Raw genomic sequence first — 57,671 nt, 5'->3', positions numbered from 1 at the left:
CCGCGCCCAGCCCCCGACCGCCGCCGCCCAGCACCACGCCGGGCGGCACCTGACCGTGCGGACCCTGCCCGGTTCGGACGGTTCCGGCGGCCCCCTCACGCTCGTCACCGCCGCCGAGGAACCGCCGACCGCCGTCCACCGGTCCGTGGCCGGGGTGGCCGTGGTGCTGCTCTCGCTGCTCACCAGCCCGCGGCACGCGCTCGGCACGGACGCCCGCAGCGCCGGAGCCCTGGTGCGGCTGCTGCTCGGCGCCGCACCGGAGGAGGCGGCGGCCGCCCTGCTGCCGCCCGACGGCGCCTGGGTGGTCGTGCACGGCCGGCTGACCGGCCGGGCGGGCGGCGGCGGGGAGGCCGTCCAACTCGCCGCCCTCGGCACCGCCCTCGGCACACCGCACCTGGACCTGGACGGCACCCGGCTGCGGGCGCTGCTGCCCGGCTCGGCGACACCGGACCGGATCGTGGACACCGAATCCGCCGCCCGGCTCGGCTGGACGCTCGGCGTCAGCGCGCCCGCCCCCACGGCGGAGCTGAGGATCGCCGACGCCCAGGCCGACCGGGCCCTGCGCCACGCGCTGGCCACCGGCGCCGCCGCCGTCCACCACCGCGAGGCCGTCGGGCCGAGCATCCACACCCTGGTCGCCCCCGAGGACGCCGCCGCCCTCGCCCGCAGCACCTTCGCCCCGCTGACCGCCGCGGGCACCCCCGGGCCGGCCGTGCTCCGGGAGACCCTGCGCACCTGGCTCGCCCTGCACGGCAGCTGGGACCGTACCGCGGCGGCGCTCCAGCTCCACCGCAACACCGTGCGCCAACGCATCGCCCGGGTCGGCGAATTGCTCGCCGTCGACCTCGGCGACGCGGAGGTCCGGATGGAACTCTGGTTCGCCCTGCACTGGCTCCCGCCCGACGCGCACTGACCACGGGCCGGCACCGCCGTCCGGCGGCGAGACGTTCGTGCGGGGCCCGGTCAGCGGCGGGCCAACACCGCGACCTCCCCGCCGAAGCCCACCACCAACCGGCCATCCGGCGCCACGGCCACCGTGCGGACCGATAGCGGGAACACCAGCTCCGGCCCGGCCTGGTCGCCGGTGGTCAGGTCCCAGGTCCGCACGGTGCCGTCGTCGCCGCCGGTGACCGCCAGGGGGCGGCCGTCCAGCACCGCCGTCGCCTGTCCGCGTGAGTGGCGACCAGGCGCCAGGTCCTCAGGCACCGCCGGCACGTGGCGAGCACGCGGCCGCCGGGAGCGGCGCGGCTCGCTCGCCGGGCGTCAGCCGAGGGTGGCGTCGAGGAAGGCGTGCCAGGCGGCGTGGACGCGGGCGGCGTGGTTCCCGCCACCGTCGTCGCCGTCCTCGTTCCCGTTCCCGTTCCCGCTCCCACCCCCGCCCCCGCTCCCGCCGCCGTCGGCGAGGAGGTCCAGCAGCAGGCCGCGGAGAACGGCCAGCACCACGGTGGGATTCGCGCCGGTGCTGTCCAGAGCGCGTTCCAGGGGCGGCAGCCACTCCTCCAGCGAGGCGGTGCCGAAGTCCAGCCAGGGCCCGGAGCCCCCGAAGGCGCGGACGTACCCCTCGAAGAACAGGCGTAGCGCGCCCCGGTGCTCGGGCTTCGTCAGCCACTCCCAGAGCAGTTCGAGGGTCTCGCGGGCGTCGCCGCCCTCGGCCTCGCAGCGCTCCAGCAGTGCGAGCTGCTCGGCCCGGCCGACCGCCAGGACCTCCCGGACCAACTGCTCCTTCGACCCGAACAGGTACAGCAGCACCCGCGGGCTGGAGCCGATCTCGGCCGCCAGCGGGCGCAGCGAGAGGTCGGACACGTTGTGCTCGGCGACGTAGCGGACGGTCGCGGCGAGGATCTCCTCGCGGCGCCGCGACGGGCGGGAGCGCGCATCTGCGGGATCGGGGGTGGACACGTGGTCTATCGTTCCACTGAAACGACTGTTTCAGTGGAAGTTTCCTCCTGGAAGGGATGCCACCATGGCCGCCACCGCACCCGGATCCGCGACCGTCCGCGAGGCCGTCCGCCCCGGGGACCTCGGCACCGTCGCCGCCCTGCACGGTGTCCTCTACGCCCAGGAGTACGGCACGGACGAGACCATGGAGGCCTTTGTCGCCGCGGGGATGGCCGAGTTGGTCCTCGCCCGGGCCCGCGAGGGCGGTGCGGCGCCCGGTCGTCTGTGGGTCGCCGAGCTCGACGGCCGGGTGGTCGGCGCCACCGGCCTGGTCCGGGCGGACGAGCGCCCGGGCTGGGGCCAGCTGCGGTGGGTGCTCCTCGACCCGGTCGCCCGGGGGCGGGGCCTGGGCGGCCGGCTGCTGGAGACCGCCCTGGAGGAGGCCCGCGCCCGTGCGTACGAGGGCGTGCTGCTCTGGACCATCGCGGGCCTCGACGCCGCCCACCATCTGTACGCGAAGGCCGGTTTCGAACTCACCGTCTCCCGTCCCGCCCGCAGGTTCGGCCTGGACACGGTCGAGCAGCGGATGGACCTGCGGCTCTGAACGGGCCTCTGGCGTAGGCGACTTCAGCCCTTCCGCCCTTCCGCCCTTCCGCCCTTCCGCTCCTCAGGGCTTCGGGCCGGGGGATCCGCTCGCCCGACAGAGCTCCGCGTACCGTCCGGCGCGGGCGAGAAGGTCCGCGGGCGTGCCCGACTCGACGACCCGGCCGCCGTCCAGGACGATGATCCGGTCGGCATGCCGGACGGTGGACAGCCGGTGGGCGATCGTGATCGTGGTACGGCCCGCGGAGAGCGCGTCCAGCGCCCGCTGGACCGCCTTCTCGGTGATCGTGTCCAGCGCGCTGGTGGCCTCGTCCAGGACGAGGACCGGCGGATTCCTCAGCATGGTCCGGGCGATCGCCAGGCGCTGTTTCTCGCCGCCGGAGAACCGGTACCCGCGCTCGCCCACGATGGTGTCGTACCCCTGCGGCAGGCTTTCGATCAGTTCATGGATCTGAGCGGCTTCGGCGGCGGCCGCCAGCTCGCCCGCCGTCGCCCCGGGCTTGGCGAACCGCAGGTTGTCGGCCACGGTGGTGTGGAAGAGATGGGTGTCCTGCAGGACGATGCCGACCGTCTCGGCAAGGGTGGCGAAGCTGAGGTCACGGATGTCGACGCCGTCGATGGTGATCCGACCGTCCGTGACGTCGTAGAGGCGCGGGACCAGATGGCCGAGGGTGGTCTTGCCCGCGCCGGTGGCGCCGATGACCGCCAGCTTCTCACCAGCCGGCAGATCGAAGTCCACGCCCTGGAGGACGAGCCCCGAAGCCGGGTAGGAGAAGCTCACCCGCTCGAAGCGGACGTGTCCGTGGCGCCCGGTGAGCGGAACGGGATCCCTGGGCTCCGCGACGTCGACCTCGAGGTCCAGGTACTCGAAGACCCGGTCGAACAGGACCATGGAGCTCTGGATACCGATGCCGGTCTGCAACAGGGTCATGACCGGCCCGAAGAGGCCCTGTTGGAGAGCGGTGAACGCGACGACGGTGCCCACGGATATGGTCGGGCCACCGTGCCCACCGACGATTCCGGCCGTCCAGTAGAACGCTATCGGCATCGCGGCCACGATGATCGAGATGATGGACTGGCGCCATCGTCCGGCCATCGAGGACCGGACGGTCAGATCGGCGAGGTCCCGCGACCGCCCCGCGAACTCCTTGACCAGCGTGTCGGTGCGCCCCATCGTGCGGCCCAGCAGGAAGCCGCTGACCGACAGCGACTCCTCGATCAGGCTGAACATCACGGCCAGCAGGCTCTGTTGCTGCTCGACGATCCCGCGTCGCTCCGCGCCGACCCTGCGGCTGATCCCGACGAAGAACGGGAGCACCCCCAGGGACACGGCCGTCAACTGCCAGTTCAGGGAGAGCATCGCCAGCAACGTGGCCACCACCGTGGTGGCACCGGCGACGATCGTGGCGGCCGCGCCGGTGACCGTCGACTGCATGGCACCGATGTCATTGGCGATCCGGGACTGCACCTCGCCCGTACGGGTCGCCGTGAAGAAGGACAGGGACATCCGCTGCAGATGCGTGTAGACCGCGGTGCGCAGGTCGTCCATCACCCGCTGCCCCAGCGTGACCAACAGGTAGGCCTGGAGCACTCCGGCGGACGTGCTGGCCACCACCAGGGCGAGCATCCCGGCGGCCAGCCCGGTCAGAAGTCCGAGCCGGCCCTGGGGCAGCGCGACGTCGAAGATCTGCCGCAGCAGGAACGGCGGTGCGATCGCGGCCAGTGATCCGGCCGCGACCAGCAGCAGTACGGCGCCGAGCCGGAGCCGGTGCGGCACGAACAGGCCCATGGCCCTGACCAGTGGTGCGTGCCGACTGTTCTTCCGTTCTTCGGACAAGGGCTCCTCCCTTCTGTCCGTCGGACGCGTCCGCCCGGTGCCCCGGTCCGCGGGACCGGGGCACCGGGCGGATCCGCGTGAGTCGGTCGGCTCGGCACGCACCCGGCCGACTGCCCGTCCGTCTATCAGGACAGGGTGAGGAATCCTTCGCGGACCAGCGTGCGCACGAGCAGCAGGCAGCCCGGCTGGTCCAGGCCACCGGGGATCGAACCGGCGGTGAACCCCTGACCGTCGCTCTCCGCCACGAACCTGACCTCATCGGCCACGTGGACCGGCAGCTGGACGGTCTTGCTGTGGAACTCGAGCTCGACGACCTCCTCGCCGAGTGCCATGCTCCACCGCAGACCCGGACGACGCCGCACCCGGGTGTCGAGGTCCAGCTGCGGCAGGCTCTCCAGGTCGCCCAGGTGACCGCGGAGCGTCACCGGAGCGAGCGAGGTCGTCTGCTTCACGGCCCTGGCCGTCATCCCCTGGGGCGAGAGCCGGGCGGCGAGCGCATCGATCAGCTCGGCGAAGACGTCCTCGGCCTGCTCCTGGAGGTGCTTGTCGTCGGCGAATCCTAGGGGCATGCTCCTGCGGAACCGCTCGTCCCCCTCGAAGACCTCCCGGACCGCCTCGCTGATCAGCGCGGGTATCAGGACCGGGTGGACACCGAAGGTGAGGTGCATCGACGCGGCGTCGTTGGACGTCGCGGCGTGGACGGTGCCACGGGGCAGGTAGAGGAGGCTGCCCGGCTGGAGGTCGAACTCCTCCTCGACCTCCGGCACTTCGCCGGAGTGGTCGTACCTCTGACCCTCCAACGGCAGCGCGTACGGTGCCCCGTACAGCCGCCAGCGCTTGCTGCCGTACGCCTGCATCACGATCACGTCGTGGCTGTCGTAGTGCGGGTCGAATCCGCGGGCCCGCCCGCCGGGGGTGAGGTACACGTTCACCTGGAACCTGGCGTTGACCCCGGCGCTCAGCATCGCGGTGAAACGCGCCAACGGCTCCCAGCGGCGTTCGAGGGCGTTCAGGATGACGGTCGAACCGGACCGGTACCGCTCGTACAGCGCCTCCAGCCGGCTGGCGGTCATGTTGCGGCCGGGGGCGCCCAGTTCGGACACCGGGGTCTCCTTGCCCTCGCGGATGACCCGGACGTTCCCGAAGTCCGGACCGGACTGGCCCAGCACCCGGTCCACGTCGTCGAGCGTCAGGAGATCCGCGAAGTACTCGGGGTCGTTCCTGGGGATGTGCAGCGGTCGCCGCTCCCAGTACTCGTCGCGGAACGTCGGAAGGGGCACCGGGTGGAGAAGGCGGGAGAGGCCGGAGGAAGGCCGTTCCTCGGACTCGGCCCCCACCTGGTCCGTCAGAGAGGTCATCGAGATCTCGTGTCTCCTCACAGAGGTCGGCCGGCCCTGCTGACGCGGTGACCGGCAGCCATGTCGTCCTTGCCGTTCTTGTGGTCCTTGGCGTTCTTGCCGTTCTTGGCGTTCTTGCCGTTCTTCGGGGAGGGGTCGCGCCGGGAACGCGGCCCCTCCCCGGCCCGTGAGACTTCTCGGACGGGCTCTGCTCAGGCGAGGTCAGTCGGTGTCGTCGATGAAAAAGTCCTTATGACCGGAGTCGTTGTTGTTGTTGTCGTCCGCGGGCCCGAAGCTGATGTCATCGGGCGTGATGGCCGTTTCCACGTCCGGAGCGCGCACGACGACGATGTCGGCCGGGTCGAGGCTGTGTGTCACATGAACTCCCTTCTGAGAGCCGGTGGAAGCTCCAGCGTGGGATCCGCGGTGATTGTCCGTCTACAGGAGGGCGTGAAGGCCCAGGTAAGTGGCGGACAACCCGAGGCGGCCGCGGACAGCGGAGGGTGGAGAGCGGGATCCGAGGTTGTCCGCGCCGATCCCGGCCGGACTCCGGGCAATCCTCCGAGCACGCCGGTTGTCGTCCGCCCGGCTGTGCGCGGCGGAGCATCAGCGCGGTACGGGCGGGTCCGGATGCGGAACCTCTACCGCGAACCCTGTCGGCACACGGCGCTCGTCCGGGGGAGCCGTCCTCGCCCCGTGTCGGTGATCACCATCGTGCTGGTCCTGCCCGCCCCTGCGGTGGACGCCCCCCGGCCGCCCTCGGCGGCCGGGACCACCGCCTCCCGCTCGATCCGCTCCAGCGGCAGCGCGTTCAGCGCCCGGCACGCCAGGTCCAGGAACTCGACCACCTGCACTGTGCGGCTCCGCGACGGTGGTCCGCCAGGTGCGCGACAACGTGGCGATGGACACCCGGACGACGGCCACCGTCACCAGCTGCAACGAACTGAGCAGGAACCCGCACTGCGGGGGCCACTGGACGGTCGACGGCCGCACCTACTCGGGGAACCGGCTGGCAGGAACGGTGGCGCTCGGCTCGGCGGTCGAGGTCCGGTACGCGCCTGGGGACCCGACCCGGGCGGTGCCCGCCGACGAGTCGGTCACCCCGGTGTCCATCGCGGGTGGCATCGTGGTCCTCTGCTGCCTGATCGGCCTGGTGCCGACGGGGCTGTGCGAGTGGCGGGCCGGACGCGCGATGCTGACCGAGGCCCGTCAGCCGGCCCTGTGAAGCGACCGCACCACGACCTGCTGGCACGGCGGGGCCGGAACCGATCACCCGGACGGGGGCGCCGTGGCCGAGTCAGGATGGCGAGTCGGTCAGGCCGGTGGGGACCTGCCAATCGCGGCGGCGGCCCTTGTTCGTCAGCAGCAGTCCCTCCTTGAAGACCAGCAGCCCCAACTGGCTCGCCACCTTCGCGGCCAACGGCACCGTGTCGCCCGCCTTGCCGTACCCGAAGTCGGGCAGCGCGGCGAGCTGCAGTCCGAGCTTGGTGAAGTCCGCCGGAGGCACCCCGACGAGGTCGGCGGACTTGTCCCCGATCAGGTGCCGGATCAGGGTCGGTCCCGCTCCCGGCGGCACGGGCAGCACCTCCCGGATGAAGTCCAGCACGCCCTTGGTCAGCACGGTGCCCGCTTCCGACGAGCGCTGCTGCCGACCGAGGATCACGTCGAACAGGGCGGAACCGTCACCGAACTTGACGGCGTTGAGCTGCTCCTGCACACCGAGGACATGGCCGACCACCCGCCAGATGTGGAAGTAGGCGTCCCGGTCCTCCGGCAGCAGCTCGACGCCCAGCTTGGCGAGTCCGTGCGGGATGACCACGGAGAAGCTCATCAACGTGCCGGCCAGGTCCTCCTGGTTGACCGGCACCCCCAGCCTGGCGCTGTCCCAGTCGTCCAGGCGGGAGATGTGATAGCGCATGGTGGCGTGCAGCAGCCGGATCTTCTGTGCGGAACGCAACCCGCGACCGCCGGGCCCCAGGCCGTCGTCGTCGAGGACGTCGACGACGAACTGGGAGGTCTCCATCAGCCGCCGGTACACCCCGGAGGTGAGGCGCTGCGACCGGACCAGCACCTCGGCGCCGTTGCCGCAGGAGTAGTCGAACGGGAGCGAGCCGCACAGCAGGACTGCGGCAATGAGCGGCTGGTAGCGGCCGAGGAGCTGGTGTCCGCGTTCCATCCGCGCCCGATCGGCCCAGGGCGGCAGATCGGCGGACTCCGCGAAGTACTGCTGTAGCGCGGGCGGCAGACCTGCCGGCACGGTGTCGCTGTCGCGCCCGAAGCCGAGCAGTGTCTGCCGTACCTGTTCCTGCTGCCCCAGCCGGTAGGTCTCGGCGATGGCGTCGTCCGCGAGGGGATCGCCGGTGCCGCGCATCCGGTCGAGCAACTCGTCGGTCCAGCCGTTGGCGGTCATGCGGTCCTCCGTTGCAGCCGGCAAGGGATGCATATGCCTATCACCCTGCTGCGGGGGCCATCGGCACCTTCACCCGAACGAGCGCGCGTCGGCCCTGCTCTGCTTCCACATCGCCGTCGGGGGCATCCTGGTCGCCGAACGCTACGGCCCGGTGCTGGCCCGGCTCGCCACCGACCACTGCGGACGCGGTTTCCTGTACCACCTGGACGTCGACTTCGGCTTCGACGAGACGGTGCGCCAGCACGCCGACCGCCCGCCGGCCGCCGAGTTCTCCCCTGAGCGGATGGTCGGCCCACGGGCCGCACGGGTTTCGGACTGCACGTGCGGGGCTGATCCGCGAGGTCCCGCCCCGTCGTCCGCTCCAGCAGTGCAGCCCCAGGCGGGACGACCTGGGGCTTTCCCGCGACCCTCCGTCGCCCCGGCGACGCGGTGCGTGGGGGTCGGCCCGCGCCGGCGAGCCCTGCCGCCCGGCCGCGCTTCAGCCGCAGTGCTCGAAGCTGTAGCCGCCGTCACCGAATCCCGAGAACTCGTTGTACCTCAGCTCCCCGATGAAGTCGATGCAGGCTCCCTTGGCGTACGCGTAGACCGGGCCCGCGTACCGCGTGTAGTTCTGGTCGACGCCGTCCCGGACCCAGCTGCCGTCCCCGGACCGCCGGATGAAGACAGCGATCCGGTTCTGGCCGGTGACTGTCGCGTCGTTCCCGCGGGCGATGGCGCAGTTGTATCCGTTCGCGCTGTTGTAGTAGATGTCGATGAACCCGACCACCACGCCGACGTTGTGACGGTCGTTGATGTCCCAGCTCTTCTTGAAGGCGTACGCGCTCCCGCACTTGTTGACCCGGTCGGTGGCGTGGGCCGCGCCGGCGGAGAGGCCCACGAAGCCTCCGGCGAGGACGGTGGCCGCGAGTACGGCCGCAAGGTGCTTCTTGATCACGGAGAGCTCCTTCGTCGTGTCCTGGTTGCTGAGGGCCGGAACGGCGGGCGACCGTCGCCGTGGGACGGCTCGGAGCCGGCTCCGGGGCGTGCCTGGTCGCAGTGGGTGGCCGACCGCCCCCGTCGTCGGCGGTCGGCCGCCCGGCCATGGTTCAGCCGCAGTGCTGGGAGTTGTAGCCGGAGGCCCCTTGGCCCGAGGGCTCGTTGTACTTCAGCCCTCCGACGAAGTCGATGCAGGCACCCTTGGCGTACGCGTAGACCGGGCCCGCGTACTGGGTGTAGTTACTGCCGGCACCGTCGTCGATCCAGTCGTTCGTTCCGGAGCGTCGGATGGCGATGAAGATCTCGTGGTGATTGGTGACTGTCGCGTCGTTCCCGCGGGCGATGGCGCAGTTGTATCCGTTCGCGCTGTTGTAGTAGATGTCGATGAATCCGACCACGTGTGCGTCGCCGTTGTCCTTGATGCTCCAGCTCTTCTTGAAGGCGTACGCGCTCCCGCACTTGTTGACCCGGTCGGTGGCGTGGGCCGCGCCGGCGGAGAGGCCCACGAAGCCTCCGGCGAGGACGGTGGCCGCGAGTACGGCCGCAAGGTGCTTCTTGATCACGGAGAGCTCCTTCGTCGTGTCCTGGCGCGGGCTTCGGCGAGTTGCCCGAAGACCCGGTGGAGTTCCCACAGTGCGAGCACATTTGATTGTCCGTCAAAAAAATTCAGTCGCGGACCAGGTGAACAGCGGACAACCCGGATTGGCCACGGACACGGCAGGGGGCAGGGGGCAGGGGGCAGGGAGTGGGGGGCGCCGGACGCCCGCAGGGTCGATTCGAGGGGGAGACCGAGCAGGCGGACGACCTGGCCGGGTTGGTGCGGGAGGTGACCTCCGGGCTCACCGTCCGCGCACCGGTGCCGCTGGCACCCGAGGCCGACCGGCAGCGGATCAACTGGATCACCGTCCTGCCCGACCTGCTGTTCGGCTTCACCGCCGACCACGGTGCCGAACAGCGCGGGCCCGCCCCCGGGGAGACCCGGGGGCGGGCCCGCGCCGCCTCGACACCGTGCCCGACGAGCCCGGCGACGGCCGTGTGCCGGTCTCCCGGCCGCGATCGTCGCGGTGCCGCGTCAGGCGGGCAGCGCCCACTTCTGGTTGGCGCCGCCGGTGCAGTCCCAGATCTGCACCTGGGTGCCCGGAGTGGTGGACCAGCCGGGGTCGTCCAGGCACCGGCCGGACTGCGGGTTGTACAGCGAACCGTCGGGGCGCGGGATCCAGACCTGGGAGCCGGTGTTGTTGCAGGTGTAGAGGTCCACCGCCGTGCCGTTGGCGGTGCCGGCCGCGTACACGTCCAGGCACTTGCCCAGCACGTGCAGCGTGCTGCCGGCCCGGACGACCGTCCACTGCTGGGCGGGCGTCCTGTTGCAGGTGTAGATCTGCACCGGGTTGTAGTCGGCGGTGGAGGCGGCGCGGTCGTCCAGGCAGAGGCCGCCGTAGCCGGTGATCGCCGAACCGCCGCCGCTGCCGCCGCCGGTGGTGGTGTACGCCGCGACGGATCCGACGCTCATGGTCGCCCCGGAGGTGGTGGCGGCGGTCGGGGTGCCGCACCCGCAGACGCCGTTGGGGAAGCCGCCGCCGATGGCCAGGTCGAAGATGACGGACAGCCCGTGGTCGAAGGCCTGCTGCCAGACGGCTGCGCCGACCTGATTCTCCGTCACGGTGAAGTACGCGGTGCCGTCGAGGTACCAGGTGATCGACTCGGCGGCGGTGTCGGTGCGGTCCAGGACCATCGCGTAGTCGTGGTAGCCGCTCTGGCAGCCCGGGCAGGCGCGCAGACCGCTGCCGATCCCGTTGCCCTCGTTGCACACGCCGCCGGGGGAGGTGCCGCAGTGGACGGTGCCGGCCACCTGCGAGCGGGCGTTGACGTCCTCCATGATGTCGATCTCGCCGTTCTCGGGCCACTGCCCCGGGCCCAGCATCCAGAACGCGGGCCAGTACCCCAGACCGCCGGCGGGGTCGGGCTGCATGATCGAGGCCGTGACCTCCAGCTTGCCGCCGGCCGGCGCGCCGGCGATCGCGCCCGGCGTCCGGATCCGGCCCGAGGTCCAGGCGCCGCCGTTGTTCAGGGCGGTGATGTTCAGGTGGCCGTTGCCGTCGAGGTGGACGTTGGCGGTCGAGTTGGTCATGGTCTCGATCTCACCGGTCCCGAAGTTCGAGCCCGGGCCGGTGTCGTACGTCCAGTTCGCCCCGGAGGGCGGTGAGCCGGCGGGGCCCGAGAAGTCGTCGCTGAACACGGTCGTCCACCCCGGCGGCGGCCCGGGAACGGCCACCGGGGCAGTCGCTGGGGTCGCCGCGGTGGCCGAGGGTGCGTGGCCGATCAGCGCGACCAGCATGCCCAGGGTGGCCAAGGTGGCCAGGACGGCGAGTCGGCGGCCAAGCCGGGTGAAGAGGCGAACGCGTCGGCCGGTGCGCCGGCGCGCGAGGTCACGGGTCATCTGCGGCTCCCAACGGAAGGGGCGCGGACCGGGCCGGCGAGGTGGGGTCCGGTTCCGCGGGGCGGAGCGGGGGCCGGGCCGGCAGATCCTGCCGGACGGGCCCGGAGTCGTCCCATCGTGTGCTGAGCTGAGCCGCATTCAACTCCTGGGCATGTCAAGGCGTCAAGGGTCTGGACGGCCGCTCCGCGGCGTCAACTCATGAAGCCCCCGCCCCGGCACCGGGAGGCAGGCGCGCACCACGCCGCAAGGGTGCGCTGTCGGGCGACGGCGCCCCGCCCGCTCACTCGTCGTGGACGGGTGACCTCGGGCGGCTCCACGGCACCCCGGGCAGCTCAGGTGTGGTGCCCGTCGTGCCGCCGTACCCACGCGAGGAGGCCGGGGTCCCGGCCTCCTCGCGCATGTTCGCCGCGGTGCGCCCGGTAGAGGTCGAGGGCGGCTTTCGCGCACTCCTCGCTCACGAGCGGGTCCACGACCACGATGTCCCGGGAGGAGCCGGTGGGGTCCTCCAGGAAGCTGATGTTGGACAGGTCCATGCCGCGGACCTGGTAGACGGCGTTCTCGACGACCTCGAACAGGCCGGTGTTCATGTTCAGCAGCGCGTTGCGCCACAGGCTGGGGTTGACGGTGTCCGGCGCCGCCCCGGTCAGGAACGCGTACGGGCCCAGTCGCCAGGCGGGGAAGTCGCTGCCCTCCTTGCCCACGGTGAAGTCCGCGGGCAGTGCCTGGACGAGCCCGCGGGCGGCCAGCGCCGCCTCCGGGTCCTGGTCCGGCGACGGGACGTCGACAGCGGCGTTCAGATCCGCCGTCAGCGACGTCGCCGGTTGGGGCTCGCGAGGAACGGAACCGGTCGAGGTGTTTCCCTTCGTTCTGCCGGGCGTGCCCGGCACGGACTGGGTCCCCCGTAGCTGCGGACCGGACCGGCGACAGAGAGAAATCGAACAACTGCTCTCCGTAGTCGATCCGCGCCTGCAGATCGTGACACCTGGCGGCGGTCGCCACCAGAGTGAAAACCGGCCACGTCGTACCGTCCGGCGGGCGCGGCCGGGACGGCGGCGCGGGACGGCCGCCCTGCGTGTCGTGGCGATGCGGCGGCCGTGCCTGGACGCGGCGACGATCAACCACGTCCTGGACTTCCTTGAGTACGTTTTCGATCCGCCGGGCGGCATTGGCCGAGGTCCGGAGTCGAACGGAGAGCCTGGCCGCCGGGGCTGCCCGGGTACTTGCGAAGATCCTCGGTATGACTCCATCTCCAGCTGACCGCGGCGGTTCCGACGATCCCTTCGCCGAGATCGGCGACCCTGTCCTGGCCGTCGCGGACAAGCGGCGGCGCCTGGTCGCCGTGGCAGGCGCGCACGAGGATGACGAGGCCAAGACGGTAGGGGTCTTCCACGTCACCGACCGTGCCCGCCGCCGATGGCTCCTGAGCTCGCAGTATCCCGTGAACGCGATGGCCTTCCACCCGAACCTCCCCCTGCTCGCGGTGGGATCCGGAGAGTACGACGGCGGCTACGCGTTCGAAGGGGAGCTCCTGCTCGTCCACCTGGAGACCGGCACCGTGCTGTCGCTCATCGAGCACCATCTCGGCCGCCAGGTCCTCGCACTGGAGTGGCTGAACCATCAGGACCTTCGCGTCCTGATGGCACCACCCGACGACTACAAGGACGGCAAGGCCCACGTGGAAGGACACCGCGCCATGGTGCGCCGAGCCGACTGGACCGCGGTCGGCGCCGAATCGCTCACCGGCCGCGACCTGGCCGGGCCACGGGTGGCGGCGCCCCGCCCGGACCACCGCGAGGCCGCCCGGCAGGCCGTCGCCCGACTGTCGTCGCCGCCAACGGGCCGACACCGCACCGGCTGAGTACCGGCGAGCCGGGCGCGGCAGGGCTTGATCCGATGAGGAGCGGTGCCGTGCTGCTGACTCCGCACAGGTCACGGGCGATCTCGAACAGCGGTGGCCGCCTCGGCTCGCGTCCCGCCGGTGGCGTCACGGGACGGGCGGTCAGCCGGCGTGGCGGGCTGTGGTGGCGAGTCGCTCGACAAGGGAGTGCAGCTGGTCCAGGTGGAGCTCCGACTCGGGCTTCATCAGAACACTGCGCAGGATGCGCGTGTGGCCGAGGTCGGTGACGGCTCCGGGCCAACGGGCGGCGAAGGAGCGGGCGTCGATCCGGGCGGTGCTGAGGTAGACGGGATCGGCGCGGTCGGACATGCCCCGGCGCATCACCGTCCGGCTCGCGGCCTCGACCTCGCTGAGGAGCAGCGGATCGGTCCGGGGGAAGTAGGTGACGATGTCGAGATCCGGCGGTTGGTAGAGATCCAGGACCGAGGACTCCTCGATCAGTGCCGCCCACCGCAGCGCTGCCCGCCGTCCGGCGGCGAGGACCTGTCCGAGCCCACCAGAGGTGAGGGGGAGGAGTTTCTGGGTCAGCCAGAGTGCCGCTGCGGCGGCGCCGGAGCGGGAGCACTCCAGACTGATCTCGCCCAGGTGCGGCCGGTCGGTGGGGTAGGAGGCGTAGGAGGCGCAGGGGGAGTCGTGGCGGTAGAAGCGTCCGACGCCCGGGTCGCCGAACAGCACCGCGCCGCAGCCGTACGGCTGGAGGCCGTGTTTGTGCGGGTCGACCACGACGGAGTCGCAGTGCGCGATGGCGCGCCAGGGCCGGGGGTCGGGCAGCAGGTCGGCGTCCTCCTGGTCGAGCAGTACGTGGAATCCGCCGTACGCGGCGTCCACATGGACCCGCACGTCGCGCGCGCGGGCTGCGGCGAGGATGGTGTGGACGGGGTCGACCGCCCCGAGACCGGTGGTGCCGACGGTGGCGACGACCGTGCCCACGGTGCCCTGGGCGAGTTGCCGTTCCAGCGCCTCGGGGTCCATCCGGCCCAGGCTGTCCACCTCGATCGGGTACCCGCGCATTCCGAGCAGATGACACATGCGGGCGTGTGTGTAGTGGCCCTCGCGGCTGTAGGCGATGCCCTTGCCCGGATGCGTCTCCCGGGCCACGAACAGCGCCTCCAGGTTCGCCACGGTGCCGCCGCCGGTGAGGTGGCCCAGGTGGCGCGGCATACCGAACATCGAGGCGATGGCCGCCACCGCCTCCTCCTCCAGTGCGGAGGTCGCCGCCCCGCCGTCCAGCGCGCGGTTGTTCGGGTTGATGAGCATCGCCGCCACGTAGCCGGCCACGGCGGCCGGGTGCGGGGGTTTGAGCATCTGCCCGGCGTAGCGGGGGTGGAAGAACGGGTAGCTGCTCGAAAGCCTCCGTACGAGCTCGCCGAAGCCGTCGGCCATCTCGTGGTCGGTGACCGATGCCGACGCGTGCGGCGAGAAGCCGTCGTGGTCGGCCGCCCACGCGCCGATCTCGTCCACCGCTCGGCCGAGCCAGTACTTCAGGTCCATGTCCTGTTCCGCCTCTCGGCGCAGTCACCGGATCGCCGGACTCCGCTTCCAGCATGATGCTGGGGAAAGCCGCTCGCATGCGGCATCCCCACCCCAGGAGACACCTCATGGAGCATCAGCCCGCTCCTGCCCGGCGTTGGCGCCGGACAGCCCTCCCCTTGCTCCTCACCGCCGTCGCCGTCGCAGGCGCCGTCGTCCAGCAGGCCGTACCGTCGAACGCGTCCGCCGCGGCACCCGCCCGCCACCGGGACACCCCTACGAGCAGACTCATCTGCAGCGGGCACGGCACCCTGACCACCGACAAGCCGATCACGAACACCACCACGACGATCAGCGGGACCGGAACCGGCACCATCGACAAGTGCTTCCCCAAGAACGGCGGTCCCACGAACCTGGTGTCGGGCACCATCGTCGGCATCGGGACCGGCACCGGCAGCTGCAACGCAGTCGGCAGCTACACCGGAACCGCCACCATCGTCTGGTACGACGGGCCGAACCGGACCGGCACCGTCGTCGGCACGTCCCGCATCACCACGAACGGGACGCAGGGCGTCGAAGGAGATCCCGTCGACCACGAAGTCGTGACCGAGCCCGACGCCACCGCGTCGCTCGACAGCAGCGTGTTCCCCGGGGCCGCCGTCACCGGCTCCGGCTTCCCCACCAGCGACATCAGCGACTGCGCCGCCGGTCTGAGCAGCGTGTCCGGCACGTTCACGCTCCGCTTCAACGAACTGCTCTGACCCCGGCCCTGCCACCAGGGCGCCATGCGCGCCCCGGCATCCTCCACCGCTCATCGGACGCCGCGCCCGGCGGCGTCCGACTCCAGCCCGCGCAGTTCGCCGTGCCAGCCGGCCAGCAGGGCCTCCGCGGGCAGCCCGGGAAGTGCGACGACTCCCAGCGAGGCCGAACCGGCGTACTCGGCCAGGCACACGGCGAGGCGGTGCCCGGCCGGCAGGAACATCAGCGGGCGCACGGCCTCGACCGTGCGCCCGGCGAGACGGAACCGCTGCGCCGAGCTGGGGACGTACGAGGCGATGAGGGTGACGCGCCGGGGACTCAGCTGCCGGCCGGTCATACGGCCCTGCCAGGCGGTGGGAAGCGCGCCGAGCAGCGCGCCCGTGTCGGGGGCCTGCTGCTCCCTCCTGATGCGACGTGTCTGCTCCATCACCGCCTCCAGGCGCGAGCGGGCCGTGGGGAGATGGCAGGGCAGGGTGACGACGCGTCCGTAGAGGTGGTTGCCGAGTTCGTCCGTGTCCGCCGCGGAGCGAGTGCTGATGGGGACGAGTGCCCGTACCGGCCGGTCGTCCTGCCGCCACGGAGCCAGCGCCCCGGCCAGGGCCGCCAGGTACACGTCGTTGGGGCTCGCGGCGTGCGCGTGCGCGATCGCGGTCAGTCGGCCCAGTGGCACCGAGGTCCACCGGTGCCGGGGTACGGCGCCCGGTGCCGTGACGGAGACGGCGGGCTGGGCCGCGCCCGGGCGCGGGGCGAGTACCGCCGCCGCCTCGCGCGTCACGGCCCGCACCCGGCCCGCCGTCCAGCCGACCGGATCCGCGCCGTTCGGGCGGCTTCGAGCAGGCACGGGGTATCCGGAAGGCCCGCCCTGGAAGGAGGACCCGCGCTGGAAGGAAGACCCGCTCTGGAGGAGCGCGACGAGGGACATACCGTCGGCCAGTCCGTGGTGGGCCAGTATCAGGACCGCGAATTCACCGTCCTGGTGTCCGTGGAACAGCCGGACCCGCCAGGTGAGGTCGCCCAGCGGCCGCGCGCAGGCGTTCTCGACCGCGGGTACGAGGGCGCTCTCGCCGGTCGGATCGAGGCGGGCGAGCGTCAGATGGTCCTCCAGGGAGGGATCGGGCAGCAGCGCGTGGCCGGGCGGCCGGGCGTGCGAGCGCAGCCGTGGATGGCGTGCGCAGGCGGTCTCCAGGAGCAGGAGCAGCTCGCCGCGGGTGGGAACCGGCCCGCGCACCATGGCCAGGGCCCCGATCGCGGTGTTCGACCGGTTTCTGGACTCGTACTCGAACCACCGGAGTCCGGGGTCCTTCTCGTACCCTGCCGTGTTCACGCCGGGCTCCGTTCGGTCCGGTCGGCCGGCGGAGCGTCGGCCTCCTGGTGGAACGCGGGGGCGGGGATCTGCAGGCCGAGCCGCAACTGCACGATCTGGGCGATCTCCGCGATCGTTCCGCTGCTCCGCAGCAGCTCCGTGCCCGGGATCTCGATGCCGTAGTTCTGGTTCAGGGAGACGAGGAGCTGGGTTCCCATGAGGGAGTCCAGGCCGTAGGCGTCGAGCCTGACATGGGGGTCGATCTTCTCGGGGTCGGAGTGCAGGACCTCGGCGATGAGCTCGGTGAGCTGCGCGGTCAGGAACGAGCCGACCTCCTCGGCGCTCATCGTGGCGATGGTCCGTAGAAGTTCCGCGAGGGCGTCGTAGTTCTTGGCGTCCGTCGGGACGAGGTGCCGCATCCGGGGTGCACCGAGCAGGGGCAGGAGGCCGGCCAGGCGGCCCCAGTTGGAGCGCGAGAGGGCGAGTGCCGCTGGGGCCGTGTGCCGGTCGGCGAGGGCGGGTGCGGCCAGCTCGAACGCCGCGTCCGGTTCGATCGGCTCGGCGCCGAGCTCGGTCAGGCCGTCGAGCAGCTGGTTGCGGGCGGCGTAGCCGGTCCCGGCGATCGGGCCCCAGGCGACGGCGGAGGCCTGCTCCCCCCGTTGGCGCCGACAGCGGGCGAGGCTTTCGAGGTAGAGGTTCGCGGCCACGTAGGCCGACTGCTTGGGAGGGCCGAACACGGTCGAGGCCGAGGAGTAGAGCAGGAACAGGTCCAGGTCCCGCCCGCGGGCCAGGCGGTCCAGCGTGTCCGCACCGCCCATCTTCGCCCTCAGGACGGCGGTGAACCGGTCCGGGGTGAGGTCGGTGAACATGACGTCGTCGAGCTGCATGGCGCAGTGCACGATCCCGCGCAGCGGGTGTTCACCGGCGTCGATCTCCTCGACGACCGCTTGCATCGCGTCGCGGTCGCAGACGTCCGCGGCGCGGGCGGTGGCGTGCACGCCGCGTTCGGACAGTTCCTGGAGGAGAGCGACGGCCTCCGGCGCGGCTTCGCCCCGGCGGCTGACGAGGACGAGCCGACGGGCACCGAGATCGGCCAGCCACCGGGTGGTGGCGGCACCGAAGCCGCTGGTGCCGCCGGTGACCAGGTAGGTACCGCGCGGATCGAGGCGCAGCGGTGCGGGAAGGGGCTCGACCGCCATGGGCTCGTCCTGGGGGTCGAAGCCGACCACCACCTTGCCGATGTGGCGGGAGTGCTGCATGTACCGGAAGGCGTCACTCACCCGGGCCGCGGGGAAGACCGTGTGCGGTAGGGGGTGGAACCCGGGGTGCGCGACGAGTTCGCCGACGTCGTGGATCAGGGGTCCCGCCAGGCGTGGCTCGGGGAGGACGGTGGCGAGGTCGAGTCCGTGGAAGGTGATGTTCCGGTTGAACGGGCGCAGCGGAAGCGCGTTGCCCTCGTACATGTCGCGTTTGCCCAGCTCGACGAACCGGCCGCCCGCTCGGAGGACTTCGAGCCCGCGGGTGAGGGCCTCGCCGGAGAGCGAGTTGAGCACGACGTCCACGCCTTGGCCGTCCGTGATCCGCCTGATCTGGAACGTGAAGTCCAGGGACCGGGAGTCCAGGACGTGGGTGACTCCCAGGCTGCGCAGGAAGTCCCGTTTGATCTCGCTACCGGCGGTCGCGATGACGTTCGCGCCGTGGGCGTGGGCGTACTGGATGGCGGCGAGCCCGACGCCTCCGGCGGCTCCGTGGACGAGGACGGTCTCACCGGGCTGGAGTCCGGCCAGTCGCCGCAGGCCGTAGTGCACGGTGCAGAAGGCCACCGGGATGGTGGCGGCCTCGGCGAAGGTGAGCTCGTCGGGAATCGGCCACAGGGCCTCGGCCCGGGTGAGCGTGTGCGTGGCGAGGGAGGCGGGCGAGACTCCGGCCACCCGGTCGCCGGGTGCGAGGGCGGTCACCTCTGATCCGCAGGCGACGACGACGCCCGAGCACTCCAGGCCGACGCCGGCCCGCCCCGCCGTTCCGTCGAGCGTGTCGAACGGCAGGTACCCGAGTGTCTGCACGATGTCGCGGTAGTTCAGTGCGGCGGCCCTCACCTCCACGACGACCTCGTCCGGGCCCGGCACCGGCATTTCCGTCTGTTGCCAGGCGAGTTGGTAGTCGAGACCGGGATTGCGCACCCGCAGCACGGCCGGGGCCGACGATCCGCCGGGGACGGGCGTCGCGGTGAACGCAATCTCGCGGGGGACGAAGCGTCCGACGGGGGTCAGGACGACCTCGTCCTCGCCGTCTTCGAGCAGAAGTTCCCGGGCGAGGCGCAGACCGTCCTCGGCGCTGTCGTGGCCGCGCTGGAACGCGATGCGGCGGCCGTGGACCTGGGGGTGTTCGTTCGCCAGGCAACGGGCGGTGCCCCAGGCGGCGGCGTCCTCCGGGTTGGTGGTCTCACCGGGGGCGGGGGTGGCTCCACTGACGCGGGTGACCAGGCAGAATCGCGTCTCGCTGCCTCGTGGCAGGGCCTGGAGGGTGGTGAAGAGCGCCCGCAGCACCTGCGCGGTTCGTCCGGCGCGGTCGACGAGGTCCGAAGGACCGGACGGTACGGCGCCGTTGAGGGAGAGGACGATGCACGGTGGAGCGCTGCTGATCGTGCGGTCCGCGAGGACCTCCGCCCAGGCCCGGGCGTCGGTGCCGTCCCGCACGACCCGGACCGTGGCTTCCGAGGACCGCGCCAGCCAGTGCGCGGTGGCGCCGATGAGAGCGTCGGGTTCGCCGGTGTCGGTCGCGAGGACGAAGTCTCCGCAGGCGTCGGCAGGGATCTGTGGCGTTCGGTCCGCGTTCCCCGGGGCCGGGGCCGGGGCCGCGGTGAGGAAGACGGAGTGGTCGCCGAGTGCCGGTTCGGTGTCGTCGCCGGTGAACGTCGCAGCACGGTAGCCGCATTGCGCGAGCAGCGTGGTCCACTGCTCGCGGGAGAGCAGGGGAGAGACGGGTCGCAGACCGGTGTCCGTTCGGTGGTGGAGGCTCTGCGACGTGCCGAAGATCGGGGCGGTCAGCTCGGCCCGGTGGGCTTCCACGCCCAGCAGTTGCCCGCCCGGGGCCAGCAGGGTCGAGACGTGGCCCAGGGCCGTGGCCAGGTTCTCCGCGGTGTGCAGGGCGCCGGCGGCGACCACCAGGTCGAAGCTGTGGGGGGTGTAGCCCTGTTGCTCCGGGTCCAGGTTCAGGTCGAGTGCCCGGTATTCGACGAAGTCGTGGCGGGCGAATCGTTCCTGGGCCCGGTCCAGGAACGCGGGCGAGACGTCGGTGAAGGTGTAGCGGGTGCGTTCGGGCGGGAGTACCGGAAGGAGCGCGGCGGTGGCACCGCCTGTTCCGGCGCCGACTTCCAGGATCCGCAGGGGGCGGTCGAGGGGCCAGTGCCGCAGCATCTGCTCCACCAGGCTGCGGGCGATCCGGTGGTGGAAGCGGCAGACGGGTGAGGTGTCATGGAACCGTTCGAGCAGTCGGGTGCTCGGCTCGGCCGTCAGCAGTCCCGAGGGGTCCTGCTCGCCGCGGAGCACGGAGAGCAGGTGCCTGCCCTGGTGGGCGCTGAGCGCGATGTCGCTGATGTACGCGGGAACGGTCGCGACCATCTCGCGGATCGTCTCGTCGGCCTCGGGGATGTCCTCGGCGAGCTGCCACCGGGTCTCGCCGGTGCGGGTGAGCGTGCCGTGCCGTTCCATGACGGGCGCGAGGAGGGTGATGAGTGGCCTGAAGCCCTCCAGCAGGCCTGCCGCGCACAGGTCGTCCACCGTGAACGGCCGGGACGGGTCGGGCAACAGCTCGGCGAGTGCGGTCGCGGTCGAGCGCGCCACGAACCGGCTGCCCAGCTCCGTGAACCGGTCGTACCGCAACTTCCGCCAGGCGGTGCGGTGTTCGGCGATCTGCGGGCCGGCGTCCGCGACGAGTGAGGTCGGCGACGGCAGCGGCGACGGGCGACAGGGCTCGTCGGGATGCGGTGCCGCACGCAGGACGGTACGGGAGAGCGAGACAGGAGTGCGGCGGGCCACGGGGAACCGGCGCAGACGGCAACCGCCGAGCTCGGCGGTGACGGTGCCGTCGTCGGCGGTGACGGTGACGTCCCAGCACACTTCGCCGTCGGTGCGGCTCACCTCGCGCAGGTGGTGGAACCCGGTCGGGGTGGGGGCTTCCCAGACCCGGACCGAGGCGATGGAGGCCGGCAGGTAGACGTGACCGTCCCGGACCAGGTCGAGGAGCAGCGCTCCACCGGCCTGGAGCGCGCCGTCGAGCAGGGCGGGATGGGCTGTGTAGGGGCCGTCGGGCGCGTTCTGCCGGTAGGCGGCCAGTACGGCGCCCGGTGCCGTCCGGATCTCTCGCAGGACCTGGAAGGCGGGCCCGTAGGTGAGGCCGATGGTCCGGCAGGTTCGGTAGAACTCCTCGGTCTCGACGGAGACGGCGCCGAATTCCTCGGTCAGAGCCGCGATGTCGAGGGACGCGGGACGGGGGAGCAGCAGGCTCCGCACCGTGGCGCGGGCGTGCGGACGGGGCGTGCGGGCGTGCTCGTCGGTGCTGGTGACGGTGAGCGTGCCGAGTTCAGGGGTGAGCGAGACCTGGGTGCGGACCGCGCAGGCGTCCTCCCAGGGGACGACCAGGGCGCTGCTGATGTCGAGGTCGAGCACTTCGACGGGGCCGGGATGCACGGCACGACCCGCCGCCAGGGCCATCTCCGTATAAGCGGTGGCGGGCATCACGACGGAGCCGCCGACACGGTGGTCGCCGAGCCACGGTACGAGCGCGGGCTCGACGGGTCCCTCCCAGACGGGCACCGGAGCGCGCAGTCGTTCGCCCAGCAGCGGGTGTTGGAGCAGGCCGTCGCCGCTGGAACGGATCCAGTCCTGCGGGGTGCCGTTCCAGTGGCGTTCGCGCTGCCACGGGTACGCGGGCAGGTCGGTGACGTTGCCCGGCACGGGGAAGTAGCGCTTCCAGTCGAGGTCGGCGCCCGCGGCGACAGCCGCCGCGACGGTGGCGGCCACGGCCGGCGGACCGTCGCCCGCGCGGTGCAGGGTCGGGACGACGACGGTGCTCAGGTCGGGGCGGTCGGCGGCGATGCGGCGCAGGTAGGTGCGCAGGACGGGATGCGGTCCGATCTCCAGCAGCAGTCCCGCTCCGTCGTCGATCGCCCGCTGCACGGCGGCGTCGAGCCGCACCGGGCGGCGTACGTTGCGCCACCAGTAGTCGGCGTCCAGGTCGATCCCGCTGATCCGGTGGCCGGTGACGGTGGAGTAGAGGGGGACGGTGACCGGCCCCGGAGCGAGACCGGTCAGCGCGTCGGCCAGAGGCCGGCGCAGGTCGTCCATCGCGGCGCTGTGGAAGGCGTAGTCGAGCCCGAGGTCGCGGTAGAACACGCCGCGGCCCTCCAGACGCTCGCGCAGTTCGGCCAGGGATTCGGCGGGCCCGGCCACCGTCACGTCCTGTGGGCTGTTGACACCCGCGATCTCCAGCGCCCCGCCGAAGCGGGCGAGTTCGTCGGCCGCCCGCTCGGGCGGCAGGCCGAGCGCCGCCATCCGCCCCCGACCGGCCGTGGCGCCCTGCGCCCGGCTGCGCGCCGCGAGGACGCGGGCGGCCTGGGGGAGCGTGAGGGCGCCGCAGACGTACGCCGCCGCGACCTCCCCGACGCTGTGTCCGACCACCATCGACGGCTCGATGCCGTGCTCGCGCAGCACCGCGGCCAGGGCCACCTGGAGGGCGAAGAGAAGCGGCTGGGCGACCTCGGTCCGTTCGAGCCGCCAGTGCGCGGGATCGGCCGCCATCGCCTCGGCCACGGACCAGCCGAGCCAAGGGGACAACGCGGTGTCCACCTCCGCCAGCGCGTGCCGGAAGCCGGTGTGACCGGCCAGGAGGTCCGCTCCCATCCCGGCCCACTGTGAACCGTTGCCGGAGAAGACGAACGCGATCCGCCCTCCGGTCGCGGCCTTGGCGATGGCGCCGCGACCACGCTCCCCGCAGGAGAGCGTGCCGAACTCCACGGCGGCCTCGTGCGCGCTGTGGGCGAGGACGGCGGCCCGGTACTCGTGGTGGCCCCGGCGCAGGCAGGAGGTGTGCGCGAGGTCGTAGAAGTCCTCGGGGGCGGTGTCGGCGAGGTGCACCGCCATCCTCGCGGTGGCTTCGCTCAGGGCCCGCTCCGAGCGGGCGGAGACCAGGACCGGCAGTCCCCCGGGTGGCCGGCCGCTCGGCGCGGAGCGCGTCGACGGCGGCGGACTGGTCAGGATGGCGTGGGCGTTCGAGCCGCCGAAGCCGAAGGAGTTGACCCCGACGACCGGACGTTCGACCTGTCGTAGCGGGAGGTTGCGGGTGACGAGTCTGAGGCCGAGCCCGGCGAAGTCGATGTCCGGATGCGGCGGATCGGCGTGCAGCGAGGCCGGCGCCGTCCGGTGTCTGAGCGCGAGTACGGCCTTGAGGAGACCGGCGATGCCGGAGGCGGGTTCCAGGTGGCCGAAGTTGGTCTTCACCGAGCCGATCGGCAGGCTGCCCGTGATCCGGCGGATGCCCAGGGCCCGGCCGATCGCCAGGGCTTCCAGGGGGTCGCCGACGGGCGTCCCGGTGCCGTGCGCCTCGAAGTACACCAACTGGTCGGGGTGGACCTTGGCCCGGGCATAGGCCTGGCGCAGCAGGTCCTCCTGCGCCCGGGGATTGGGCAGGGACAGCCCCACCGTCCGCCCGTCGCTGTTGGTGGCGGTGCCGAGGATCACCGCGTGCACGCGGTCGCCGTCGGCCAGCGCGTCGGTGAGCCGCTTCAGCAGGACCACGCCGCCGCCCTCGGCGCGCACGAAGCCGTCGGCGTTCGCGGAGAACGACGCGCATCTGCCGCGGGCGGAGAGCATCGACGCCTGGGAGAACCCGACGTAGGTGAACGGGCTCAGCAGCACGTTGACGCCGCCGCACACCGCGATGCCGCTGGTCCCCTCCCGCAAGGTGCGGCAGGCCCGGTCCAGAGCCACCAGGGAAGAGGAGCAGGCGGTGTCGACGGCCATGCTGGGCCCGTGCAGGTCGAAGGCGTGCGACACCCGGTTCGCCGCGATCGACGAGGCCACGCCGCCCATGGTGTAAGGGCCGACCGTCAGCAGGGAGGCCAGTTGGAGGGCGCCGTAGGAGACGTCGGAGATGCCGACGTACACGGCGGTGTCCGAACCCGCCAGCCGCGCCGGGTCGATGGCCGCGTCGTCCACGGCCTCGGCGGTGAGCTCCAGCAGCAGCCGGTGCTGCGGATCCATGTGCGCGGCCTCCTTCGGGGAGATCCCGAAGTAGTCGGCGTCGAATCCCGCGATGTCGTCGAGGAAACCGCCCGCGGCGGTGTAGCTCTTTCCCCGACGGGGCATCGAGGAATCGACGAAGCGGTGCGCCTCGAACCGGTCCGCCGGCACCTCGCCCACCAGGTCACGGCCCCGCTCCAACGCCTCCCACAGCGAACTGAGGCTGTCGACGCCGCCCGGCAGGCGCACGGCCGCTCCGACGACGGCGACGGCCTCTTCCTCGGTGTCGGCTCGGTTCATGGCTCCGGCCCTTCCTGGCGTACCGACGAGCCGGGTGGGAGCCGGTCCGTTCCACTGTCTCGGGGGAACGAACGCTAGCCATGCCGGTCCTGCCCGGGGCGCCCGCAGCGCGCCGAAGTCCCTTGTCCGTGACGGTGATTCACCCGCATGGTGGACAGGAGCCCATGGCCGGGGCCGAGGTCCGCGATCACGGTGCCCCGATGTGGTCTGCTCGGCGGAACACCCCGCGGGAGGAACCACATGGCTGTGCTGATCACGGGCGCGACGGGCTTCTTCGGGAGTCGGGTCCTGCGCGAACTGCTCACCGAGGAGCCGCCGGAGCCGATCACCGTGCTCGGCCGGGGCACGCCCGAGAGCCTGCGCGGACGGGTCGAAGCCGCGCTCGCGTGGCTCAACCCGGCTGTGGACCAAGGAAGTACGCTCAAGCGCCTGCGGTACGCGACCGCGGATCTCACCACTCCTCGGCTGGGCCTGGACAGGTGTGAACGCGCGCGTCTGGCCGGTGAGTGCACCACGCTCTGGCACTGTGCGGCCTCAAGGGCCCTGCGAGGGAGCCCCGTTCCCCTCTTCAAGACGAACGTCCTCGGCACCGAGCGGGTTCTTCGGCTGGTCGGCGACTGTCCGCAGGCCCAGGTGGTGACCGTGAGCACCGCCTTCGTCGCGGGCCGCCGCAGCAGCGGACACGTCCTGGAAACGGACCTGAGCGAGGAACAGGGCTTCCACACCTACTACGAGGAGACCAAGTACACGGCCGAGCGGTTGGTCCATGCCTGGGCCGCGGAGTCCGGCCGAACGGCCACGATCCTCCGTCCCGGGCTCCTGGTCGTGGACCGGCCCATCCCCGAGGGGATTCCCCAACAGTCCCTCGGGGAGCTGACCGGGCTGCTGGACGCGGCGTTGCGCGGCCGGGCGCGCACGGACCGGGCGATGGCCCGCATGCTGGCGGGGGAGGACACCCGCGGCAGCGGCCTGCAGTTCCGGATCCCGGCCGACCCGGAAGGCCGTCTCAACGTGATCCAGGCCGACTACGCGGCCGCGGCCGCCGTACGTGCCGTCCGTCGCCGCGGCGGCGGGGGCGTACGGACCGTCCACCTCACCCACCCCTGCGACATCGGCTTCGAAGTGGCCAAGCAGGCCTTCGAGTCGCGCTACCAGGGACTGGAAATCACCCGGGTGCCGAAGATCGCGAACCCGAGCCCGTACGAACGCCTCTTCGCCCGCTTCATGGGCGACCTGCTGAACCACGCGTCCGGGCGGCGCACCTACGACCGGACCAACCTGCTCCAGGACATCGGGGGACTGCCCGACCCGCCACCCGTCGACAGCTCCTACCTCGGCCGCGCGCTGGACCGGACGGTCGCCGTCGATGAGTAGCCACCGGCGGGTGCTGTGGGCGGCGGTCCTGATCCTGACGGCCGCGGTGGTGGCCGGAGCGGACCTTCCCGCGCACCTGTCCCACGGAGGCTTCACATCGCCGCACTTCGAGTCCGACCGCGCACTCGAACTCATCGGAAAGCACTTCGTGCCGGGCGGGAACAGCACGCTGGCGATCGTCCGCAGCGACGACCTCACGGTGGACGATCCCCGCTTCGCCGCCGCGCTCACCGACGCGCTGTCCGACTTGCCCGACCCGCCGCTCGTCAGTTCGGTGCACTACTGGAACACCGGCCGGAGGGAACTGCTCTCGACCGACCGGCACGCCGCCAGCGTGGTGGTCGGGCTCGCGGGGGAGAGCGAGAACGAGCGGGTGGCCTCGTACGAGCAGCTCCGGCAAGCCTTCCACCCCCCGGGGTTCGAGGTCGGCTTCACCGGTCTGGCACCGCTGCTCTCCGACTTCGACCACGCGGTGGACCATGACCTGACGCGCGCCGAGCTGGTGGCCGCGCCCCTGCTCTTCCTGCTGCTGGTGCTGTTCTTCGGGAGCCTGGTGGCCGCTCTGGTGCCCCTGGTGGTCGCCGCGCTCACCCTCACCGTCTCCTTCGCCGCCCTGCGCGCGCTGACGCTGCTGCTCCCGGTCGGCTACGTCACGCGCAATGTCGTGGTGATGGTGGCACTGGGGCTGACCGTCGACTACTCGATCTTCGTCGTGGCACGGTTTCGACGCGAACTCGCCCGCAACGGCGAGGTCTCCGCGGCGGTGGCGAGGACCGTCGCCACGGCCGGCCGCACGGTCCTGTTCTCGGCCGCGGTCATCTCGCTCGCCTCGCTCGGCCTGGCGCTGCTGCCCCTGCCGGTCACCCGGGCCCTCGGCCTGGGCACCGCCGTCAGCGTCGCCCTCTGCGGCATCACCAGCCGCACCGTGCTGCCGGCCGTGCTCGCCCTGCTCGGCCACCGGATCGACGCGGGCCGCCTGCGCGCGCCCCGCTCCGCCGGCGTGCGCGAGAGCGGCGACGGCTTCTGGTACCGGCTCGGCCGCGCCATGGTCCGTCACCCGGCACCGTGGCTCGTCACAGCCGTCCTGGCGATCGCCGTCCTGAGCGTCCCGGCAGCCCGGTTCCACCCCGGTTCGAGCGACCAGCGCGTCCTGCCGGCCGCCTCGGCGAGCCGGCAGGCGGCCGACGCTCTGCCGGCGGGCTTCCCGGACGCCGCCCTCGACCAGCTCCAGGTGTTCATCCGTCTGCGTACCGACCTTCGCGCCGAGGAGGGAGGGAAGGCGCTGGAAGACTGGCGCGGCCGGGTCGGCCGGCTCCCCGGAGCACAGAGTGTCCGGCTGTGGGCCGGGACCCCGCACACCGCCTATCTGACGGTCAAGTCCGCCGGTACTCCCGACTCGCCCGCCGCCGGACGCCTGGTCAGGCAGATCCGGTCGCTCGGGCCGCCCGACGGCGGCCAACTGCTGGTCGGCGGCCTGGCGGCACGCAACACGGACGTGCTGGACGCTCTCGGCGGGCGGCTGCCACTGCTGATCGGCTACCTGCTGGCAACCGTCTGCGCACTGCTGTGCATCGCCTTCCGGTCCGTCGTCGTGCCGGTCAAAGCCGTTCTCACCACGACGATGTCGCTGGGCGTCTCCTTCGCAGCGGTCACCTGGGTGGTCCAGGAGGGGCACGGTTCCCGCTTCCTGGGATTCGCCCCCACCGGGTACGTGGGGGCGATCGAAGCCGTGAGCACGCTGATTCTCGTGTTCGCCCTCTCGGTCGACTACGAGGTGTTCCTGATCGCCCGCATCCGGGAGAGGTACGACCAGGGGGCGGCCAACAGCGCGGCGATCGTCGAAGGCCTCGGGCGCACCGGAGGGCTGATCACGGCTGCCGCGGCTCTCGTCATGGTCGTCGCCGCCGCCTTCACCACGAGCCCGGTCATCACCGTGAAGGAGATCGCACTCGGCGTCCTGGTGGCTGTCGGGGTCGATGCCACGCTGGTGCGAATGATCCTCGTGCCGGCCGCACTCCAGCTCATCGGCGAACGGAACTGGTGGACACCCGCCTTCCCGTCCCGTCGGCCGTCGACGCGCTCTTCACCCCGGTGCGGATGATCCGGTGGAACGTGCCGCGGGCGGTCAAGGGCATCATGCCGGTGGTGGTGATCCCGCTGCTGTCGGTGGCGGCTGTCGGCTTCCTGATGTTCGTGCTGGTCGGCTCGCCCATCGCCTCGGCGATGAACGGCCTGACCGACTGGCTGAACGGCCTCTCCGGCTCCAACGCGATCCTGCTCGGCGTGCCGCTCGGCGCGCTGATGGCCTCCGACCTGGGCGGTCCGCTCAACAAGGTCGCCTACACCTTCGCGGCCGGCGCGCTCACCGCGGCGGGTACCGCCCCGGACGCCGGCAGTCTCAAAGGTGATGGCCGCCGTGATGGCCGCCGGCATGACCCCGCCGCTCGGCATGGCCTTGGCGACCGTCGTCCGGCGCCGGCTGTTCACCCCCGCGGAGCGTGAGAACGGCAAGGCCGTCTGGGTGCTCTGCGCGTCGTTCATCACCGAAGGCGCGATCCCGTTCGCGGGCGCGGACCCGCTGCGTGTCATCCCGGCGTGCATCGCCGGCAGCATGACCGCCGGGGGCCTGGTGATGGCGTTCGGTTCCACCCTGCGGGCCCCGCACGGTGGGATCTGGGTGCTCCCGCTGATCGGCAGCCCGTTCCTGTACCTGATCGCGGTCGTGGCGGGCGCGGCGGTCACCACGATGCTGGTCGGCCTGCTCAAGGGGATGCGCAGGCCTTCCGTCCCGGCGGCTCGGGTTGCCGTCGTCGCCGGGACGGAGCCGGTCGTGTGACGGCTGCCCGCTCCCGCGGCGTCGTCCGCTCTGCCTCCGGGCGAGTCGCGAACGGCGCTTGCCGATGCGTCGGCCTTCGCCGTATCCGACGTCATGGTCCGTCCCGGCCGGCGGAAGAAGGAAGCTCCGGAAGGTCGGACCGCCGTCGTCGGCCTTGAGCCGCAGACGCGGAAGGCCGGGCATGAGCCGCAGCCGAGGAGGGCTGGTTCGGGCGGGTCGACCTTGAGGAGCCGGACGATCAGGTCGTGCTGTCCTCGGTCCTTGAGACCGGACGTGCGCCGCGTCTTGGCGCTGGCCTTGAGCCGCGCGCCCTGAGGGCGCCCCCGCACGCCTCTACCGTCCGGGGCCGGGGTGGGCGACGATGGGCGGCCGATCGTGTCCACACTCCCGAAGGGGGAAGCGCCATGGGTGAGCACTCGAAGCCGGCCGAGGACGTGGGTACGGGTACCCCTCCGCCGAACAACGCCGACGGCAAGGTGGAGAAGCCGGCCGAAGGCACCGGCAAGCACAAGAAGGACTGAGCGGGGGTGAGCATGGACGGTGGTCTGGCCGGGCAACGGGCGCGCCTGGACGCGGAGATGGAACGGTGCGGGCAGTGGCCGGCCGACTCCCCGTGGCTGCGCGAGGCCTGCGCCGCGCTGCCCCGCGACCGGTTCGCGCCGGATCGGCTGTGGCACTGGGACGGTTGGGCCTACGTGCCCCTCGACCGCGCGGCCGACCCCGGGGGCTGGACTGGCGAGGTGTACGGCGGCGTCAGCTCGGCGGCCATCACCCAGCTCACCGATGGCATCCCGTCGTCGTCGCTGTCCGCGCCCGGGGTGGTGGCGGACATGCTGGACAGCCTGCGGCTGGAGCCCGGGCACCGGGTGTGGGACGTGGGCACCGGCCAGGGCTGGACGGCGGCGCTGTCCGCCTGGCGGGCCGGCCCGGGCCGGGTGGTCTCCAGCGAGGTGGACGAAGGCCTCGCCGCGTTCGCCCGTGACCGCCTCGCGGCCGCCGGCCTGGACGCCGAGGTGGTGACCGGCGACGCCACCCACGGCGGCGTGCCCGGCGGCGGGCAGGTCGACCGCCTGCACGCCACCTACGCGATCGAGGCCGTCCCGTGGAACTGGGTGGAGGCCGTGCGGCCGGGCGGACGGATCGTCTACCCGTGGGGCCGGCTCGGATACGTGGCCCTCACCGTCGCCGAGGACGGCGCCGGCGCGCGCGGCTGGGTGCACGGCCTGGCCCAGTTCATGGGCGACCGGCACGCTCCCGCGCAGGCGAGCAGCGGACCCGCCGCCCACGCCGCGGTGCGCGCGGACGCCGACCCCGAGGAACGGCGGGTGCTGGACCGCGACCCGGCGGCCCTGAAGGACTGGGGCCTGCGCTTCGCGGTGCGCGTGGCCGTGCCGGACGCCGTGCTGTTCACCCGGCACGGACCGGAGGGGCCCACGGTCCTGGTCCACGACGGTGACCGCTCCTGGGCGGAGATCCGCCCGGCAACGGACGGCCGGCCATCGCTGCTGCAGGGCGGGCCGCGCCGGATCGGTGACGAGGTGATGATCGCCTGGGCCCAGTGGGAGGACCTGGGTCGGCCCGACCTGTACGACTACGGCATCACCGTCACTCCCGATACCCAGTGGGCGTGGCAGGGCGGCCCGGACGGCCCGCGCTGGCCGATCGCGCAGCCCGCGCCAGCCTGACGCCGAAAAGCATCAGTCGGCTCCCTACGGCGATGCGGCGAGGACCGGCCCGAACGCGGCGCGGACCGCGTACGACGTCCGCGATGGCGCGAAGTCAGCCCGCCGCCGTCCTCCACTGGGGTGGGGGTCTCACCCGGGTGGACGTCCACCGATGTCCCCGGTCACGTGTTCCGCCCGGGATGCTTCCAGGTGCCGCCCCCGCCGCGTCCACCCGCCGCGGGCGCGGGCGGCCCCACGGAACCCGGCCCGCGCCGGTCCCGCGCACTCCCCATGAGCCGGGAGAAGGGCCTGACCGCACGACCGCCGCCGGTGTCCAGGAATCGCGACCGGGCTCCGGTCCCGTTGACCCACGGCCACACGACCGCCTCCGAGGAAGCTCCGCGTCTTGGCCACGACATCAGGGAGAAGCACCCATGTCCCACCGCCCCGCCACCCCAGACGACCCCGCCGTCACCTTCCGCCCGTCGCCGCGCCGTACCAGGAGGTTGCGGATCGTCGGCCTGGCCGCGGTCGCCACCACGATCGTCGCGATCGGCACCGTCGGGGCCGCCCACTTCCAGGGCGCGGCACAGGCTTCCACTCCGGTGGGCTCCCGAGCCCACCGGCTGATGCCCGCCGACGAACTGCTCGAACATCTGAAGTGTTCGGCCACCGGCGCCCTCACGTCGAGTCCCGGCCTGACGGACACCCTCCAGACGACCCACGGCTCGCTCACCGGCCTTCTCAAGGACTGCGAATCGGACGACGGCTCACAGTCGAACATCAAGTCCGGCTCGTTCGTGGGGTCCGACACCGACACCGCCACCTGCAACGGGAAGTCGACGTGGAACGGCAGCATGACCATCACCTGGTACGGCCAGCCGCACCAGCAGGGCGCCCCGCTGGGAACCTCCGTCATCGACACCAACGGCAACCAGACGGCCCAGAACGACGCGGCGGAGAACACCATCGTCGACGACGCCACCGGCAGTGTCACCCTCGACAGCTCGCTGCTGGCCGGCCAGAGCGTCCTCGGATTCGCGCTGCCCACCAGCGACATCACCAGTTGCGGTAACGCCACGCCCCTGACCGGCGCACAGGGCATCGGCGAGCTCGTCTGCTCCGGGCTCTGAGAGACACCGGTGGGGCCGCCCCCTCGATGGGAGGCGGCGGTCTCACCGCCATGGACGCCCCGGCCGGTGCGCTGCCCCTGCGGGTGGCAGGCCGCTCCCGGCCTCGCCGGTGGCGGCGAGCCGTCGCCCCTGGCGCACGCGGTTCGAGAACCATGCGGGCGTCCACCAGTTGACGCTGCCGAGCAGCCGCAGCGCGGCGGGGACCAGCAGGGCCCGTACGAGTGTGGCGTCGACGGTGACCCCGGTGAACGTGCCGACCGCGATCTCCTTGATTCCCAGGATGCCGCTGGTGGCGAAGGCCGCGATGACCACGAGCATCAGGGCGGCGGCCGAGGTGATGATCCCCCCGCTGCGGCGCAACCCGGTGACGATGGCGGCCTCGTTGTCGCCCGTCAGGCTGTAGTGCTCGCGGACCCGTGACAGCAGGAACACCTCGTAGTCGATGGAGAGTCCGAACAGCAGCGTGAGCATGATGACGGGTTCCAGGGCGCCGATGTAGTCGTTCGGTCGGAAGGCCAGCCAGCGTGACAGGTGTCCGTCCTGGAAGATCCAGGTGACCACGCCGAACGCGGCGCCGAGGGACAGGGTGGTGGTGAGGATCGCCTTGAGCGCCACCACGACGGAGCCGAAGGCGAGGGTGAGCAGGACGAAGGTGCTCACGCCGACGCACAGGGCGGTCAGCGGCAGCCGCTCCCGCAGGGCAGCCAGCAGATCGGCGGTGGCCGCCGGCGGGCCGCCGACCGCGAAGGCACCGTCGTCCGGCGCGGGCAGCGCGCGGACGGCTCGGACCAGGCTCGCGGCGGTGTGGCTCTCGGAGCTGCCCGAGGGGGTGAGGGCCACCACCGCGAGTCGTCCCGACACGGCGGCCACGTGCCCGGCCGTCGTACCGGGCAGAGCCGCGAGTCGGTGCTGCCAGTCCGTCAGGGCCTGTCGTCCCTGGGGCGAGCCCGCCGGGTGGGAGAGCAGGGTGACGACCTGGATCCGGTCCGGTCCCAGGTCGGGGAAGTCCCGGGCGAGTGCTTCGGTGGCCTGGCGGACCGCCGTGGCCGGCGGGAGCGTGCGGTGGTCGGTGGCCCCGAAGCGGGCGTGGAGTACCGGCAGGGTCAGCGCCGTCAGCGCGACCAGGGTGAGCGCCAGGTAGCGCACCGGCCGGCGCACCACCGCGCCGCCCACCCGGGCCCACGGTCCGTCCGGCTCCGTGGACTGCCCGAATGCCACCAGGCGCCGCAGCGCGGCGGGAAGCGGCAGCCGCCACGCGTTCACGCGGTGGCCCAGCACGGCGAGCGCGGCCGGCAGCAGCGTCAGCGACGTCAGCACCGCCAGGAGCACGGTCGCCGCTCCCGCGACCCCCATCGAACGGGTGTAGGCGAACGGCAGCAGTGTCAGCCCCAGCACGGCAACCGCGATCGTCAGACCGGAGAAGAGCACGGTGCGTCCGGCCGACGCCATCGTCGCCGTCAACGCCTCGGCCGCCACGCCTCGACGCCCGAGCTCCTCCCGGAAACGCGCGACGACGAACAGGGCGTAGTCCACCGCCAGAGCCAGGGCCGTCATCGTCACCAGGTTGAGCGTGAAGACCGAGACGTCCATCACCGCGGTCAGCAGCCGCAGGACCGCCGTGGCGGCGACGATGGCGGCCGCGGCGACGGCCAGCGGCAGCGCGGCCGCCACCAGGCTGCCGAAGACCAGCCACAACAGCACGAACAGCACGGGCAGGCAGAACACCTCCGCCCTGGCCAGGCTGCGCAGGCTGAGAGTGGTGGCGTCGGCGTAGAACGGGACCTTTCCGCTGTAGCCGATGTCCATGCCGTCGGGGTGCGCCGTGCTCCGCACCGTGCGGTAGGAGGCCAGCTTCGCGCTGTCGTCACGTCCGCCGAGGCCCAGCACGACGGCCGCCGAGTGCCGGTCACCGGAGAGGAAGGCCCGGTTCCCGGTGTTCCAGTAGTGCTGGGCGCCGGTCAGCACGCCGTCCGGCAGAGCGGCGAGCGAGGCCCGCAGCTGCTGCCCGAAGGCCGGATCGTCCACCGTCCACCGGTCGCTGCGGTAGACCGCCACGGCGTCCGCCCCGCCGTGGCCGAAGTGTTCCTCGAGCACCCTCGCCGCCACCAGGGATTCCGCCCCCGACGGGGCGTCGCCGCCGTTGGCGAGGCGGCCGAAGACCCCGGGGCCCAAGCAGCCCGCCAGGCAGAGCACCACGAGGGCCGCCCCGAGCACGGCGCGCGGACGGCGAACGACAGCACGACTCATCCCGGCGAGCATCCCGCATCCTCCTGGTTCGAACCCGAACCACACCTCTACGGGAACGCCGCGCCACGGGCACCGCTCGCTTACCGGTACTCGACCGGATGGGCCGGAGTTGTCCACCCGATCGGATGGACCTGTCGCTCGACGACTCCGCCGGGCGAGATCGATGAGGGCCCCCGCGGGCGGGCGAGGCGGAGCTGGATGTGCGGCGATCACCAGCCGGTCAGGCCCAGGCGACCGAGGTGCCGTAGCGGCGGCCGTAGGTGTGCCAGTGTGAACGGTCCGGGCAGGTCCCGGCGTCCGGCCGCGCGGACGGCGACCTCCAGCGCGCCTACACGGCCGACCTCGAAGCCGCCACCCGGGCCTCGATCAACCTGGACCCCACGCCGTATTTCGCGAAGTACGGCCCGCAGGGCAACTCCTGGGCGATCTTCAAGACCTACCTCGACGCGGTGGCGGCGCAGGCCGCCGCACCGGTGATCGCCAAGTACACCGGTGTCCTCGCCGCAGCCGACGTGTTCACGCTCGACAACGCCGCAGCCATGGTCGAGTCGCTCCGGATCGACACCGGGATCCTCGGCCCGTTCAGCACGCGCCCCTGAGGTCCGGCCAGCACCCGCCGCTCCGAGTGGGCATGCGGGGAGTTCAGCGGTGATGTGCCGCCATTGAGGTTGACGGTTTTTGGGACTGCTCGCCGAGCTCCAAGCGGCGCCGGGGCTCGGCGACAGGTAGCGTGGCACGTGGTGGGCGTCGTCGCCGCGCGTGGCCCGCAGGCGCGGGTGCGCCTCGTTCGTCACCGGTGAGATCCTGTGCGTCGACGCGGCCAGGGCGCCGGTTTCTGAAAGATCCGGGATCGGGAGCGATCGACCTATGCGCACTGACAAGCAGCTGACTCCGCTGGGCGCTGTCGGTGCGGGCCTGGCGGCGGGAGTGGTCGGCACCGTCTGCATGGACGCCGTGCGGTTCCTGCGCCAGCGCCGGGCCGGCGGCGAACACGACGCCCTGCACTGGGAGTTCGCCCCGGTCCGCACCTGGCAGGAGGCGCCGGACCCGGGGCAGGTCGGAAAGCGCCTGGTCGAGGCCTTCACCCGGCGCGAGCTGCCGGACAGTGCGGCGTTCCCCGTCAGCACGTTCATGCACTGGGCCTACGGAGTGGGCAACGCGGCCTTCTACGGCGCCGTCAGCGCCTCGCTGCGCAGGCCCCACGTCCTCCACGGGCTCCCGTACGGTGCGCTCGTGTGGCTCAGCGGATACGTGGTGCTTCCGATCGCGGGACTCTACAAACCCATCTGGAGATACGACGCCAAGACGCTGGGTGGTGATTTGACCGCTCACCTCGCCTACGGCCTCGGCACCAGCAGTGCTTTCTGGTTGTTGAGCAGGGCCCCCGTGTTCTCACGGAAGCTGTAGGTCGCGATCTGGCTGGTGCTGCTGATGGTGCTGGTGCCGGTCGCTGAGGTGGGGGCCGGGTTCGGACATGGCGACGACCGTCGCGATCCCGACGAGGCGTGACCCGTGATCGGAAAACGGCGGCCGCCGTCGCGGTAGCGCACGGGCAGCACCTGGAGCGGTGCGAGGGCCTGATGGGCCGGGTGGCCGGCTCCCGTCCGGGGGAGGCGGGAGGTGGTTCAGGGCCGTGCCCTGCCGAAAACCTCATCCGCACTGCTCGGGCCGCGTGCCCGAACTCGTGGAGGGGCTCCGGACACTCGCGGAGGTCGCCCGATCCGGTGACGAGGGGCCAAATGATCGTCGGCGAGCACGTGCGGTGCCGTAGAAGGGTGTCCAGGTTCGTCTTCGCGGACCAACCGACGGGCACCCTTTGCCATGGTCGCGGCCGGGCCGGCGATCGGACTCGTTCACCTAGTCGCACCGGGAGAGTTCATACGTGACGCGCCAGACCATCGAACCGCTCCTCCCCGCAGAACCGCGCCGCTCCACCGAATCGCACCGGTGGGCCGAGCGCGGGAGGACCGACCACCGCGCCCCGTCCGCGGCCGCCGCCGTGCACACGGACGCCGGGCCCCGCCCCGACCGGCGCGACCACGGCGCACTACGCGCCGCGCTCGCCGCCGCCTCAGAGGACACCGTCGTCTACGACCTGGACGGCATCGGCCGCCAGTACGTCGCCCTGTGCGCCGAACTGCCCGGCGTCGCAGTCCGGTTCGCGATGAAGGCCTGCTCCGTCGACGAGGTGCTCGGCCGCCTCGCCGCCCTCGGCTCCGGCTTCGACGCCGCCAGCCCGCAGGAGATCGCCCAGGCCCTGCGCACCGGGGTGAGCCCCGACCGCATCCACTACGGCAACACCATCAAGTCCGACCGCAACATCGCCGAGGCCTACCGGCTGGGCGTGCGCGACTTCGCCACCGACAGCCTGGAGGACGTCGCGGCCATCGCCGAACACGCCCCCGGCGCCCGGGTGTTCTGCCGCCTCGCCACCACCGGCGACGGCGCGCTGTGGGGCCTGAGCCGCAAGTTCGGCTGCTCGCCCGAGGACGCCCTGCGGGTGCTCGACGCCGCCCGCGGCTCCGGGCTGGTGCCCTCCGGTCTGTCGGTGCACGTCGGCTCCCAGCAGATGACCACCGAGGCCTGGGCGGCGGCCGTCGAGTCGCTCGCCGACGTACTGGAGGAACTCAACTGGTTCGGCATCGTGCCGAATCAGGTCAATCTCGGCGGCGGACTGCCCGCCCTCGGCATGCTCGACCGGCGCGGCCGGCCGCTGGAACCGCCGCTGGACAAGATGTTCGCGGTGATCCGCGAGGGCATGGAGCGGCTGCGCGCGGTCAACGCCGCGCCGCTGGACTTCCTGCTGGAGCCCGGCCGGCACCTGGTCGCCGACCACGGCGCCATCCGCGCCCACGTCGCCCGGCTCTCCTCCCGGCACCAGCTCGACGGCACCCACGAGGACTGGCTCTTCCTGAGCTGCGGGAAGTTCAACGGCCTGTACGAGATGGACCAGTTGCAGTACCGGCTGGAGTTCCCGACCCACCCCGGCGGGCAGTTCGTCGACGCCGTGGTGGCCGGTCCGACCTGCGACAGCGACGACGGGTACGCCCAGGACGGCGGCCTGGTCCGCGTCCCGCGCGCGGTCGCCTCCGGAGACCCGGTGTGGATCCACTCCTGCGGCGCGTACGCCGCCGCCTACGCCACCCGCGGGTTCAACGGATTCGCGCCACTGCCGTACACCTGCGTCGGCGGTTCCGAGGGGGACCGAGGATGACCGGCGTCCGGATCCGGCTGCTCCGCGACGACGACTGGCCGATGGTGATCGCGGCCGAGGAGCGCGCCTACGCCGCCAGTGGGCTCTGCGAGGGCGGCGAGGCGCTGAAGTCCCGGCACCGGGCCTCACCGGGCACCTGCTTCGTCCTGGAGCACGCCGGCGGCTTCGGCGGCTACCTGCTGGCGCTGCCGTACCCGCTGTTCGGCTGCCCGGACCTCGGCCTGACGGAGTCCGGGAACGGCGCGCGGACAGGCAATCTGCACACGCATGACGTGGTGATCGCGGAGGAACTGCGCGGCCGCGGTCTTGCCCCGCGGATGATGTGCCACCTGCACGACACCGCGCGGGCGGCCGGCTGCCGGACGGTCTCGCTGGTCGCCGTCCTCGGCGCACAGGCCGTGTGGGCTCCGCTGGGCTACCGGGAGCGCCCCGACGTCGAACTGCCCGCGAGCTACGGCGCCGAGGCGGTCTACATGGTGAAGCCGCTGGAACCCGCTGTCACCGACCCGGCCCCTGGGCCCTCACTCGGAGCCGGAGTGGGCTGATGCGGCTGTCCTCCGGGCCGGCGCGGCGGCACGGCCGATCGAACAGCGCTGGGGCGAGCGCGCTTCGGCCGCTTGCCGGACCAGGGCGCCCGCCTCGCCGAAGTCCTCGGCGCCGACCGGCTGAGGGTGATCTGGCCGCCGGCAGTCCCGCCGAGGCGCACGAGTCGTCGAGCGCCGACAGGTGGGCCTCGCGGCTCGCCGTGCCCGTGAACCGCTCCGGCCACGGGCACGGCCGGGACACTGCTCCTGACCTTCCGGGGCGCACGGGCCGGGACGGCGGAACCGGCGGTGGGTCAGTAACGCCAGCGGACGGCCTCGATGACCTCCGCATCGGTGTGCATCGCGAACAGCTCCGCCTCCGCCCGCCGGACGGCCAGCACGGCCTCGTACAGCTCGGGGGCGAGCGCCCGCCGCAGCACGGCGGACTTCTCGTACGCGTCGATCGCCTCGGGCAGGCTCGCCGGGAGGCGCTCGGCGGCGTCGAGGGCGGCGGGGTCGCTCGGGGTCTCGGGCGGGAGGGGCAGGCCGGCGTCCAGACCGGCGAGTGCGGCGGCCAGCACGCCGCCGATCACCAGGTACGGGTTGGCGGCGGCGTCGAAGCACTTGAGTTCGGCGTTGGTCTGCCCGGCGGCGGAGCCGGTGATCAGGCGCAGCGCCGCCTCACGGTTCTCCAGGCCCCAGCAGCGGTAGGCCCCCGCGAAGTGGGAGGGGACCAGCCGCAGGTAGGACGCGGCGCTGGGTGCGCCGAGGGCGAGCAGGGCGGGCAGCTCGGCCAGTACGCCCGCGAGGAACTGTTCGGCCTCGGGGTGCAGCCCGTGGCGGCCGGGGCCGCCGTGCCCGAGGTTGCGGCCCTCCCGCCAGAGGCTGAGGTGCAGGTGGCCGCCGTTGCCGATCGAGCCTTCGCTGAAGAGGGGCGCGTACGAGACCCGGAGGCCGTGCCGGGCGGAGACGGCCCGGATGGTGTGGCGCACCAGCATGGTGGTGTCGGCCGCCTCGACCGGCCCTTCGGCGGCGACCGAGACCTCGAACTGCCCGGCCGCGTACTCGGGGTGGATCTGGAGTACGGCCAGCCCCTGGCCGGTGAGGGCGCGCAGCACGTCCCGCAGGTAGTCGGAGTGCTCGATGAAGCGGGTCATCCCGAAGCCCGGCGCGACCGTGGCGGGGGCCCCGGCGGCGTCGGCCACCACCCACTCGACCTCGATCCCGGCCCGCACCGAGAGCCCGCGCTGCTCGACGGCCTCGGTGACCCGGCGGGCGAAATGGCGCTGGCAGCCGGGGTGCGGGGTGCCGTCCTGGGCGTAGCGGTCGGCCGGGGCCCAGGCCCAGCCGGGCTGGGCGGCGAGCGGGGTGAGCCGGTCGAGGTCGGGGACGAGCCGCAGGTCGCCCACCGGGCCGGTGCTCGAAGGCGCAGTGGTGAAGGAGTCGTCCACCAGGGAGACGTCGAAGCAGGGTACGGCGCCGACACCGTACTCGGCGGCGTGTTCGAGCTGGGTGAGCGGGACGGACTTCACCCGGGTGAGCCCGGCGTTGTCGACCCAGCCGAACACCACCCCGTCGATTCCGGCGGTGGCGAGCTGGGTTTCGGCCGCCCGGGCCTGGGCGGCCCGCTCGGCTGGGGGGTATGTGGTGGTCATGCGGCTCATGCTGGCGTTCGCGGCAGCCGGTGGGTGAGGGCTCGGCCGGGATTCACTCGTCCGTGAACGGTCGGGGTCCTGACGTGACCCGGGGCACGGGCGCGCCGGCCCGGGCGGCCTTCCGGGCGGGGCGCGGCGGCACCCCGCACGGAACGCGCCGGGGCGGCCGTCGCCCGGTCGGGGGTCACCCGTTCGAGGGGTGTGCGGTGGCTGTTCCGCAGACCGGGCGGCCGGTCGCCGCCACACTGGCCGGATGACCGCGAGCACGAACGAACCGGGCCGCACGATCGGCCGTCTGACGGACCGCTACTGGGAGTTTCTGCTGGAGCGCGATCCCCTGCTGAGGGTCCGCCAGGGGCTTCCGGTCGAGACCCTGCCCAGGACGTCCCCCGCCGAGGCGGAGGAGCGGGCGCGGTTCGCCGAGGGGGTGCTGGGCCGGGTGCGGGCGCTCGACGGCGCGGGGCTGTCCGGCGCCGATGCCGACACCGCCGCGTTCCTGGTCGGACTGGCCGAGCAGGAGCTGCGGGCGCACCGTGGCTACTGGCTGACGCCCGCGGCCACGCCGTACCGGCTGTTCCCGCTGTCGCTGTACACCGACGCGGTGCTTCGCCCCTTCCGCTTCGCCGAAGCGCCGGACGTCGAGCGGTACGTGGGGCTGGTGCGCGAGCTGGCCGGGGTGGTCGGCTCGATCGGCGACAAGGTGGTGGGTCAGGCGGCGCGCGACTTCCGGGTGCCCGCCCCGGCGCTGGCCGGGGCGCGCGCCACGCTCGTGGGCCTGCGGGCGTCGGCGGCGGGCCGGGTGGAGGTGGCGGAGGAGCGGCTCGGCGGGCTGGGGGCGGCCGAGCGCGGGCGTGTCCGGGACGGCGTACGGCGGCTGGTGGAGACCGAGTTGACGCCGGCCTTCGACCGGCTGCTGGCCGTTCTGGACGACCCGGCCTATCGGGGCGCGGCGCCGCAGGCCGTCGGCTGGGCGCAGTACGAGGGTGGGGAGGAGGCGTACCGGGGGTTCGTCCGGACTCACAGCGGGGGCGACACGACGCCCGAGCGGCTGCACGAGCTCGGCCGCGAGCAGTGCCGCGAACTGGCCGAGCGGATGCGGGAGGTGCGGACGGCGCTGGGCTTCCGGGGCCCCGAGGCCGAGTTCCACGAGCGGCTGCGGACCGAGCCCAGGCTGTACGCCCGGACGCCGGAGGACGTCGAGGCCCGCTACCGGGGCCACCTCGACCGGCTGGCCCCGGTGCTGCCGCGCTTGTTCGCCACCGTGCCGCGGGCGCCGTACGGGCTGGCCCGGCTGGACCCGGCGCTGGAGCCGGGGATGACCTTCGGCTACTACGAGGCGCCGACCGCGGCCGACCCTGTCGGGCGCTACCGCTACAACGGCTCGGACCTGGAGCACAGGTCCCTGCTCGGCGCGGCCTCGCTGATCCTCCACGAGCTGGCGCCGGGGCACCACTTCCATCTCGCCCGGCAGGCGGAAGACCTCTCGCTGCCGCAACTGCGGCGCGAGACAGCTGAGTTCGGCGCGTTCAACGAGGGATGGGCCGAGTACGCGGCGGGCCTCGGCTGGGAGGCCGGTCTCTACGCGGACCCGTGGGACGCCTACGGGCGCCTGGCGCAGGAGCGGTTCACCGCGCAGCGGCTCGTCGTCGACACCGGGCTCAACCTCGGGACGATGAGCCTGGAGCAGGCGCGGGAGTTCATGCGCGCCAACTCCACCGAGGCGGACGGTCAGATCGCCTCGGACCTGCTGCGCTACTCGACGGACCTGCCCGGTCAGGCGCTCTCCTACCGGGCCGGCTTCCTGGAGTTCGGCCGGCTCCGGGCGCGGGCCGAGGCGGAGCTGGGGGCCGGGTTCGACGTGCGGGCCTTCCACGAGGCGGTGCTGGGGGGCGGGGCGTTGCCGTTCCCGGGACTGCGGCGGCGGGTGGCGCGTGAACTCGGGATTCCACTCGGTCCTGAATAAGTATGGCAATCGGGCCATCGCATTAATTGCATTCATATGTGTAGTGGTGCGCTGTGATTCAGGATGCGCGAGGCGGCCATAAACACCCACAAGAGTGAACCGGCTGAGGCTGCTTGGCTCCGGTGGACATGGTTCGACTACCGTGACGGAGAGGTCGGACGGCGAGTTCTGGTGCGCGGTGATTCGGTTCGGTAGGTGAATCCCGGATTCCGAGGTGGAATGCTTCCGTTCGCCCGGCAGTGCGCTGCTCCGGTGTTCGCAGTGCCCGGGTTCCTTGTCATACCTGTGTGTAGAGAGGATGGAGCATCATGCCGCCCGTAGTACCGCCCTTCCTGATCGGCCTCATCGTCGCGCCACTGGCCAAGCGCCTGCTCAAGCCGCTGGTGCGCGGCGTCGTCAAGACGTCCGTCGGCCTCGTCCTGGAGGTGAAGAAGGCCGCCCACGAGGCCGGGGAGAACATCCACGACCTCGCGGCCGAGGTGGCCGCCGACATGGTGGCGGCCCAGGCCACCGCAGGTGACACCGGAACCCGCTCGGACGACGGTCAGCGCACCGCCGCCCCGAGCGTCGCCCCGAGCGCTGTGCGGGACGAGGCCGCCGAGCGGGTCCACCAGGCCGAGGGGGACCCGAGGGCCCCCAAGATCCGCGCGACCGCAGGCGCCGGCAAGGCGAACTGACGGCCGTCCGGAGACCGGCCGCCGCCGGGCGCGCATTCGGATCGGTTTCGGTGGAATGTGCCCGGGCGGCGGCCGACCGCAGTCCTGTCGGCCGTCGCGCATTCGCTTCCAGAATTCCCACTTCGTCGCCGTACTCCGTCATGTCCGTGACGGATTCCCGCGACCTCCGCAAACAGGTGATCGTACACATGCCATCGCTACTGGGCGCCGCAGCCGGATTCCGCTCCGTGGAATTGGACGCGAGCCCGCGCTCGGTCGTTCCGGGCCGCCAGCGCTGGGACGTCAAGCTGGTGCTCGGACGGCCCCGGACGGCCGAGGTCCTCGCCGCCGCGCTGCGTCGCGTTCCCGGGATCACCGGGGCCCAGGCCAACCCGGTCACCGGCGGGGTGCTCGTCCGGCACGATGCGCGGGTGCGTGCCACGGATGTCGGCCGGATCGTCCGCAGGGCCGTCGCCCTGGTCGCGCAGGGCCCGACCGGAACGGCCGCCCCCGCTCGGCCCGCCGCCGCGCCGGCCCCGCGGGCCGACCGGGGCCTGGTCGTGCGACCGGTGCTCGCCGTCGGTGGCGGGGTGGCGGCCGGGATCGCGCTGATCAAGGGGTCGGCGTTGAGCAGGCAGCTGGTGGCGGTGGGCGGGGTGGCGGCGGCGACCGCGGCCGTCCTCCGGAAGGCCTGGCACGGAACGGTCGACGAGTCCCGTGACGCGGTCGGGGTCGGGGTCGGGGTCGGGGCCGGACGCCGCCCCCTGCTGGAGATCGTCGGACCGCGCCAGCGCCGCCTCTACCGGGCCGCCGCGCTGTCGGGCGGCCAGCGGCAGCGGATCGCCCTGGCGCGCGCGATCCTCAAGGACGCGCCGGTCGTGGTCCTGGACGAGGCGACCTCCGCCGTGGACAACGAGACCGAGGCCGCCATCCAGCGCACGCTCCGCGGCTTCGCGGCGGACCGGACGGTGGTCATCATCGCCCACCGGCTCTCCACCGTCCGCCACGCCGATCGGATCTACGTCATGGACAAGGGCGGCGTGGTCGCCGAACAGGGCACCCACGACGAACTCCTCGCCCGGCAGGGACTCTACGCATCCCTCTGGCAGCTCCAGGCCGGCGAACTCGCCGCCTGACCGCAGAAAGCCGCGCCACCCGCCACCCGCCCGCCGACCGCGTGACGCCACCGCGGTCGGCGCGCCCCGGTGTGCCCCGCCACCACGCCTGCCCACACTTTCGGAGGTACCCCCATGTCCCGTCGCGACGGCGACGCGCTTCCCCTGACAGCCGCCCAGCGCGAGATCTGGCTCGCCGAGCAGAGCTCCCGGACGCCGATCCCGGGCTACCGCGTCGGCGAGTGCCTGGAGATCCACGGGCCGGTGGACCGGGAGCTGTTCGAGACCGCGCTGCGCCAGGTCGTCGACGAGGTCGACGCCCTGCACGTGACCTTCGTCGACGACGGCGAGGGCCCGCGCCAGGTCCTCCGGGAGAGTTGGGACTGGGCGCCCGCGCACCTCGACCTCAGCGGGGAGCCCGACCCCCGCGCGGCCGCCGAGGAGTGGATGGAACGGGACCTGCTGCGCCCGCTGGACCTCGCCCGCGACCCGCTGTTCGGCCATGCGCTGATCAAGGCGTCGCCGACGGAATTCCTCTGGTACCTGAACTACCACCACGTGGTGCTCGACGCGATCAGCAGCGCCATGCTCCGGCAGCGGGTCGGCGAGGTGTACTCGGCGCTCGCCGAGGGCGACGCCGTACCGCCGTGCCCGTTCGGCTCGCTGCGGGAGCTGGTCGACAGCGACGCCGCCTACCGCGCGTCCACCGACTTCGCCGCCGACCGCGCCTACTGGACCGAGCGCTTCGCCGACCTGCCCGCCCCGACCCGACTCACCGACACCCCCGCGACCGACCCGCACCGAGCCCTCCGCCTGGCCGAGGAGCGGGAACTGCACCGCCCGGACGCCCTGCGGGCGGCGGCGGGACGTTCCGGCGTCCGGTGGTCCCGGCTGCTGATCGCGGCGACGGCGCTCTACGCCCACCGGCTGACCGGCGACCAGGACGTGGTGCTCGCCATGCCCGTCACCGCCCGTCGGGGCGCCGACCGCGACCTGACGGCGGTGCCGGGCGCCATGTCCAACGTGGTGCCGCTGCGCCTGACGGTGCGCCCGGACATGCCGTGGCGCGAACTCGTCGCCCAGGCGGCGCGGGAGGTCGGGACGGCCGTCGCCCACGAGCGCTACCGCAGCGAGGACCTACTGCGCGACCTCGGCGCGCCCGGCGGCATCGGAACGGCGTTCCCGCTGATCGTCAACATCATGGCGTTCAACTCCAGGCCGAGCTTCGCCGGGCACCCCGCCGACGTGCACCACTTCGTGTCCGGGTCGACCACCGACCTCGCCGTCTGGGTCTTCGACTACCGGGACGGGAACCCGCCGCTGCTCCGGCTGCACGGCTCGCCGGAGGCGTACGGCGACGACGACCTCGCCGCCCACCAGCAGCGACTGCTCGCGCTGCTGGACACCCTCGCGGACTGCGACCAGGACGAGCCGGTGGGCCGGATCGAACTGCTCACCGCCGAGGAGCGACGCGAGCTGGCGGTGCTCGGCGCCGGGCCGGTGGCGCCGGCCCCGGCCGCGAGCCTGCCGGAGCTGTTCCGCGAGCACGTCCGGGCGACCCCGGAGCTGGTCGCGCTGGTGTGCGGCGACGTTTCTCTGACCTATGCGGAGCTGGACGCGCGGGCCAACCGGCTGGCGCACACCCTGATCGCCCGGGGCGCGGGCCCGGAGCGGCTGGTGGCGGTCGCCCTGCCGCGCTCGGCCGAGCTGGTGGTGGCGATCCTCGCGGTGCTCAAGACCGGCGCGGCGTACGTTCCGGTGGACCCCGAGTACCCGACCGCCCGGATCGCCTACCTGCTGGACGACGCCCGCCCGGACCTGGTGGTCACGGACTCCCGCGGCGAGGGGCGGCTGCCCGGGGCCGGGCCCGTCGAACGGCTGGTGCTCGACCACCCGCGGACGGCTGCCCTGGTGGCGGGTCGTCCGGCGGCGGACCCGGCGGTGGACATCGATCCGGGCCACCCCGCGTACGTCATCTACACCTCCGGTTCCACCGGACGGCCCAAGGGCGTGGCGCCGACCCACGGCGGCCTGCTCAACCTGCTCACCGACCTGCGGCAGGTGCACTTCGCGCCGGTGCTGGAGGAGCGGCGGCGGCTGCGGGTGGCGCTGACCACGTCGGTGTCGTTCGACGCCTCCTGGAACCAGCTGCTCGCCCTGTTCGGGGGCCACGAGCTGCACGTCCTGGACCACGCGACCTGGACCGACCCGGACGCCTTCGTCGGCTACGCCGCGCGCTGTGGCCTCGACTACGTCGAGGCCACCCCGTCCTACCTCCGGGTCCTGGTCGCGCACGGGCTGCTGAGCGACCCGCGGTGGCGGCCGGCGCTGGTCGCGGCGGGCGGCGAGGCCGTCCCGGAGCAGCTCTGGGCGGACCTGCGGAAGGCTGAGGGGGTGCGTGGCCTCAACCTCTACGGGCCGTCCGAATGCACGGTCAACTCGGTTGTCGCACAGGCTGGTTCGAGCCCGCACCCGGTGATCGGCCGGCCCGTCGCGGGCGCCCGGCTGTACGTGCTCGACGGCGCCCTGCGGCCGCTGCCGGCCGGTGCGGCGGGTGAGCTGTACATCGCGGGCGCGGGCCTGGCCCGCGGCTACCTCAACCGGCCGGGGCTGACCGCCGGGCGGTTCGTGGCGGACCCGTTCGGGCCGGTCGGCTCCCGGATGTACCGCACCGGGGACCGGGTGCGCTGGGAGGAGTCCGGCAGCCTGGAGTTCCTCGGGCGCACGGACGACCAGGTGAAGATCCGCGGCTTCCGGGTGGAACCGGGCGAGGTCGAGGCCGTCCTCGCCGAGCACCCGCTGGTCGCCCGGGCCGCCGTGCTGGTGCGCACCGGGGAAGAACCCCGGCTGGTCGCCTACGCGGTGCCCGAGCCCGGCACCACCGTGACCGACACCGCCCTGCGTGACCACCTGCGGGACCGACTGCCCCGGCACATGGTGCCGACCGCGTACGTGCTGCTCGACGCGCTGCCGCTGACCCCGAACGGCAAGCTCGACCGGCGGGCCCTGCCGGCACCCGAGCGGCAGCCCGCCGCGCCGGGCCGTGCTCCGCGCACCGCGACCGAGCACCTGCTCGTGGGGCTGTTCGCCGAGGTGCTCGGGGTGTCCGAGCCCGGGCTGGACGACAGCTTCTTCGACCTCGGCGGACACTCCCTGCTGGCCACCCGGCTGGTCGCCCGGGCCCGCTCGGTCCTCGGTGTGGAGCTGAGGCTCGGCGACCTGTTCGACGCGCCCACGGTGGCGGAACTCGCCGCCGCCGTGGACGTCGCGGGTCGGGCGCGTCCGGCGCTGGAGCGGCGCGAGCGGCCGGAGACCGTTCCGCTGTCCTTCGCGCAGCGCCGGCTGTGGTTCCTGCACCGCATGGAGGGCCCGAGCGCCACCTACAACATCCCGCTGGCCCTGCGGCTGTCCGGAAGCCTGGACCAGCGGGTCCTGGAGGCCGCCCTGGCGGACCTCGTCGAGCGGCACGAGAGCCTGCGCACCGTCTTCCCCACGGTCGACGGCGCGCCGTGCCAGCAGGTGCTGGGCCCCGAGGAGGCCCGGCCGCGGTTGCGGGTGACCGAACTCGACGAACGCGAGCTGCCGGAGCGGCTGGCGCAGGCGGCCCGGTACGGGTTCGACCTCGCCGAGGAGCCGCCGCTGCACGCCGAACTCTTCCGGACGGCGGCCGAGGAGCACGTGCTGCTGCTGGTGGTGCACCACATCGCCGGTGACGGCTGGTCGACGGGACCGCTCTCGCGGGACCTGACGGCCGCCTACGCGGCCCGTTCCGAGGGCGCGAAGCCGGAGTGGTCGCCGCTGCCCGTCCAGTACGCCGACTACACCCTGTGGCAGCGGGCGCTGCTCGGCGACGGCGCCGACCCGCAAAGTCTGCTGAATGGCCAACTCGCCTACTGGCAGGAACAGTTGGCCGACCTCCCGGAGCAGGTCGAGCTGCCGTTCGACCGGCCCCGGCCGACCGCGATGTCCTACCGGGGCGCCCACCTGCCGGTGCGGATCGACGCCGAGCTCCACCAGGGCCTGCGCGCGCTCGCCCGGGACGGCGGGGCCAGCCTCTTCATGGCGCTCCAGGCCGGACTGGCCGCCCTGCTGGGCAAACTCGGCGCGGGCACCGACGTCCCGATCGGCACACCGATCGCCGGGCGCACCGACGAGGCCGTGGACGAGCTGGTCGGCTGCTTCGTCAACACCCTGGTGCTGCGCACCGACCTCTCCGGCGACCCGACCTTCACCGAACTCCTCGGCCGGGTACGCGCGGACGCGCTGGCCGCGTACGCCCACCAGGACGTGCCGTTCGAGCACCTGGTGGAGGCGCTGAACCCGACCCGGACGTTGGCGCACCACCCGCTGTTCCAGACCATGCTCGCCCTGCAGAACGCGCCGCTCGGCGGCTTCGAGCTGCCGGGGCTGCGGGTGACGACCGACCTGGTCCCCACGGGGACGGCCAAGTGCGACCTGACCTTCGTCCTGGCCGAACGGCCCGGCGAGGACGGCCTGTCGGGCGTGCTGGAGTACAGCACCGACCTGTTCGACGCGGCCACCGCGGCCGGGATCGTCGATCGGTGGCTGCGCCTGCTCCGGGCCGTGGTCGCCGACCCGGGCCGTCGGATCGGCCGGGTGGACGTGCTGTCCGCCGAGGAGCTCCGGGCGCTGCTCCCGGCTCCTGCCGACCAGGGCGAGCAGCTGCCGGAGAGCGGCCTGACCGCGCTGTTCGAGCGGCAGGTGCGGGCGAACCCGGCCGCAGTGGCCCTGACGGACGGCGAAGTCACCCTGACCTACGGTGAGTTGAACGCCCGGGCGAACCGGCTCGCGCACGCCCTGATCGCGCGGGGGGTGGGCCCGGAGCAGCTGGTGGCGCTGGCCCTGCCGCGCTCGGCGGAGCAGGTCGTGGCGGTGCTCGCCGTACTGAAGGCGGGCGGCGCGTACCTCCCGGTGGACCCGCAGTACCCGGCGGCCCGGATCGCCTACCTGCTCCAGGACGGCCGACCCGCGCTGCTGGTGACGACCGGCGCGGCCGGCGAGCTGCCGGGAGCGGACGGCGTGGACCGGTTGCTGCTGGACACCGCCGACCTGGCCGGACAGCCGGACACCGACCCGCCGGTCGCGGTCGATCCCGGGCAGGCGGCCTACGTCATCCACACCTCCGGCTCCACCGGCCACCCCAAGGGCGTCGTGGTCCCGCACCGCAACGTGGTGCGGCTGTTCGACACCACCCGGGAGTTGTTCGGCTTCTCCGCCGAGGACGTGTGGACGCTCTTCCACTCCTACGCCTTCGACTTCTCGGTCTGGGAACTGTGGGGCCCGCTGCTGCACGGCGGCCGGCTGGTGGTCGTCGACCACGAGACCAGCCGCTCGCCCGGCCGGTTCCTGGAACTCCTCGCCCGCGAGCGGGTGACGGTGCTCAACCAGACGCCCTCGGCGTTCTACCAGCTGATGCAGGCGGACCGCGAGGAGGGGCCCGAACTCGCCCTGCGCACCGTGGTGTTCGGCGGCGAGGCGTTGGAACACGCCCGGCTGGCGAGCTGGTACCAGCGGCACCCGGACGGCGCGCCGCGGCTGGTCAACATGTACGGCATCACCGAGACCACCGTGCACGTCACGCACACCGCGCTCGACGGCTCAGGCGACGCCGCCGGGCAGATCGGCACGGCCCTGCCGGACCTGCGCGCCTACGTGCTGGATCCCCACCTGCGGCCGGTGGCCCCGGGCGTGCCCGGCGAGCTGTACGTCGCCGGCCCCGGCCTGGCGCGCGGCTACCTGAACCGGCCCGGCCTGACCGCCGGGCGCTTCGTCGCCGACCCCTTCGGCCCGGCCGGCTCCCGGATGTACCGCAGCGGCGACGTGGTGCGCCGGGCTGCGGACCGCAGCCTGAGCTTCGTCGGCCGGGCCGACCAGCAGGTGAAGGTGCGCGGCTTCCGGATCGAGCTCGGCGAGATCGAGTCGGCGCTCGCCGCGCACCCCGGCATCGCCCAGACCGCCGTCCTCGCCCGGCAGGACCGCGCCGACGACACCCGCCTGGTCGCCTACCTGGTGCCGGCCGACGAGGCCGCCCCGCGCCCGGCCGAGCTGCGCGCCTACCTGGCCGAGCGGCTGCCGGAGCACCTGGTGCCCTCCGCGTTCGTGGTGCTGGACGCGCTGCCGCTGACCGCGAACGGCAAGCTGGACCACCGGGCCCTGCCCGCCCCCGACCTCGCCCCGGCGGCCACCGCCCGCGCGCCGCGCACCCCGCAGGAGCAGATCCTCTGCGAGCTGTTCGCCGAGGTCCTGGGCGTGGCGTCGGCCGGCGTCGAAGACGGCTTCTTCGACCTCGGCGGTCACTCCCTGCTGGCCACCCGCCTGGCGGCCCGGATCCGCGCGACGCTCGGCGTCGAGATGCCGCTGCGCACCCTGTTCGGGGCGCCGACCCCGGCCGGCCTGGCCGCAGCCCTGGTGGCGGCCGGACCGGCGCAGGCCGCCCTGGCGCGGCGCGAGCGCCCCGAGGCGATCCCGCTGTCGTTCGCCCAGCGGCGGCTGTGGTTCCTGCACCAGCTGGAGGGCGCCAGCGCCAACTACCACATCTCCCTCGCGTGGCGGCTGTCCGGAGGCCTGGACCGGCGGGCCCTGGAGGCCGCCGTGGCGGACGTGGTGGCCCGGCACGAGAGCCTGCGCACCGTCTTCCCGGCGGTGGACGGCGTGCCGCACCAGCAGGTGCTGGACGTCGTGGCGGCCCGCCCCCGCCTGCAGCTGAGCCGCACCACCGAGGCCGGGCTGCCGGCCGTCATGGCGGAAGCGAAGGCCCGCCGCTTCGACCTGGCGGTCGACGTGCCGCTGCGGGCCGAGCTGTTCGAGCTGGCACCGGACGAGCACGTGTTCCAGCTGGTGCTCCACCACATCGCGGGCGACGGCTGGTCGCTGGGCCCGCTCGCGCAGGGCCTGACCGCCGCCTACACGGCGCGCTGCCGGGGCGAGGAGCCCCGGTGGGAGGAACTGCCGGTCCAGTACGCCGACTACACCCTGTGGCAGCACGAACTGCTGGGCGAATCCACCGACCAGGACAGCCTGTTCGCCCGCCAGGCGGCCTACTGGACCCGGCAGTTGGCGGATCTGCCGGAGCGGATCCAGCTGCCCACCGACCGGCCCCGCCCGGCCGTCGCCTCGCACCGGGGCGGTTCCGTGCACGCCGGGCTGGACGCCGAGCTGCACCGCGGCCTGCGCGAGCTCGCCCGCGCGCACGGCACCAGCCTCTTCATGGTGCTCCAGGCGGGGCTGGCGGCGCTGCTGAGCAAGCTCGGCGCGGGCGACGACATCCCGGTCGCCAGCCCGGTCGCGGGCCGGACCGACCAGGCACAGGACGAGCTGGTCGGCTACTTCGTCAACACCCTGGTGTTCCGCACCGACACCTCGGGCGATCCGACCTTCGCCGAGCTGCTGGGCAGGGTCCGGGACACCGCGCTGGCCGGGTACGCCCACCAGGACCTTCCGTTCGAATACCTGGTCGAGGTCCTGAACCCTTCCCGGTCGCTGTCGCACCACCCGCTGTTCCAGGTCATGCTGGTGCTGCAGAACGCACCCCGCGCCGACTTCGCGCCGCCCGGACTGCGCGTCGAGGACGTGCCGTCGACCTCGACCACCGCCAAGCTCGACCTGATCTTCACCATGTCCGAGCGGCACGCCGAGGACGGCTCTCCGGAGGGGATCGACGGGTCCGCCGAGTACGCGCGTGACCTGTACGACCCGGCCACCGTCGAGACGATGATCCGGCGCTGGGAGCGGCTGCTCCGCGCCGCCGTCGCCGACCCCGGGCGGCGGCTCAGCCGCTTCGGCCTGCTCACCGCGGAGGAGTGCGACGAGCTGACGGCCCTGGGCACCGGCCCGGCGGCGCGGCCCTTCACCGCGAGCCTGCCGGAGCTGTTCCGGGCCCGGGCGGGGGAGCACCCGGACGCCGTCGCGGTGGTGACGCCGGAGGCCTCGCTGACGTACGCGGAGCTGGACGCGCGGGCCAACCGGCTGGCGCACGCCCTGATCGCCCGGGGCGCCGGCCCGGAACGGCTGGTGGCGGTGGCGCTGCCGCGCTCGGCCGGGCTGGTGGTGGCGATCCTCGCGGTGCTCAAGACCGGCGCGGCGTACCTCCCGGTCGACCCGGAGTACCCGGCCGCGCGGATCGGGTACATGCTCGACGACGCCCGGCCGGTCCTGGGGCTGACCGACGCCGCCACCCGGGGCCGGCTGCCGGACGGCCCGGCCGGATGGCTGGAGGCCGATGACCCGGAGACGGCCCGCCTGGTGGCGGGTCACCCGGCGACGGACCCCGCGGTGGCCGTCGACCCGGACCACCCGGTCTACGCCATCTACACCTCCGGTTCGACCGGCAGGCCGAAGGGCGTGGTCGCGACGCACGGCGGTCTGGCCAACCTGTTCGCCGAGCAGTGCCCGCTGGTCTTCCGGACGGGGGAGCGGATGCGGGTGGGACTGACCACGTCCGTGTCCTTCGACGGCTCCTGCGACCAGCTGTTCGCCCTGTTCGCCGGCCACGAGCTGCACGTCCTGGACGAGGCGACCTGGTCCGACCCGGACGCCTACCTCGCGTACGCCGCGCGGACCGGGCTGGCCACCGTCGGCGGAACGCCGTCCTACCTCCAGGTCCTCGTCGAGCGAGGCCTGCTGGACCACCCGCAGTGGCGTCCCGCGATGATCGGACTGGGCGGGGAGGCCGTCCCGGAGCAGCTGTGGGAGCGGCTGCGGGCGGCCGACGGGGTGTTCTCCCTGAACTACTACGGGCCCTCCGAGTGCACCGTGGACTCGGTGGCCGCGCCGACGGCGTCGAGCCCGCGCCCGGTCATCGGCCGGCCGCTCGGAGGCGTGCGGCTGCACGTGCTCGACGCCGCGCTGCAACCGGTGCCCGCCGGTGTGCCGGGCGAGCTGTACATCGCCGGCGCGGGCCTGGCCCGCGGCTACCTGAACCGGCCGGGGCTGACCGCGGGCCGCTTCGTGGCGGACCCGTCCGGGCCGGCCGGCTCCCGGATGTACCGCACCGGGGACCTGGTGCGCTGGGACGCGTCCGGCAACCTGGACTTCCTCGGCCGGACCGACGACCAGGTCAAGGTCCGGGGCTTCCGGATCGAACTCGGCGAGATCGAGGCGGCACTGGCGGAACACCCGCAGGTCGCCCGGGCCGCCGTGATCGTCCGGCAGGCCCGGGCGCAGGACCGGCGCCTGGTCGCCTACCCGGTGCCCGTCGCCGGGGCGGAACTCCGGCCGGAGGCGCTGCGGGCGTACCTGCGCGAGCGGCTGCCGGACTACATGGTCCCGGCCGCGTTCGTGCCCCTGGAGAACCTGCCGCTGACGGTCAACGGCAAGCTGGACCGGCGGGCCCTGCCCGAGCCCGTGTACACCGCGGCACGGGCCGGCCAGGCCCCGCGCACTGCGCAGGAGCACATCCTCGCCGGGCTGTTCGCCGAGGTGCTCGGCGTGGCCGGGGTCGGGGTCGACGACGACTTCTTCGACCTCGGCGGGCACTCGCTGCTCGCGACCAGGCTGGTCGCCCGGGCACGCGCGGCCCTCGGGGTGGAGCTGGAGCTGCGCACCCTGTTCGAGACGCCGACGGTGGCCGGGCTCGCCGCCGGGCTTGGCGGGGCCGGCCGGGCACGGCTCGCGCTGCGCCGCGCGGAGCGGCCCGGCACCGTACCGCTGTCCTTCGCGCAGCAGCGGCTGTGGTTCCTGCACCAGCTGGAGGACGCCGGCCCGGTCTACAACATGCCGTTGGCGTGGCGGCTGACGGGCGAGCTCGACCGGGCCGCCCTGCACGCGGCTCTCGGTGACGTCGTCGCCCGGCACGAGAGCCTGCGCACGATCTACCCCCAGGTCGACGGGGTGCCCCACCAGGACGTGCTGGACGCCGGGACCGCCCCGCCGCGGCTGCCCGTCACCCGGGTCCGCGAGGCGGACCTGCCGGGGCTGCTGGCGACGACGGCGGCGCGCGGATTCGACCTCGCGGCCGAACCGCCGCTGCGCGCCGAGCTGTTCGAGACGGGGCCGGACGAGCACGTGCTGCTGCTGGTGATCCACCACATCGCCGGTGACGGCTGGTCGCTGGGCCCGCTGGCCGCCGACCTGGCCACCGCGTACGCGGCCCGCCGTCGGGGCGAGGAACCGCGGTGGGCGCCGCTGCCCGTGCAGTACGCCGACTACGCCCTGTGGCAGCACGAACTGCTCGGCGAATCCACCGACCAGGACAGCCTGTTCGGCCGTCAGACGGCCTACTGGAAGCGGACGCTGGCGGACCTGCCGGAGCAGATCCGGCTCCCCGCCGACCGCCACCGCCCCGCGACCCCCTCCCACTCCGGCGGCCACCTCGCGGTCGAACTGGACGCGGAACTGCACGCCGGGCTGGTCCGGTTGGGCCGGGAGCACGGCGCCAGTGTGTACATGGTGCTGCAGGCCGCCCTGGCATCGCTGCTGGACAAGCTCGGCGCGGGCACGGACATCCCGGTCGGCAGCCTGATCGCGGGCCGGACCGACCAGGCGCTGGACGATCTGGTCGGGTTCTTCGTCAACACCCTGGTGCTCCGTACGGACACCTCGGGCGATCCGACCTTCGCCGAGCTGCTGGGCCGGGTCCGGGAGGGCGCGCTCGGCGCGTACGCGCACCAGGACCTGCCCTTCGAGCAGGTCGTCGAGGCCGTCAACCCGGCCCGGTCGCTCGCCCGTCAGCCGCTTTTCCAGGTGCTGCTCGCGCTGCAGAACACGCCTCGCACGGACTTCACGCTGAGCGGCCTGGCCGCCGAGATCGTCCTGGTGCGGACGCCGACGACGATGTTCGACCTCGGCTTCCACCTGCTGGAGCGCGGCGGCGGGACCGCCGAGGGCATCGTCGGGCGGGTCGAGTACCGCGCCGACCTGTTCGACCACGCCACGGTGGAGGCCCTGGTCGGCCGGTGGCTGCGGCTGCTGGCGGCGGTGGTCGCCGAGCCGGACCGGCCGCTCAGCCGGATCGACGTGCTCACCGCCGAGGAGCGGCACGAGCTGCTGGTCGCGCGCAACGACACCGCGCGTACGGTTCCCGCCGCCACGCTGCCGGCGCTGTTCGAGGCGCAGGTCCGGGCGACCCCGGAGGCCCCGGCGGTGCTGTTCGAGTCCACCGAACTGACCTACCGCGAGCTGAACCGCCGGGCCAACCGCCTGGCGCACGCGCTGATCGCCCGCGGGGTGGGGCCGGAGCAGGTCGTCGCCCTGCGGCTGCCGCGCTCCGCCGAACTGGTGGTGGCCGTCCTCGCGGTGCTCAAGACCGGCGCCGCGTACCTGCCGGTCGACCCGGACTACCCGGCCGCCCGCATCGCGTACATGCTGGAGGACGCGCGGCCGGTCGTGGTGCTCGACGACCTCGCGGCCGTCACACCGTGTGAGGAGCAGCCGGAGCACGATCCGGCCGTCGCCGTGGACGCCCGGCACCCGGCCTACGTCATCTACACGTCCGGCTCGACCGGCATGCCCAAGGCCGTGGTGATGCCCGCCGCCGGACTGCTGAACCTGCTGGCGTGGCACCACCGGGCCGTCGGCGGCGAACCAGGCGCGCGTGTCGCCCAGTTCACCGCGATCAGCTTCGACGTCTCGGTGCAGGAGGTGCTCTCCGCGCTGCTGTACGGCAAGACGCTGGTGGTGCCGACCGAGGAGCAGCGGCGCAGCGCCGAGCTGTTCGCGCACTGGCTGGACCGGCACCAGGTCGCCGAGCTGTTCGCACCCAACCTGGTGGTCGAGGCGCTGGCCGAGGCCGCGGAGGAGGCCGGACTGGAGCTGCCGAGTCTGCGGCTGGTCGCGCAGGCCGGTGAGGCGATGCGGCTCGGCGGCGCGGTGCGCCGCTTCCAGGCCCGTCGCCCGGGCCTGACGCTGCACAACCACTACGGGCCCGCCGAGACCCATGTGATCACCGCGTACCCGCTGCCGGCCGACCCCGCCGACTGCCCGCTGCCGGTGCCGATCGGCCGTCCGATCGCCAACTGCCGGGTGTACGTGCTGGATTCGTCCCTGCGGCCGGTCGCCCCCGGGGTGCTCGGCGAGCTGTACCTCGCCGGGGCGGGGCTCGCCCGGGGCTACCTGAACCGGCCCGGGCTGACCGCCGGGCGCTTCGTCGCCGACCCGTACGGCCCGGCGGGCTCGCTGATGTACCGCACCGGCGATGTGGTGCGCTGGCGGGCATGCGGGTCCCCCCGGCCGGAGGCTGGGGAAGGCGAGCTGGAGTTCGCCGGTCGGGTGGACCACCAGGTGAAGGTGCGCGGCTTCCGGGTCGAGCCCGGCGAGATCGAGGCGGTGCTGGCCGCGCACCCGGGCGTGGCCCAGGTGGCGGTGCTCGCCCGCGAGGACCGGGACGAGGCCAGGGTCGTCGCGTACGTGGTGCCCACCGGGGGCGGGGTGACGGCGGCGGCGCTGGCGGCGTACCTGCGGGAGCGGCTGCCGGACTACCTGGTGCCGTCCGCCTTCGTGCTGCTCGACGCGCTGCCGCTGACCCCGAACGGCAAGCTGGACCGGGCGGCGCTGCCCGCGCCCGAGGCGGTGAGCCCGGCCGCCGGCGGCCGCGCGCCGCGCACCCCGCAGGAGCAGATCCTGTGCGAGCTGTTCGCCGAGGTGCTGGGCCTCGCCCGGGTCGGGGTCGACGAGGACTTCTTCGAGCTGGGCGGGCACTCGCTGCTGGCGACCCGGCTGGTCTCCCGGGTCCGGGCGACGCTCGGGGTCGAACTGGAGCTGCGAAGCCTGTTCCGGGCCCCGACACCCGCCGGACTGGCGGCCGGGCTGCACGGCGCCGGCGCCGCGCGGCAGGCCCTGGCGCCCCGGCCCCGCCGCGAGCCGATGCCGCTGTCGTTCGCCCAGCGTCGGCTCTGGTTCCTCCAGCAGTTCGGGGCGCCGAGCGCCACCTACCACATGCCGCTGGCACTGCGGCTGACCGGCGACCTCGACCGGGAGGCGCTGAGCGCCGCGCTCGCGGACGTGGTGGCCCGGCACGAGACCCTGCGCACGGTCTTCCCGCACCTCGCCGGAGTCCCGTACCAGCGGGTGCTGGACGCAGCCGAGGCGGCTGTCCCGCTGACCGTGCGCGCGGCCGGCCGGGCGGAGCTGGCCGCCCTGCTGCGCGAGGCGGCGGTGCGCGGCTTCGACCTGACCTCGGAAGTGCCGCTGCGGGCGGAGCTGTTCGCGGTGGCGCCGGACGAGCACGTGCTGCTGCTGGTCATGCACCACATCGTCGGGGACGGCTGGTCCATGGGCCCGCTGGCCCGTGACCTGGCGACCGCCTACACGGCCCGGCACGGTGGCGGGGCGCCGGCCTGGCCGCCGCTGCCGGTGACGTACGGCGACTACACCCTGTGGCAGCACGAGATCCTGGGCGACGAGCAGGACGCCGACAGCGTGTTCGCCCGCCAGGTCACCTACTGGACGGAGGCGCTGGCCGGGCTGCCCGAGCAGCTGCAGCTGCCTGCCGACCGGCCGCGCCCGGCCACCATGTCGTACGGCGGCGACCTGCTGGAACTCCGGATCGATGCCGAACTGCACGCCGCGCTGGTGGGGTTGGCGCGACGCTCGGGTGCGACCCTGTTCATGGTGCTGCAGGCCGCGCTCGCCGCGCTGTACACCCGGCTGGGCGCGGGGACGGACATCCCGATCGGCAGCCCGATCGCGGGCCGGACCGACGAGGCGCTGGACGACCTCGTCGGGTTCTTCATCAACACCCTGGTGCTGCGCACCGACACGAGCGGCGATCCGACTTTCGCCGAGCTGCTGCGGCGGGTGCGGGAGACGGCGCTGGAGGCGTACGCGCACCAGGACGTGCCGTTCGAACACCTGGTGGAGGCGCTGAACCCCGCCCGCTCGCTGTCCCACCACCCGCTGTTCCAGACCGGGCTGGTCGTGCAGAACGCGCCGGGTGGTGACTTCGAGCTGCCGGGTCTCCTGGTCTCCGGGGTGACCGTGCTCACCGGGACCGCGCGGCTCGACCTCACCTTCGGGTTCGCGGAGGAGTACGGACCGGACGGCGAGCCGGCCGGGCTCAGCGGTGCGGTCGAGTACGGCACCGACCTGTTCGACCGCTCGACGGTCGAGGCGCTGGTCGCGCGGTGGACCAGGCTGCTGGCGGCGGTCGCCGCCGATCCGGACCGGCCGATCGGCGGGATCGACCTGCTGTCCGCCGAGGAGCGGCGCGAGCTGCTGCCCGCCGTCGACGGTGCGGCGGCCACGGCGAGCCTGCCGGAGCTGTTCGCGGCGCAGGCGGCGGCGACGCCGGACGCGATCGCCCTTGTCCATGGCGACGTCTCGCTGACGTACCGCCAGGTGAGTGCGCGGGCGAACCGGTTCGCGCATGGGCTGATCGCCCGGGGTGTCGGTCCGGAGCAGGTCGTGGCGGTGGCGCTGCCGCGCTCGGTGGAGTCGGTGGTGGCCGTCCTGGGTGTCCTGAAGGCCGGTGCCGCGTACCTGCCGGTGGACCCGTCGTACCCGGCGTCGCGGATCGCGTACATGCTGGAGGACGCCTGCCCGGCGCTGCTGGTCGACGATCCGACGATGGTGACCGGAGGAGACTGGCCGGAGGCCGATCCGGGTGTCGTGGTGGACGCCCGGCACCCGGCGTACGTGATCTACACCTCGGGGTCGACGGGTCGTCCCAAGGGTGTGGTGGTGAGCCATTCCGGGGTGTCGGGTCTGGTGGCGGCGCAGGTCGATCGGCTCGGCGTGGCGTCGGGCAGCCGGGTGTTGCAGTTCGCCTCGCCCAGTTTCGACGCGTCGTTCTGGGATCTGTGCAGCGCCCTGTTGACCGGCGCCGCCCTCGTGCTGGCCCCGGCCGGGGCTCCGTTGGAGGCTCTGACGGACCGTCGGTTCGACGTCACCCA

The 57,671-nt window shown here is 73.2% G+C and carries 34 protein-coding genes and 1 pseudogene (1 of these 35 running past the window's edge); 18 read left to right on the top strand and 17 right to left on the bottom strand.

The window, feature by feature from the left end:
- Positions 1 to 913, top strand: the 3' portion of a protein-coding gene (locus ABT015_RS14220; protein WP_350879239.1) for a PucR family transcriptional regulator. 650 nt of this gene lie to the left of the window's left edge; only the last 913 of its 1,563 coding nucleotides appear in the window; its start codon lies beyond the left edge, outside the window; the stop codon is at positions 911 to 913.
- Between the two features lie 50 nt (positions 914 to 963).
- Here ABT015_RS14220 and ABT015_RS14215 read toward each other — a convergent pair whose 3' ends face one another.
- Together ABT015_RS14215 and ABT015_RS14210 are read right to left on the bottom strand one after the other, a co-directional pair.
- Entirely contained in the window at positions 964 to 1,206 is a 243-nt protein-coding gene (locus ABT015_RS14215; RefSeq protein WP_350879238.1) for a hypothetical protein, read from the bottom strand.
- Between the two features lie 57 nt (positions 1,207 to 1,263).
- Complete coding sequence (locus ABT015_RS14210; protein ID WP_350879237.1) at positions 1,264 to 1,899, bottom strand: TetR/AcrR family transcriptional regulator; 636 nt, start codon at positions 1,897 to 1,899, stop codon at positions 1,264 to 1,266.
- A 64-nt stretch (positions 1,900 to 1,963) separates the two neighbouring features.
- Here ABT015_RS14210 and ABT015_RS14205 point away from each other — a divergent pair, with 64 nt between their 5' ends.
- Positions 1,964 to 2,482, top strand: a complete 519-nt coding sequence (locus ABT015_RS14205) for a GNAT family N-acetyltransferase (protein ID WP_350879236.1) — start codon at positions 1,964 to 1,966, stop codon at positions 2,480 to 2,482.
- A 63-nt stretch (positions 2,483 to 2,545) separates the two neighbouring features.
- Here the strand turns inward: ABT015_RS14205 and ABT015_RS14200 are convergent, their stop codons facing one another.
- The 4 genes from ABT015_RS14200 to ABT015_RS14185 form a co-directional block, all read right to left on the bottom strand.
- Positions 2,546 to 4,270 carry an ABC transporter ATP-binding protein gene (locus ABT015_RS14200; protein WP_350879367.1) on the bottom strand — a complete coding sequence of 575 codons (1,725 nt, stop codon included), beginning with the start codon at positions 4,268 to 4,270 and terminating at the stop codon, positions 2,546 to 2,548.
- 173 nt (positions 4,271 to 4,443) lie between these two features.
- Positions 4,444 to 5,676: a cupin domain-containing protein gene (locus tag ABT015_RS14195; protein WP_350879235.1), complete on the bottom strand. Its 1,233-nt coding sequence runs from the start codon at positions 5,674 to 5,676 to the stop codon at positions 4,444 to 4,446.
- 201 nt (positions 5,677 to 5,877) lie between these two features.
- On the bottom strand, positions 5,878 to 6,033 hold the full coding sequence (locus ABT015_RS14190; protein ID WP_331742852.1) for a hypothetical protein: 156 nt from the start codon (positions 6,031 to 6,033) through the stop codon (positions 5,878 to 5,880).
- A gap of 263 nt (positions 6,034 to 6,296) precedes the next feature.
- Entirely contained in the window at positions 6,297 to 6,509 is a 213-nt protein-coding gene (locus tag ABT015_RS14185) for a hypothetical protein (RefSeq protein WP_350879234.1), read from the bottom strand.
- A 29-nt stretch (positions 6,510 to 6,538) separates the two neighbouring features.
- On the opposite strand from ABT015_RS14185, the gene ABT015_RS14180 reads away from it, so the two are divergent.
- A complete protein-coding gene (locus tag ABT015_RS14180; RefSeq protein WP_350879233.1) occupies positions 6,539 to 6,880 on the top strand; it encodes a hypothetical protein in 342 nt (113 codons plus the stop codon).
- Between the two features lie 72 nt (positions 6,881 to 6,952).
- Here the strand turns inward: ABT015_RS14180 and ABT015_RS14175 are convergent, their stop codons facing one another.
- From ABT015_RS14175 to ABT015_RS14150, 6 genes are all read right to left on the bottom strand, one after another.
- Positions 6,953 to 8,065, bottom strand: a complete 1,113-nt coding sequence (locus ABT015_RS14175) for an oxygenase MpaB family protein (protein WP_350879232.1) — start codon at positions 8,063 to 8,065, stop codon at positions 6,953 to 6,955.
- A gap of 40 nt (positions 8,066 to 8,105) precedes the next feature.
- Positions 8,106 to 8,309, bottom strand: a complete 204-nt coding sequence (locus tag ABT015_RS14170) for a hypothetical protein (protein ID WP_350879231.1) — start codon at positions 8,307 to 8,309, stop codon at positions 8,106 to 8,108.
- Between the two features lie 234 nt (positions 8,310 to 8,543).
- Positions 8,544 to 8,999 carry a hypothetical protein gene (locus ABT015_RS14165; RefSeq protein WP_350879230.1) on the bottom strand — a complete coding sequence of 152 codons (456 nt, stop codon included), beginning with the start codon at positions 8,997 to 8,999 and terminating at the stop codon, positions 8,544 to 8,546.
- Between the two features lie 151 nt (positions 9,000 to 9,150).
- On the bottom strand, positions 9,151 to 9,603 hold the full coding sequence (locus ABT015_RS14160; RefSeq protein WP_350879229.1) for a hypothetical protein: 453 nt from the start codon (positions 9,601 to 9,603) through the stop codon (positions 9,151 to 9,153).
- A 509-nt stretch (positions 9,604 to 10,112) separates the two neighbouring features.
- Complete coding sequence (locus ABT015_RS14155; protein ID WP_350879228.1) at positions 10,113 to 11,477, bottom strand: RICIN domain-containing protein; 1,365 nt, start codon at positions 11,475 to 11,477, stop codon at positions 10,113 to 10,115.
- Between the two features lie 332 nt (positions 11,478 to 11,809).
- A complete protein-coding gene (locus ABT015_RS14150; protein ID WP_502897311.1) occupies positions 11,810 to 12,364 on the bottom strand; it encodes a hypothetical protein in 555 nt (184 codons plus the stop codon).
- A 350-nt stretch (positions 12,365 to 12,714) separates the two neighbouring features.
- Here ABT015_RS14150 and ABT015_RS14145 point away from each other — a divergent pair, with 350 nt between their 5' ends.
- Positions 12,715 to 13,335 (top strand): WD40 repeat domain-containing protein, encoded by a 621-nt coding sequence (locus tag ABT015_RS14145; RefSeq protein ID WP_350879227.1) that lies wholly within the window; start codon positions 12,715 to 12,717, stop codon positions 13,333 to 13,335.
- 141 nt (positions 13,336 to 13,476) lie between these two features.
- On the opposite strand, the gene ABT015_RS14140 is transcribed toward ABT015_RS14145, so the two are convergent.
- A complete protein-coding gene (locus ABT015_RS14140; RefSeq protein ID WP_350879226.1) occupies positions 13,477 to 14,865 on the bottom strand; it encodes a pyridoxal phosphate-dependent decarboxylase family protein in 1,389 nt (462 codons plus the stop codon).
- 158 nt (positions 14,866 to 15,023) lie between these two features.
- Here ABT015_RS14140 and ABT015_RS14135 point away from each other — a divergent pair, with 158 nt between their 5' ends.
- Positions 15,024 to 15,605 (top strand): hypothetical protein, encoded by a 582-nt coding sequence (locus ABT015_RS14135; RefSeq protein WP_350879225.1) that lies wholly within the window; start codon positions 15,024 to 15,026, stop codon positions 15,603 to 15,605.
- Between the two features lie 50 nt (positions 15,606 to 15,655).
- On the opposite strand, the gene ABT015_RS14130 is transcribed toward ABT015_RS14135, so the two are convergent.
- Both ABT015_RS14130 and ABT015_RS14125 read right to left on the bottom strand, forming a co-directional pair.
- The gene (locus ABT015_RS14130) at positions 15,656 to 16,927 is read right to left on the bottom strand and encodes a WS/DGAT domain-containing protein (protein WP_350879224.1); all 1,272 of its coding nucleotides are present in this window, start codon (positions 16,925 to 16,927) and stop codon (positions 15,656 to 15,658) included.
- Positions 16,924 to 24,444, bottom strand: a complete 7,521-nt coding sequence (locus ABT015_RS14125; protein ID WP_350879222.1) for an SDR family NAD(P)-dependent oxidoreductase — start codon at positions 24,442 to 24,444, stop codon at positions 16,924 to 16,926. The genes ABT015_RS14130 and ABT015_RS14125 overlap by 4 nt, the downstream gene beginning before the upstream one ends.
- Before the next feature lie 240 nt (positions 24,445 to 24,684).
- Here ABT015_RS14125 and ABT015_RS14120 point away from each other — a divergent pair, with 240 nt between their 5' ends.
- The 5 genes and pseudogenes from ABT015_RS14120 (at position 24,685) to ABT015_RS14100 (ending at position 31,451) form a co-directional block, all read left to right on the top strand.
- Positions 24,685 to 25,818, top strand: a complete 1,134-nt coding sequence (locus ABT015_RS14120) for an SDR family oxidoreductase (protein WP_350879221.1) — start codon at positions 24,685 to 24,687, stop codon at positions 25,816 to 25,818.
- Positions 25,811 to 27,919, top strand: coding sequence for an MMPL family transporter (locus tag ABT015_RS14115; protein WP_350879220.1), 2,109 nt, complete (start codon positions 25,811 to 25,813; stop codon positions 27,917 to 27,919). Before ABT015_RS14120 ends, ABT015_RS14115 begins: the two co-directional genes overlap by 8 nt.
- Before the next feature lie 11 nt (positions 27,920 to 27,930).
- Positions 27,931 to 28,654 (top strand): annotated as a pseudogene (locus ABT015_RS14110) (PTS fructose transporter subunit IIC); the annotation flags it as partial.
- Between the two features lie 533 nt (positions 28,655 to 29,187).
- Positions 29,188 to 30,339, top strand: a complete 1,152-nt coding sequence (locus tag ABT015_RS14105) for a methyltransferase domain-containing protein (RefSeq protein WP_350879366.1) — start codon at positions 29,188 to 29,190, stop codon at positions 30,337 to 30,339.
- Positions 30,340 to 30,752: 413 nt separating this feature from the next.
- Positions 30,753 to 31,451: a hypothetical protein gene (locus ABT015_RS14100; protein WP_350879219.1), complete on the top strand. Its 699-nt coding sequence runs from the start codon at positions 30,753 to 30,755 to the stop codon at positions 31,449 to 31,451.
- A gap of 42 nt (positions 31,452 to 31,493) precedes the next feature.
- Here the strand turns inward: ABT015_RS14100 and ABT015_RS14095 are convergent, their stop codons facing one another.
- Positions 31,494 to 33,698, bottom strand: a complete 2,205-nt coding sequence (locus ABT015_RS14095) for an MMPL family transporter (RefSeq protein ID WP_350879218.1) — start codon at positions 33,696 to 33,698, stop codon at positions 31,494 to 31,496.
- 260 nt (positions 33,699 to 33,958) lie between these two features.
- Between ABT015_RS14095 and ABT015_RS14090 the strand changes: the two genes are divergently transcribed.
- The 4 genes from ABT015_RS14090 to ABT015_RS14075 all read left to right on the top strand — a co-directional run bounded on the left by ABT015_RS14090 (position 33,959) and on the right by ABT015_RS14075 (position 37,457).
- Positions 33,959 to 34,297 (top strand): hypothetical protein, encoded by a 339-nt coding sequence (locus ABT015_RS14090; RefSeq protein ID WP_350879217.1) that lies wholly within the window; start codon positions 33,959 to 33,961, stop codon positions 34,295 to 34,297.
- Positions 34,298 to 34,565: 268 nt separating this feature from the next.
- Positions 34,566 to 35,105: a hypothetical protein gene (locus ABT015_RS14085; RefSeq protein WP_350879216.1), complete on the top strand. Its 540-nt coding sequence runs from the start codon at positions 34,566 to 34,568 to the stop codon at positions 35,103 to 35,105.
- A gap of 592 nt (positions 35,106 to 35,697) precedes the next feature.
- Positions 35,698 to 36,912: a type III PLP-dependent enzyme gene (locus tag ABT015_RS14080; RefSeq protein ID WP_350879365.1), complete on the top strand. Its 1,215-nt coding sequence runs from the start codon at positions 35,698 to 35,700 to the stop codon at positions 36,910 to 36,912.
- Positions 36,909 to 37,457 carry a GNAT family N-acetyltransferase gene (locus tag ABT015_RS14075; protein WP_350879215.1) on the top strand — a complete coding sequence of 183 codons (549 nt, stop codon included), beginning with the start codon at positions 36,909 to 36,911 and terminating at the stop codon, positions 37,455 to 37,457. Before ABT015_RS14080 ends, ABT015_RS14075 begins: the two co-directional genes overlap by 4 nt.
- Positions 37,458 to 37,750: 293 nt before the next feature.
- On the opposite strand, the gene ABT015_RS14070 is transcribed toward ABT015_RS14075, so the two are convergent.
- The gene (locus tag ABT015_RS14070) at positions 37,751 to 39,091 is read right to left on the bottom strand and encodes a type I glutamate--ammonia ligase (RefSeq protein ID WP_350879213.1); all 1,341 of its coding nucleotides are present in this window, start codon (positions 39,089 to 39,091) and stop codon (positions 37,751 to 37,753) included.
- Between the two features lie 253 nt (positions 39,092 to 39,344).
- Here ABT015_RS14070 and ABT015_RS14065 point away from each other — a divergent pair, with 253 nt between their 5' ends.
- The 4 genes from ABT015_RS14065 to ABT015_RS14050 all read left to right on the top strand — a co-directional run.
- Positions 39,345 to 41,054, top strand: a complete 1,710-nt coding sequence (locus ABT015_RS14065; RefSeq protein WP_350879212.1) for a DUF885 domain-containing protein — start codon at positions 39,345 to 39,347, stop codon at positions 41,052 to 41,054.
- 308 nt (positions 41,055 to 41,362) lie between these two features.
- Positions 41,363 to 41,731, top strand: coding sequence for a DUF5132 domain-containing protein (locus ABT015_RS14060; RefSeq protein ID WP_350879211.1), 369 nt, complete (start codon positions 41,363 to 41,365; stop codon positions 41,729 to 41,731).
- Between the two features lie 140 nt (positions 41,732 to 41,871).
- Positions 41,872 to 42,846, top strand: coding sequence for an ATP-binding cassette domain-containing protein (locus ABT015_RS14055; RefSeq protein ID WP_350879209.1), 975 nt, complete (start codon positions 41,872 to 41,874; stop codon positions 42,844 to 42,846).
- Between the two features lie 114 nt (positions 42,847 to 42,960).
- Positions 42,961 to 57,671, top strand: a 14,711-nt coding sequence (locus tag ABT015_RS14050; RefSeq protein ID WP_350879208.1) for a non-ribosomal peptide synthetase, incomplete at its 3' end; no start/stop codon positions are given.

Source organism: Kitasatospora sp. NPDC094016 (genome assembly GCF_040304045.1).
Lineage (GTDB): Bacteria > Actinomycetota > Actinomycetes > Streptomycetales > Streptomycetaceae > Kitasatospora.
Note: the sequence above shows the minus strand (reverse complement) of the source record. Positions and strands in the feature narration are given on the sequence as shown.

Bases quoted from the DNA above. Each gene is read 5' to 3' on its own strand.
- ABT015_RS14175 (WP_350879232.1), bottom strand. From the start codon at position 8,065: ATGACCGCCAACGGCTGGACCGACGAGTTGCTCGACCGGATGCGCGGC.
- ABT015_RS14065 (WP_350879212.1), top strand. From the start codon at position 39,345: ATGACCGCGAGCACGAACGAACCGGGCCGCACGATCGGCCGTCTGACG.
- ABT015_RS14075 (WP_350879215.1), top strand. From the start codon at position 36,909: ATGACCGGCGTCCGGATCCGGCTGCTCCGCGACGACGACTGGCCGATG.
- ABT015_RS14125 (WP_350879222.1), bottom strand. From the start codon at position 24,444: ATGAACCGAGCCGACACCGAGGAAGAGGCCGTCGCCGTCGTCGGAGCG.
- ABT015_RS14195 (WP_350879235.1), bottom strand. From the start codon at position 5,676: ATGACCTCTCTGACGGACCAGGTGGGGGCCGAGTCCGAGGAACGGCCT.
- ABT015_RS14120 (WP_350879221.1), top strand. From the start codon at position 24,685: ATGGCTGTGCTGATCACGGGCGCGACGGGCTTCTTCGGGAGTCGGGTC.
- ABT015_RS14070 (WP_350879213.1), bottom strand. From the start codon at position 39,091: ATGACCACCACATACCCCCCAGCCGAGCGGGCCGCCCAGGCCCGGGCG.
- ABT015_RS14140 (WP_350879226.1), bottom strand. From the start codon at position 14,865: ATGGACCTGAAGTACTGGCTCGGCCGAGCGGTGGACGAGATCGGCGCG.
- ABT015_RS14115 (WP_350879220.1), top strand. From the start codon at position 25,811: ATGAGTAGCCACCGGCGGGTGCTGTGGGCGGCGGTCCTGATCCTGACG.
- ABT015_RS14105 (WP_350879366.1), top strand. From the start codon at position 29,188: ATGGACGGTGGTCTGGCCGGGCAACGGGCGCGCCTGGACGCGGAGATG.
- ABT015_RS14145 (WP_350879227.1), top strand. From the start codon at position 12,715: ATGACTCCATCTCCAGCTGACCGCGGCGGTTCCGACGATCCCTTCGCC.
- ABT015_RS14055 (WP_350879209.1), top strand. From the start codon at position 41,872: ATGTCCGTGACGGATTCCCGCGACCTCCGCAAACAGGTGATCGTACAC.
- ABT015_RS14095 (WP_350879218.1), bottom strand. From the start codon at position 33,698: ATGAGTCGTGCTGTCGTTCGCCGTCCGCGCGCCGTGCTCGGGGCGGCC.
- ABT015_RS14200 (WP_350879367.1), bottom strand. From the start codon at position 4,270: ATGGGCCTGTTCGTGCCGCACCGGCTCCGGCTCGGCGCCGTACTGCTG.
- ABT015_RS14060 (WP_350879211.1), top strand. From the start codon at position 41,363: ATGCCGCCCGTAGTACCGCCCTTCCTGATCGGCCTCATCGTCGCGCCA.
- ABT015_RS14205 (WP_350879236.1), top strand. From the start codon at position 1,964: ATGGCCGCCACCGCACCCGGATCCGCGACCGTCCGCGAGGCCGTCCGC.
- ABT015_RS14085 (WP_350879216.1), top strand. From the start codon at position 34,566: ATGCGCACTGACAAGCAGCTGACTCCGCTGGGCGCTGTCGGTGCGGGC.
- ABT015_RS14155 (WP_350879228.1), bottom strand. From the start codon at position 11,477: ATGACCCGTGACCTCGCGCGCCGGCGCACCGGCCGACGCGTTCGCCTC.
- ABT015_RS14100 (WP_350879219.1), top strand. From the start codon at position 30,753: ATGTCCCACCGCCCCGCCACCCCAGACGACCCCGCCGTCACCTTCCGC.